58 protein-coding genes and 1 pseudogene (1 of these 59 running past the window's edge) are annotated in these 57671 nt (G+C 42.3%); 15 read left to right on the forward strand and 44 right to left on the reverse strand.

The genetic code is table 11. The features are described 5' to 3' along the window. A partial coding sequence (locus tag BAU14_RS00960; protein WP_161898227.1) for a transposase occupies positions 1 to 111 on the forward strand: 111 nt, incomplete at its 5' end. Between the two features lie 246 nt (positions 112 to 357). Here the strand turns inward: BAU14_RS00960 and BAU14_RS00965 are convergent. The 8 genes from BAU14_RS00965 to zapA form a co-directional block, all read right to left on the reverse strand. Next, positions 358 to 1617, reverse strand: a complete 1260-nt coding sequence (locus BAU14_RS00965; RefSeq protein ID WP_161898228.1) for an ABC transporter permease — start codon at positions 1615 to 1617, stop codon at positions 358 to 360. Next, positions 1610 to 2509 carry an ABC transporter ATP-binding protein gene (locus tag BAU14_RS00970; RefSeq protein WP_161898229.1) on the reverse strand — a complete coding sequence of 300 codons (900 nt, stop codon included), beginning with the start codon at positions 2507 to 2509 and terminating at the stop codon, positions 1610 to 1612. Before BAU14_RS00970 ends, BAU14_RS00965 begins: the two co-directional genes overlap by 8 nt. Before the next feature lie 384 nt (positions 2510 to 2893). Beyond that, on the reverse strand, positions 2894 to 3508 hold the full coding sequence (locus BAU14_RS00975) for a hypothetical protein (protein WP_161898230.1): 615 nt from the start codon (positions 3506 to 3508) through the stop codon (positions 2894 to 2896). A 359-nt stretch (positions 3509 to 3867) separates the two neighbouring features. Beyond that, positions 3868 to 5697: an excinuclease ABC subunit UvrC gene (gene uvrC / locus BAU14_RS00980; RefSeq protein ID WP_161898231.1), complete on the reverse strand. Its 1830-nt coding sequence runs from the start codon at positions 5695 to 5697 to the stop codon at positions 3868 to 3870. Between the two features lie 180 nt (positions 5698 to 5877). Then, positions 5878 to 6192, reverse strand: a complete 315-nt coding sequence (trxA, locus tag BAU14_RS00985; protein WP_161898232.1) for a thioredoxin — start codon at positions 6190 to 6192, stop codon at positions 5878 to 5880. A gap of 184 nt (positions 6193 to 6376) precedes the next feature. Beyond that, positions 6377 to 8740 carry an endonuclease MutS2 gene (locus tag BAU14_RS00990; protein ID WP_161898233.1) on the reverse strand — a complete coding sequence of 788 codons (2364 nt, stop codon included), beginning with the start codon at positions 8738 to 8740 and terminating at the stop codon, positions 6377 to 6379. Positions 8741 to 8865: 125 nt separating this feature from the next. Next, positions 8866 to 9414: a CvpA family protein gene (locus BAU14_RS00995; RefSeq protein ID WP_161898234.1), complete on the reverse strand. Its 549-nt coding sequence runs from the start codon at positions 9412 to 9414 to the stop codon at positions 8866 to 8868. A 136-nt stretch (positions 9415 to 9550) separates the two neighbouring features. Further along, a complete protein-coding gene (zapA, locus tag BAU14_RS01000; protein ID WP_161898235.1) occupies positions 9551 to 10021 on the reverse strand; it encodes a cell division protein ZapA in 471 nt (156 codons plus the stop codon). A gap of 388 nt (positions 10022 to 10409) precedes the next feature. Between zapA and rnhC the strand changes: the two genes are divergently transcribed. Beyond that, the gene (rnhC, locus tag BAU14_RS01005) at positions 10410 to 11369 is read left to right on the forward strand and encodes a ribonuclease HIII (RefSeq protein WP_161898236.1); all 960 of its coding nucleotides are present in this window, start codon (positions 10410 to 10412) and stop codon (positions 11367 to 11369) included. 166 nt (positions 11370 to 11535) lie between these two features. On the opposite strand, the gene BAU14_RS01010 is transcribed toward rnhC, so the two are convergent. Next, the gene (locus tag BAU14_RS01010) at positions 11536 to 13011 is read right to left on the reverse strand and encodes an amidase (protein WP_161898237.1); all 1476 of its coding nucleotides are present in this window, start codon (positions 13009 to 13011) and stop codon (positions 11536 to 11538) included. 86 nt (positions 13012 to 13097) lie between these two features. Here BAU14_RS01010 and BAU14_RS01015 point away from each other — a divergent pair, with 86 nt between their 5' ends. Next, positions 13098 to 13382: a DUF1905 domain-containing protein gene (locus tag BAU14_RS01015; RefSeq protein ID WP_161898238.1), complete on the forward strand. Its 285-nt coding sequence runs from the start codon at positions 13098 to 13100 to the stop codon at positions 13380 to 13382. 176 nt (positions 13383 to 13558) lie between these two features. Here the strand turns inward: BAU14_RS01015 and BAU14_RS01020 are convergent, their stop codons facing one another. The 17 genes from BAU14_RS01020 to BAU14_RS01095 form a co-directional block, all read right to left on the reverse strand. Then, a complete protein-coding gene (locus BAU14_RS01020) occupies positions 13559 to 13960 on the reverse strand; it encodes an OsmC family protein (RefSeq protein ID WP_161898239.1) in 402 nt (133 codons plus the stop codon). 146 nt (positions 13961 to 14106) lie between these two features. Continuing rightward, entirely contained in the window at positions 14107 to 14994 is an 888-nt protein-coding gene (locus tag BAU14_RS01025; protein WP_161898240.1) for an ATP-binding cassette domain-containing protein, read from the reverse strand. Then, complete coding sequence (locus BAU14_RS01030; protein WP_161898241.1) at positions 14991 to 15782, reverse strand: ABC transporter ATP-binding protein; 792 nt, start codon at positions 15780 to 15782, stop codon at positions 14991 to 14993. Before BAU14_RS01030 ends, BAU14_RS01025 begins: the two co-directional genes overlap by 4 nt. Before the next feature lie 2 nt (positions 15783 to 15784). Next, entirely contained in the window at positions 15785 to 16618 is an 834-nt protein-coding gene (locus BAU14_RS01035; protein ID WP_161898242.1) for an ABC transporter permease, read from the reverse strand. After that, positions 16615 to 17574 carry an ABC transporter permease gene (locus BAU14_RS01040; protein WP_161898243.1) on the reverse strand — a complete coding sequence of 320 codons (960 nt, stop codon included), beginning with the start codon at positions 17572 to 17574 and terminating at the stop codon, positions 16615 to 16617. Before BAU14_RS01040 ends, BAU14_RS01035 begins: the two co-directional genes overlap by 4 nt. A 226-nt stretch (positions 17575 to 17800) precedes the next feature. Further along, complete coding sequence (locus BAU14_RS01045; RefSeq protein ID WP_161898244.1) at positions 17801 to 19378, reverse strand: ABC transporter substrate-binding protein; 1578 nt, start codon at positions 19376 to 19378, stop codon at positions 17801 to 17803. Between the two features lie 294 nt (positions 19379 to 19672). Next, on the reverse strand, positions 19673 to 20272 hold the full coding sequence (locus BAU14_RS01050; RefSeq protein ID WP_161898245.1) for a uroporphyrinogen-III synthase: 600 nt from the start codon (positions 20270 to 20272) through the stop codon (positions 19673 to 19675). Positions 20273 to 20280: 8 nt separating this feature from the next. After that, on the reverse strand, positions 20281 to 20583 hold the full coding sequence (locus BAU14_RS01055; RefSeq protein WP_161898246.1) for a hypothetical protein: 303 nt from the start codon (positions 20581 to 20583) through the stop codon (positions 20281 to 20283). 405 nt (positions 20584 to 20988) lie between these two features. Further along, positions 20989 to 21819 (reverse strand): formate/nitrite transporter family protein, encoded by an 831-nt coding sequence (locus tag BAU14_RS01060; RefSeq protein WP_161898247.1) that lies wholly within the window; start codon positions 21817 to 21819, stop codon positions 20989 to 20991. A 101-nt stretch (positions 21820 to 21920) separates the two neighbouring features. Further along, positions 21921 to 22226 (reverse strand): nitrite reductase (NAD(P)H) small subunit, encoded by a 306-nt coding sequence (locus BAU14_RS01065; protein ID WP_202622142.1) that lies wholly within the window; start codon positions 22224 to 22226, stop codon positions 21921 to 21923. Further along, positions 22226 to 24664 carry a nitrite reductase large subunit NirB gene (gene nirB / locus BAU14_RS01070; RefSeq protein WP_161898248.1) on the reverse strand — a complete coding sequence of 813 codons (2439 nt, stop codon included), beginning with the start codon at positions 24662 to 24664 and terminating at the stop codon, positions 22226 to 22228. The genes BAU14_RS01065 and nirB overlap by 1 nt, the downstream gene beginning before the upstream one ends. 422 nt (positions 24665 to 25086) lie before the next feature. Further along, on the reverse strand, positions 25087 to 25209 hold the full coding sequence (locus BAU14_RS14425; RefSeq protein ID WP_272927969.1) for a hypothetical protein: 123 nt from the start codon (positions 25207 to 25209) through the stop codon (positions 25087 to 25089). Positions 25210 to 25240: 31 nt separating this feature from the next. Beyond that, a complete protein-coding gene (locus tag BAU14_RS01075) occupies positions 25241 to 25684 on the reverse strand; it encodes a precorrin-2 dehydrogenase/sirohydrochlorin ferrochelatase family protein (protein WP_161898249.1) in 444 nt (147 codons plus the stop codon). Next, positions 25669 to 26382 (reverse strand): sirohydrochlorin chelatase, encoded by a 714-nt coding sequence (locus tag BAU14_RS01080; RefSeq protein WP_161898250.1) that lies wholly within the window; start codon positions 26380 to 26382, stop codon positions 25669 to 25671. The genes BAU14_RS01075 and BAU14_RS01080 overlap by 16 nt, the downstream gene beginning before the upstream one ends. Before the next feature lie 16 nt (positions 26383 to 26398). After that, positions 26399 to 27031 (reverse strand): response regulator, encoded by a 633-nt coding sequence (locus tag BAU14_RS01085; protein WP_161898251.1) that lies wholly within the window; start codon positions 27029 to 27031, stop codon positions 26399 to 26401. Position 27032: 1 nt separating this feature from the next. Beyond that, positions 27033 to 28055 carry a sensor histidine kinase gene (locus tag BAU14_RS01090; RefSeq protein ID WP_161898252.1) on the reverse strand — a complete coding sequence of 341 codons (1023 nt, stop codon included), beginning with the start codon at positions 28053 to 28055 and terminating at the stop codon, positions 27033 to 27035. Continuing rightward, positions 28042 to 28545, reverse strand: a complete 504-nt coding sequence (locus tag BAU14_RS01095) for a GAF domain-containing protein (RefSeq protein WP_161898253.1) — start codon at positions 28543 to 28545, stop codon at positions 28042 to 28044. Before BAU14_RS01095 ends, BAU14_RS01090 begins: the two co-directional genes overlap by 14 nt. Before the next feature lie 167 nt (positions 28546 to 28712). Between BAU14_RS01095 and BAU14_RS01100 the strand changes: the two genes are divergently transcribed. After that, positions 28713 to 30206 carry an amino acid permease gene (locus BAU14_RS01100; RefSeq protein WP_161898254.1) on the forward strand — a complete coding sequence of 498 codons (1494 nt, stop codon included), beginning with the start codon at positions 28713 to 28715 and terminating at the stop codon, positions 30204 to 30206. Positions 30207 to 30427: 221 nt separating this feature from the next. On the opposite strand, the gene abc-f is transcribed toward BAU14_RS01100, so the two are convergent. The 3 genes from abc-f to BAU14_RS01115 form a co-directional block, all read right to left on the reverse strand. After that, complete coding sequence (gene abc-f / locus BAU14_RS01105) at positions 30428 to 31963, reverse strand: ribosomal protection-like ABC-F family protein (RefSeq protein WP_161898255.1); 1536 nt, start codon at positions 31961 to 31963, stop codon at positions 30428 to 30430. 624 nt (positions 31964 to 32587) lie between these two features. After that, complete coding sequence (locus BAU14_RS01110; RefSeq protein ID WP_161898256.1) at positions 32588 to 34333, reverse strand: glycoside hydrolase family 35 protein; 1746 nt, start codon at positions 34331 to 34333, stop codon at positions 32588 to 32590. Positions 34334 to 34439: 106 nt separating this feature from the next. Then, the gene (locus BAU14_RS01115) at positions 34440 to 36431 is read right to left on the reverse strand and encodes a beta-galactosidase (protein WP_161898257.1); all 1992 of its coding nucleotides are present in this window, start codon (positions 36429 to 36431) and stop codon (positions 34440 to 34442) included. 208 nt (positions 36432 to 36639) lie between these two features. Between BAU14_RS01115 and BAU14_RS01120 the strand changes: the two genes are divergently transcribed. Beyond that, the gene (locus BAU14_RS01120) at positions 36640 to 37632 is read left to right on the forward strand and encodes an AraC family transcriptional regulator (protein ID WP_161898258.1); all 993 of its coding nucleotides are present in this window, start codon (positions 36640 to 36642) and stop codon (positions 37630 to 37632) included. A 671-nt stretch (positions 37633 to 38303) separates the two neighbouring features. Beyond that, positions 38304 to 39065, forward strand: a complete 762-nt coding sequence (locus BAU14_RS01125; RefSeq protein ID WP_161898259.1) for a formate/nitrite transporter family protein — start codon at positions 38304 to 38306, stop codon at positions 39063 to 39065. 168 nt (positions 39066 to 39233) lie between these two features. On the opposite strand, the gene BAU14_RS01130 is transcribed toward BAU14_RS01125, so the two are convergent. Continuing rightward, on the reverse strand, positions 39234 to 39932 hold the full coding sequence (locus tag BAU14_RS01130; protein ID WP_161898260.1) for a hypothetical protein: 699 nt from the start codon (positions 39930 to 39932) through the stop codon (positions 39234 to 39236). Positions 39933 to 40406: 474 nt separating this feature from the next. Between BAU14_RS01130 and BAU14_RS01135 the strand changes: the two genes are divergently transcribed. Then, entirely contained in the window at positions 40407 to 40928 is a 522-nt protein-coding gene (locus BAU14_RS01135; RefSeq protein ID WP_161898261.1) for a hypothetical protein, read from the forward strand. A gap of 600 nt (positions 40929 to 41528) precedes the next feature. On the opposite strand, the gene BAU14_RS01140 is transcribed toward BAU14_RS01135, so the two are convergent. The 5 genes from BAU14_RS01140 to BAU14_RS01160 form a co-directional block, all read right to left on the reverse strand. Continuing rightward, positions 41529 to 42047, reverse strand: coding sequence for a PedC/BrcD family bacteriocin maturation disulfide isomerase (locus BAU14_RS01140; RefSeq protein ID WP_161898262.1), 519 nt, complete (start codon positions 42045 to 42047; stop codon positions 41529 to 41531). A 16-nt stretch (positions 42048 to 42063) separates the two neighbouring features. After that, complete coding sequence (locus BAU14_RS01145) at positions 42064 to 42201, reverse strand: hypothetical protein (RefSeq protein ID WP_161898263.1); 138 nt, start codon at positions 42199 to 42201, stop codon at positions 42064 to 42066. A 440-nt stretch (positions 42202 to 42641) separates the two neighbouring features. Beyond that, entirely contained in the window at positions 42642 to 43400 is a 759-nt protein-coding gene (locus BAU14_RS01150) for a LytR/AlgR family response regulator transcription factor (RefSeq protein WP_161898264.1), read from the reverse strand. Position 43401: 1 nt separating this feature from the next. Further along, positions 43402 to 44715 (reverse strand): sensor histidine kinase, encoded by a 1314-nt coding sequence (locus tag BAU14_RS01155; RefSeq protein ID WP_237580387.1) that lies wholly within the window; start codon positions 44713 to 44715, stop codon positions 43402 to 43404. Positions 44716 to 44806: 91 nt separating this feature from the next. Further along, positions 44807 to 46978, reverse strand: coding sequence for a peptide cleavage/export ABC transporter (locus tag BAU14_RS01160; protein WP_161898265.1), 2172 nt, complete (start codon positions 46976 to 46978; stop codon positions 44807 to 44809). A 377-nt stretch (positions 46979 to 47355) separates the two neighbouring features. Between BAU14_RS01160 and BAU14_RS01165 the strand changes: the two genes are divergently transcribed. The 7 genes from BAU14_RS01165 to BAU14_RS01195 all read left to right on the forward strand — a co-directional run bounded on the left by BAU14_RS01165 (position 47356) and on the right by BAU14_RS01195 (position 50846). Further along, a complete protein-coding gene (locus tag BAU14_RS01165; protein WP_161898266.1) occupies positions 47356 to 47694 on the forward strand; it encodes a hypothetical protein in 339 nt (112 codons plus the stop codon). Positions 47695 to 47746: 52 nt separating this feature from the next. Continuing rightward, complete coding sequence (locus BAU14_RS01170; protein ID WP_161898267.1) at positions 47747 to 47974, forward strand: Blp family class II bacteriocin; 228 nt, start codon at positions 47747 to 47749, stop codon at positions 47972 to 47974. A 12-nt stretch (positions 47975 to 47986) separates the two neighbouring features. Beyond that, positions 47987 to 48193 carry a Blp family class II bacteriocin gene (locus BAU14_RS01175; RefSeq protein WP_161898268.1) on the forward strand — a complete coding sequence of 69 codons (207 nt, stop codon included), beginning with the start codon at positions 47987 to 47989 and terminating at the stop codon, positions 48191 to 48193. Between the two features lie 245 nt (positions 48194 to 48438). Next, a complete protein-coding gene (locus BAU14_RS01180; protein ID WP_161898269.1) occupies positions 48439 to 48624 on the forward strand; it encodes a leucocin A/sakacin P family class II bacteriocin in 186 nt (61 codons plus the stop codon). After that, positions 48618 to 48935 (forward strand): bacteriocin immunity protein, encoded by a 318-nt coding sequence (locus tag BAU14_RS01185; protein ID WP_161898270.1) that lies wholly within the window; start codon positions 48618 to 48620, stop codon positions 48933 to 48935. Before BAU14_RS01180 ends, BAU14_RS01185 begins: the two co-directional genes overlap by 7 nt. A gap of 631 nt (positions 48936 to 49566) precedes the next feature. After that, complete coding sequence (locus tag BAU14_RS01190; RefSeq protein ID WP_022795484.1) at positions 49567 to 49785, forward strand: hypothetical protein; 219 nt, start codon at positions 49567 to 49569, stop codon at positions 49783 to 49785. Positions 49786 to 49820: 35 nt separating this feature from the next. Next, positions 49821 to 50846 carry a S41 family peptidase gene (locus BAU14_RS01195; protein ID WP_161898271.1) on the forward strand — a complete coding sequence of 342 codons (1026 nt, stop codon included), beginning with the start codon at positions 49821 to 49823 and terminating at the stop codon, positions 50844 to 50846. A 480-nt stretch (positions 50847 to 51326) separates the two neighbouring features. Here the strand turns inward: BAU14_RS01195 and BAU14_RS14430 are convergent, their stop codons facing one another. The 3 genes from BAU14_RS14430 to BAU14_RS01205 all read right to left on the reverse strand — a co-directional run bounded on the left by BAU14_RS14430 (position 51327) and on the right by BAU14_RS01205 (position 52225). Further along, positions 51327 to 51461 carry a hypothetical protein gene (locus BAU14_RS14430; protein WP_272927970.1) on the reverse strand — a complete coding sequence of 45 codons (135 nt, stop codon included), beginning with the start codon at positions 51459 to 51461 and terminating at the stop codon, positions 51327 to 51329. A 335-nt stretch (positions 51462 to 51796) separates the two neighbouring features. After that, on the reverse strand, positions 51797 to 51979 hold the full coding sequence (locus tag BAU14_RS01200; protein ID WP_095006316.1) for a Blp family class II bacteriocin: 183 nt from the start codon (positions 51977 to 51979) through the stop codon (positions 51797 to 51799). 12 nt (positions 51980 to 51991) lie between these two features. Continuing rightward, positions 51992 to 52225, reverse strand: a complete 234-nt coding sequence (locus tag BAU14_RS01205; protein WP_076787193.1) for a Blp family class II bacteriocin — start codon at positions 52223 to 52225, stop codon at positions 51992 to 51994. Between the two features lie 327 nt (positions 52226 to 52552). Here BAU14_RS01205 and BAU14_RS01210 point away from each other — a divergent pair. Beyond that, positions 52553 to 52900, forward strand: a pseudogene (locus tag BAU14_RS01210) (tyrosine-type recombinase/integrase); the annotation flags it as partial. A gap of 86 nt (positions 52901 to 52986) precedes the next feature. On the opposite strand, the gene BAU14_RS01215 reads toward BAU14_RS01210, so the two are convergent. The 6 genes from BAU14_RS01215 to BAU14_RS01240 form a co-directional block, all read right to left on the reverse strand. Next, a complete protein-coding gene (locus tag BAU14_RS01215) occupies positions 52987 to 53319 on the reverse strand; it encodes a DUF1292 domain-containing protein (RefSeq protein WP_161898272.1) in 333 nt (110 codons plus the stop codon). A gap of 215 nt (positions 53320 to 53534) precedes the next feature. Beyond that, positions 53535 to 53969, reverse strand: coding sequence for a Holliday junction resolvase RuvX (gene ruvX / locus BAU14_RS01220; protein WP_161898273.1), 435 nt, complete (start codon positions 53967 to 53969; stop codon positions 53535 to 53537). Then, complete coding sequence (locus tag BAU14_RS01225; RefSeq protein WP_161898274.1) at positions 53969 to 54235, reverse strand: IreB family regulatory phosphoprotein; 267 nt, start codon at positions 54233 to 54235, stop codon at positions 53969 to 53971. Before BAU14_RS01225 ends, ruvX begins: the two co-directional genes overlap by 1 nt. A 213-nt stretch (positions 54236 to 54448) precedes the next feature. After that, positions 54449 to 55453 carry a lipid II:glycine glycyltransferase FemX gene (locus BAU14_RS01230; protein ID WP_161898275.1) on the reverse strand — a complete coding sequence of 335 codons (1005 nt, stop codon included), beginning with the start codon at positions 55451 to 55453 and terminating at the stop codon, positions 54449 to 54451. Between the two features lie 3 nt (positions 55454 to 55456). Beyond that, positions 55457 to 56677 carry a hypothetical protein gene (locus BAU14_RS01235; protein ID WP_161898276.1) on the reverse strand — a complete coding sequence of 407 codons (1221 nt, stop codon included), beginning with the start codon at positions 56675 to 56677 and terminating at the stop codon, positions 55457 to 55459. A 126-nt stretch (positions 56678 to 56803) separates the two neighbouring features. Continuing rightward, a protein-coding gene (locus BAU14_RS01240; protein WP_161898277.1) for a TIGR03943 family putative permease subunit crosses the window boundary here: on the reverse strand, positions 56804 to 57671 show its 3' portion. Its footprint extends 155 nt past the window's final position; 868 of the gene's 1023 nt are visible here — the last part of the coding sequence; the start codon falls outside the window, past its right edge; the stop codon is at positions 56804 to 56806.

The raw sequence follows: 57671 nt of genomic DNA on the forward strand, positions 1-57671 counted from the left end.
GAAGGAACGAATAACAAGATAAAAATAATCAAGCGTGTCGCTTATGGATATCGGAACTTCCTGAATTTTCGCTCAAGAATCTACATCATCCAAGGGCTGATTTTTGTTTAAGAAAGAGCGAAAAATAAAAAAGCGCTCAGGCAAGAATTTTTTCCTGCCTGAGCTCATTCACTCATTCAATTTGAACTCACCAACACTATTTGACGAAGAGCCGAAATTTTTAGCAATGAAAAGCCGACGATCTTCCAATGATTTTAATGGAAGATCGTCGGCTTTTGGGGGCTCACGTTCGGTAGTGTTCGCTTCGTAGGACGGTGACTCAACTATTGTCACATTCCCAGCAGGCAATTTTTATTATCAGTCCTTTTTGCGGTCGTTTTTCAACAACATAAGAGATTGTTTCAACGAAGCAAAAAAGCCGTTGTCGTTGTAAACCAGCACATTGGATTTATACAGCCCCGCAGAAACCAGCATCATCACCAGTGTGACGACCGCTAAAATTACTACCGACACGACGGCACTTGAAACGGTGGCCGTATCCGAAGCCAGTCGCACTGGCATGGAAAAGCTGGAGAAAAATGGAATATAAGAGGTTACCCGCAAAATGGCGCTATGAGGATCCATCAATCCCATCAGATAAGCGATAAAATAGCCGGCCATAGACAAGTAGGTCACCGGAACGATGGCTTTGGCAGTATCTTCCGCTTTGTTGACCAGAGAGCCGCATAACGCAGCCAACACGGAATAAATCAAGATTCCCAGCAATACGAAAATTACCGTAAAAATCAAAAATGGACCGAAGAGTTTTTCAAGAGAAGCCTCTCCTAAAAATTCTTTCACCACATCCATGTCTTTGAATTTTTGCCAACCAATGATCCCCATCACTACATAGATAACCATCTGGGTCAAAGCCACCAGCAGCACCCCTGCTAATTTTCCATAGTAATGAGTTTGCGCTTTGGTAGACGACAAGATAACTTCCATGATTCGAGTACCTTTTTCCGAAGCAATTTCTTGTGCAATAATGCTTGCGTAAGTCATGATGAAAACCAAAAGCAAAATCGTTGCCACCATTGCTACAATATTTTGAATAGAGCTATGGTCGTCTTTGTCTTCCATCTTCCCAGATTCGTCAAAGCTGACTTTCTGAGTTTTAAAGACTGCCGGCTGGTCCAATTGCGCAACTTGCTCTGCTGTCAGTCCCAACGCTTGTGAACGGGCGCTACGCTGCATGCTGTTCAAAATCTGCTGAACAGTCATCTGCAATGTAGTCCCCACCGAAGATTCGGAAAAAATGGTGCCCTCTACTGCTTCATCAGACATCTTCAAGACCAGATAAGCATCTAGTTTTTCCTCTTTCAACTGCTTTTTAGCCGTTTCTTCGCTGTCCACCGCTACAAATTCGTAGTCATCCCCCTCCATTTTGGTAAAAGCTTCTGCCACACCGGCATCTGCCGCATAAACACCAATCTGATTTAAATCACTGCCGGAAGCAATGTTATTTACAAACCAGAAAAATGCTCCGAATAAAAATGGCGCCAAAATCAAGATAGCAAAACTAGCGGATTTTACATTTTTCTTATACACATCTCCTGCGATCACCCAAAACTTACTCATGGTGCTCACCTGCTTTCATTTTGAAGATCTCTTCCAGAGTAGGCGGCTGCTGATTAAACATTGGGATATAGCCGTCAGCAGTAGCCAATGAGAAGATGTCGCGACCGACATTGGGATCAGACAAGGTGACTTCCAAGCTGCCGTCTTCTCTGGTGGCAACCGTCTGTACGCCTGACAAATTCGCCAATTGGTCTTGACTAAGCCCTGATTCCAAGAACAATTTGGTACGACCAAAGGATTCACGGATATCGTGGACTTTTCCGTTCAACACCGTTACACCATTATTCAACATGATTAGGTGGTCGCAAATTTTTTCAACATTGTCCATATTATGACTGGAAAAAATGACACAGGACCCTTTGGCTTTCAGTTCAATGATTCCGTCTTTCAGCAATTCAGCATTGACCGGATCCAATCCGCTAAAAGGCTCATCCAAAATGACTAATTTCGGCTCATGGATCAAGGTGGCAATCAGTTGGACCTTCTGCTGATTCCCTTTAGACAAAGATTTTACTTTATCGGTTTTCTTACCTTTCACCTGAAATTTATCCATCCACTCATCAATTTTTGGCAGAATCTCTTTACGGCTTTTCCCTCGCAGTTCTGCAAAGAAAACCAGCTGATCCTGAATGGAAACTTTAGGGTACAGCCCTCGTTCTTCCGGCAGATAACCAATTAAGTTATATTCTTTGCTGCTGATTGCATACCCATTCCATAACACTTCGCCTCGATCAGCTTCCAAAAAGTCTAAAATCAGTCGAAAAGTCGTCGTTTTCCCGGCGCCATTTTGACCAATCAGACCCATGATTGTCCCATCATTGATGGTAAAAGACAAATCATCTACCGCGGTGTAATCGCCGAAAGTCTTCTTTAAGTTTTTGACCTCTAACATCTTTCATTGCTCCTTTGCCATAATTTTGCCGCAACCCTACCAAACTCTAAGTAACCGGCGACCAGCAGATTGCGTTAACCTCACAATCGTTTCCTTTTTCTATTCTATCTGAAACCAGAAAGAATACAAAGAGTTCTTGCAATTTTTTTTAGAAACACAAAGAATTTTTTTGTCATTTGGTGAAATCAACTGTTAAATTCAGCCTTGACCTAAAAACAGCTGATTACAATCCACAGGTTGTCCTTTGCGATACGTCGCCGAAATTGTAATCAGCTGTTGCATAAGCGTATCAGCCAACCAAACTGTCTCAAATCAAAAAAAGCCGACCCTCTGCAGGATCGGCTAGCTTATAATGATTTTAGCTTTTTTACCATTTTTTGGCTCTTAGACAGCGCCTTCAGTCACTGATGCAACCTCTTCAGTGAAATGTTCGTCCTTCCAAGCATCCAATTGAATCGGCTGCTGTACTTCTGCCAATTCCCGTTTTAACCGGCGAATCTGTTCCAGCTTACCAGCAATGGTATCCAGTTGATCCGGCAAACTACGGCTGTGTTTGGCAAACTCATCCAGCTGGGTGCGGACATGATCCACAAAGACACCCTGATTTTCTACTTGGATCCCCATCGTTGTTTCCAACTCTTGGCGCCATGTCAGCATACCATCGAACTCAGCCGCCGTTTTATCTTGCAATGCGATCAGTTCTTCAGAAAGCTGGTTCAACAAAAGATCTTCTTCCTTCAAACTGTCGTGAAGGTTCTTTTTTAGTAGGGATGTTTCTTCCTGTGTCAAATTGCGGCACTCATTGACAACCTCTTGACGTAACGACGCCACCATCCGCTCAATTTCACCCATTTTTTTCTCTTGCTCATTGTTCATTTCGTATAAACGACGTCCCATTTGCGTGATCTGTTTGCGACTGTTGTATTGACTCAATGCCGATACAGCCACAGCTGCCAGTGCGATTACACACGCAATGATCGCGATAGTTGAAGCTTCCACAAATCAATCCTCCTCAAATTGCATTTTCGCTTATTATAACAAAACAAATAAGCTCTTTCCATCTAAATTTAAATGTTTTCAAGCCTTACAGCGATTATAAAACATTTAAAATAAAATTAATCTACGAAATTTTAACTGTTTTTACCATGGTTAAATTTCCCTTAATCACTCTTTACCTGCAGCTCTCGTCCTTCAATTTTTATGATCTATCTCTAAATTAGGTGGCATTTTCGAAGCATCGTCGTCAAAAATTAAAAAACAGAATAATGGCTGTCTCTTTCAGATCAGACTGCCCCAGGGCTATCTAGTACTTAACAAAAGCAAAGACCGGCAACTCTATAAAAAGCTGCCGGCCATTTTTAATCAATTGAGGCATCATCGGCTTTTTCTGAAGTCTCTGGTGTCTCTGGTTGTGAGGTATCTCCTAGTGCGTGTTTTACTGCCTGAGCCACTTTTTCTGGAATCCCCAACAGGCGAATTTCTTCAATGCTTGCTGCTTGAATGTTCTTCAATGATTTGAATTCCTTCAGCAAAAGCTTTTTACGCTTAGGTCCTAAGCCCTCGACGCCGTCCAGCTTAGAAGAAAAACTGTTTTTACTGCGGAGCTGCCGATGAAAGGTGATGGCAAAACGGTGGACTTCATCTTGGATTCGCTGCAGCAAGAAAAACTCTGGCGAATTCCGCGCCAACGGTACTACAGCCAACTCTGGTCCAAAAAGCAGCTCACTGGTTTTATGCTTGTCATTTTTAGCCAAACCGGCAATAGGAATATCTAATCCCAGCTGATTTTCCAAGACATCTCGTGCTACATCTACCTGGCCTTTCCCACCGTCGATCACCACCAGGTCTGGAAACGGCAAGCCCTCTTTCAAGACTCGAGAATAGCGGCGGTAGATGACCTCTCGCATCGAAGCATAGTCATCCGGTCCTACCACAGTTTTGATTTTGTATTTACGGTATTCGTTTTTGGCTGGCTTACCGTCAATAAAGACGATCATGGCAGAGACCGGATCTGAACCTTGGATGTTGGAATTGTCGAAGGCTTCGATTCGAATCGGTGTCGGAATGTTCATCGCATCCCCCAGCTTTTGCACTGCGCCGATTGTTCGTTCTTCTTTGCGCTCAATCAACTGGAATTTTTCGCTCAAAGCAACGCGAGCGTTTTTCCCAGCAAGGTCGACTAATTTCTTCTTTTCCCCTCGCTTCGGCTGTAAAACTTTGGTTTGCAACAGTGCTTCGACTGACTCTGAATCGATATCATCAGGAATCAACACTTCTTTAGGAACAAAGTGTTCGTTTTCTTGATAAAACTGGCCGATATAAGTCAAAAAATCATCGGGAGCGTCATTATAGAAAGGAAAGATCGAGACATCCCGTTCAATCAGTTTTCCTTGACGAACAAAAAAGACCTGAACACACATCCAGCCTTTGTCCACTGAGTAGCCAAAGACGTCTCGATCCATAAAGTCAGTTTGCGTCATCTTTTGTCGGGTCATGACAGTTTCGATGGCTTTGATCTGATCCCGATATTCCGCGGCTTTTTCAAATTCCATATTTTCTGCAGCAGTGGTCATTTTTTCTTGTAAGTCATGCTGGATCTCACTGTGGCCACCATTTAAAAACTGCTTGATCTCTTTGACCATATCCACATAAGTCTGCTTGGGAATGTCAAAAACACAAGGTGCCAGGCATTGGCCCATGTGGTAATACAGGCAGACTTCCTTAGGTAACACCTTACACTTTCGCAGCGGAAACAATCGATCCAGCAGTTTTTTTGTCTCATTGGCTGCACCGACATCCGGGTAAGGCCCAAAGTAAAATGCTTTATCTTTTAAGACCTTCCGAGTGATCAGCAGACGAGGATAATCTTCGTTGGTAATCTTGATGAAAGGATAGGTCTTGTCATCTTTGAGCATGATATTGTATTTAGGATCATTCTTTTTGATAAGGTTGATCTCTAACAGTAGTGCTTCAATATTTGATTCGGTAACAATGTATTCGAAATCCTCAATCTCAGATACCAGTCGCTCGGTCTTGGTATCATGACTGCCGGTAAAATACGAACGCACCCGATTTTTCAGAATCTTGGCTTTACCTACATAAATAATCGTTCCATTTTTATCCTTCATCAGATAACAGCCTGGCTGATCCGGCAAAAGAGCTAATTTATTTTTGATCCGTTCGTTCAAAAGCCTCACCTTCCTGTTGGATCCCAAACTTGCTGCGAAAAAAAGACGCCGCTTACGTTTTGACTATACTAAAGCGACCGAAAAAGTGCCAGCCCGAACCATTGGGCGACTGCTTATTAAAAAGCAGTTACTGCAAAAGTCCGAGCTGGCAGGAATTCATTTGGATGTTTTACGCTGTTTTTACATGTGGGGTTGGATCAATTGTTGCAATTGTTCCTTCGTGTGTACCCCAACAACTTTGTCTACCACTTCGCCGTCTTTTTTCAACAACAAGGTAGGAATTGACATGATACCAAATTGGCTTGGTGTTTCAGGATTTTCATCCACGTCCATTTTTACGATCTTCAATTCGTCTTCGCTGTATTCTCCGGAAAGTTGTTCCAAAATCGGAGCTTGCATCCGACAAGGGCCACACCAAGTTGCCCAAAAGTCGATCAAAACCAATCCGTTGTCAGTTTCTTGTGAGAAAGTTGCATCAGAAATAGCCTTAGCCATGTCTATACCTCCAGTTATTTTGCCCACTGAAAACATCAATCAACTTGTGAAAAATGCATCTCAGTCTGCTTAATTTTGTTATTTTGAGGTTTCCCTCGTTCACTGAGAATATTATAGCACGCAACTCATTCAATGAACATTGTTCTGCTTACAATTTGTAAGATTCCCAAGAAATCCTCTCAGGCTATTTGAATTTCACGATGGTGGCCCCATTGCCGCCTTGATTAGCTGGAGCAAATTCAAAGGATTTTACACTGCGATGGTTTTTAAGATAATCGGTGATGCCTTGTCGTAAGGCACCAGTCCCTTTCCCATGCACAATCGTCACTTGCGGATAGCCAGCTAAGATTGCAGCATCCAGGTATTGATCCACCTCGTTCAACGCTTCTTCATAGCGCTTGCCTCGCAGGTCCAATTGTGTAGAGACATGAGACGCATTGTCAGAACGAACCGTGCTAACCATACGTTGAACAGGTTCTTTAGCCGGTGTGACCGATTGCAAGTCGGCTTCTGGCAAGGTCATCTTCAAAATCCCCAACTGAACCTGCCATTGATCCTTGCCGACTTTTTGTACCAATACTCCTCGCTGACCATAAGAAGTCACCAAGACCTCATCGCCGGCTTTTAGTTTTTTAGCGGCCTTGGCCTTTTGTAGCACTTTATTTTTTTGCAGGTGTTCTTCTTGATGCAAATCATTCAAGCGGCTCTTAGCATCGATGAGTTCATGCTCTTTGACCTTGTTTTGGCCCCCTGCCAACTGCAGCTTCCGCAGATCGGAAATAATTGCTTCCGCATCATCTTTGGCTTCTTCCACTAACTCATTGGCCTTACGCTTGGCTTTGGTCATTTCTTTTTCTCGTTCTTCAAAGAAATACGTATATGCTTGCTGTAGATCACGATGGAGTTTTTCGGCTTCTTCGACGTGATGCCGCAGCTCCAAGTATTCAGTCTCCGTCATTTTGCGACGATTTTCCAGGTCTGCGATCATTTCATTCAGGTCTTGACTTTCACCATCCATAATTGCCTTGGCAGCATCGATTACATGTCCGTCTAAGCCTAAGCGTTTAGAGATTTCAAAGGCATTGGACCGCCCGGGAACACCAATTAAAAGTCGATAGGTGGGGCTCAGTGTATCCACGTCGAATTCCATCGATGCATTGATTGTGTTGGCACGATTGTAACCATAGACTTTCAGTTCTGGGTAATGGGTAGTCGCCATGACATAAGCGGATTTCCCCCCCAGCTCATCTAAGATAGAAATCGCCAGCGCTGCCCCTTCCTGTGGATCTGTACCAGCCCCCAACTCGTCAAACAGCACCAGACTATGGGCATCGACCTTTTTCAAAATCGAGACAATGTTGGTCATGTGTGAAGAAAAAGTGGACAGGCTTTGTTCGATAGACTGTTCGTCGCCAATATCGGCGAAAATCTCATCAAAAATTCCCATTTGGCTCTCTTCTTCTACCGGAATAGGTAGGCCGGCTTGACCCATCAGTTGCAAAAGTCCCAGCGTCTTCAATGTGATCGTCTTCCCACCGGTATTCGGCCCTGTAATTACTATTGCTTGATATTCTTGCCCGATTAAAATATCGTTGGCAACGACTTTTTCCTGATCAATTAAAGGATGTCGTGCTTGTTTGAAAATCACGTGATTTTCTGGGCTGACAGCTGGCACCACTGCTTTTAAATCTTGACCAAAGCGTGCTTTCCCATTGATGAAATCCAAACGGCCAATCACATAAGCGTTTTGCAAAATATCTCGGCGATAAGGGACCAAAGCTGCTGAAAGCTCCGCCAAGATCCGTTCGATTTCCCGACGTTCGGCAATCTGTTGGGAACGCAGCCGATTATTGGCTTCTACGATTTGTTTAGGCTCGATGAAAAGCGTTTGTCCAGAAGCACTTTGATCATGGACGACGCCGCCAAAGACACCACGGTATTCTTGTTTAACAGGAATCACGTAACGATCGTTTCGCATCGTGACGATCGCATCACTCAAGTATTTGGCATTGCCCCCGCGGATAATGCTGTCAAGCTGCTCTCTGACAGTCTGTTCACTGTGGCGAATGCTGTTGCGGATTGTCTTTAATTCCGGTGAAGCATCATCGGTCACCCGCCCGTCTTCATCGATGGCGGTCTTCAACTGTCTGGTCAGTTCCGGTAAAGTGACTAATTTGTCCCGCCACTCATACAGTCGTTCAAACTCGATTTCCGCTTCTTCTAAATCATCCAAAAAGCGCGTCAGCTCACTGGTGGTCGTCAAAACTCGTGTCACTTGAGCCAATTCGATGCCGTTCAAATCCGCACCGATTTCAATCCGTTTCATTTGTGGACGGATATTTTCAATTTTGGGGATTGGAATTCCCCCTCGCAACCGTTGGACTTTTAGGCCGTCTGAAGTCTCTTGCAGCCACTGGGCAATGGTGGCTGCTTCATTGGTGGGTTGTAACTGGGCCAGCTCTTCTTTGCCCGGTTCTGTTACCAAAAAGTTGGCTACCATCTGTTTGACTGCATGAAATTCCAATGTATTCAATATACGTTCATTCACGTTGTTCACCTGCCTGTTTAATAGTTCCCGCAACCGTGTTTTTAGCTGAGCAAAACTACGATCTGTGGGCAATTTTTGCAAAGAATGCATCAAAGGCAGACCGTGTCTCACCGTCTGCCCTGCAATTATTTCAAGATATTCGTAAACCACAAGCCTTCAAAAAAGTTAGAAAAGAAAAGCGAATGCTCCACGATGGTGCGGGCCGCAAAGCTCTTGCGGAAAAGATTTTGGACGGTTGCCAATGGAATCATGGACAACACCGAAAGTAGTAGAAAAATCACCAGATAGACGGTCAGCACATTCAGTATGCCACTGATTAGCCAGTCAAAATTTTCCGTCATCCGCTTGAAGCGCAGATTATACAAAAAGATGCCTAGAAACTTCGTAATCAGCCAACCAACAAATAAAATGATGATAAAAGCAACAGCGGCATAATAGGACTTGTCCAAATCCAATGCCTGTTCCATCGTATAAAATACTAACTTACTGTCTTGAGTCACTGAAAGATAAGGGATATAAAGTTCAAGCTTTTTGGCAAGACCTTGGTACTTGCTGCATGCAACTATAAAAGCGATCAGATAACCGACAGAATATGAAATCTGCAACGGCGCTCCTCGTCTGCCACCCACATAAAAAGCGACAATTAGGAGAATAAGGATGATTAACCCGATCATATATCGTTCCTTTCTGTCTGCAGGTACTGCCTGCCCAACACTATTTCTATCCACCTGCCTTCAATAAGTTTTGAAGGTGGCAGCAGACGCTACCGCTACCCGTGGTAGCTTTACCCAGAAAATAGCCGCTTTCCGCTCACTTAGTTTGCGGTCCGCCAGTCTCCTGTTTTTCCTGTGGCACTTTGCCACGAATTTCTTGTTTGCGATGTTGATTTAGAATTTGCTGTGCTTCCACATGATTGTGAATTACAATATCGCTACGACCAGACTGTTCCAATACTTGCTTGGCTTCAGCTTCGATTGCTTCAATGCGTTTGATGCGATTTTCCAATTCTGTCGCTTTCAACGCCTGTGTTCGCAGTTCCCGATTTTTCTTTTGCAGCTTTAACAACTCTTCTTGCCGCTTCAATTGATCACTGATTGCATTGACTGCCAAAAGAATGGCGGCCTGTTCGTTATCAATGGCGGGTGAAAGACTTTTGATTTCTTTTAACTGGTCATTTACCAGTTTGATCACCATATCCATATGGGCGGCCGTTTCATGACCGATGATGGTATAGGTTTGATTGGCGATCACTGCTTTGTAACGTTTCTTTTCTGCAGGCATGCCCACTGATTCCTCCTGTAATGATGTACAAAAAGGCGCCGCAGAACACTTGCTTCTGCCGCATCCGCAATTTCGTCTGCTTACTGCCGTTTCCCCAAGGGTCGCCAGTACTTACGCCTTGAAGCCTAATTGGCTGCTTTTCAGACTTGCTGAAAAAATAGAAGCTAAGGCAGCCGTTTTTTTCTATGCCCACGAATCTTCTGCCACACTCCCGAAGTCGCTCTTCACGGCACACGAAAACACCTATACATTATATGTTAAACGACGGTGAATTTCCACGTCTAAATATAAGCCACAACGATTTCTTACAGTTTTTAGTCATCATCGGCAAAAAACTGAGCAATTATGTTACACTTATCCTCGACAATTTACAGAATGGATGAGAGCTATGACACAAGTCGTTTTGAAACCAGATACTGCCCAGCTGCAGGCCATGAAAAAGCACTATCAGCCGCAGCTAATACCAAATAAAAATCCCTATGCCGCCTTTACTGCCAAAGTCGGCGCCGTCACTATCACCGCTTACAGCTCTGGAAAAGTGATGTTCCAAGGCGGCGGTGCCGAAAAAGAAGCCGGGCGCTGGCAGTCAGTTTCCCCGACAGCCTCCAACTCTAAGTCAATAAAAAAAACAACCACATCTAAGGGAAAATCTGCTGCTGTCGACACAGCTAAACTTCCCGCCGGCTTTGCCGGCTGGAGTGTGGCGGGCTCTGATGAAGTCGGCAACGGCAGCTACTTTGGCCCCCTGGTGGTTTGTGCCGTCTATGCGGCAAAAGAGAAATTACCCGCTTTGCAAAAACTAGGAGTCAAGGATTCAAAAATGCTGACGGATGTTCAGATTCGGCAAATGGCTCCCGCAATCATGGAGTTGGTGCCTTATCGTAAACTAGTCGTTACACCAGAAAAATACAATGCCGTTCAGCCTCGCTACAATGCTGTTCATATGAAAGCCGTCTTGCATAATCAAGCCTTGTATTTGCTTTTACAAGAAATCGCTCCGGAAAAACCCGACGGTATCTTGGTGGATCAATTCACCAGTCCCGCGAATTACCGCAACTATCTGAAAGATGAGTCTCACAAAGTGACTGAACCTATGTATTTCGTAACAAAAGGAGAGCAATATCACCTTGCTGTAGCAGCGGCCTCTATTTTATGCCGGGCGAGTTTCTTAGAAGAACTGGAGAAGGAATCTGCCGAAGCAGGGCTGACTCTCCCTTCAGGAGCCGGTGCGAAATCCGATCAAGTGGCTGCCCGCCTCATTCAAAAAGGTGGCTTGGAGCTATTAGGCAACTATGCTAAGCTCCACTTTGCCAATACCCAAAAGGCATTGAAAATCGCTGGAAAGTAATATTTCCAGCAATCAGTTGATAGCTTAAGGATCACAAGAACTGCTCATATCTCACATAAATAGCTACACAAAAAAGTAAGGCAAACCGCATCGATTAATTTTCTCTGCGGCCGCCTTGCTTTTTTCAATTACTCTTAGACGTCAAAAGCTAACAGCTAATGCCACCCTATTGCCATGCAGTCGGTAGTCGGAACAAGCCCGCTGCTTCAAAACTACGACCGATTGCCAACAATAGGTCTTCCCGCCCTTTTTGAGCCATAAATTGGATTCCCAGTGGCAGTCCTGCTTTTGTCACATGCGTCGGTAGGCTGATTGCCGGCTGTCCCGTCAGATTTGCCAGCTGTGTAAATGGAGAGAGGGCCAGACTTTTTTCAAACATGCGATAAATCAGCTCTGCTCCTGCGTCAGTCGTTTTCTGATCCATCACTGCCAGCTCTTCAACTATTTTTTGACTGACCAGCTCTTGATCCAAGCGAGGAGCCACTTGTGCGGTGGTGGGGGTCAAAAACAGGTCATAGGTTTCATGAAGGCGACTCATCTCAGCTGCTGCTTGATCCCAGACAGCCAAAGAGTTCACATACCCGGCAGCCGGTAACTTGCGGCCATACTGCCAAATCCCCCATGTCATCAATTCTACCTCGTTTTTAGACACTGGTCGCTGCAAACCAGCTTGAATATTATCAAACATCGCCGCCGTTTCGGCCCCGTTCATCTGATAATAACTGCGAATAATCCGATCACCATCTAAAGGATACTTGATTTCCGTCACTTGGTGTCCTGTTGCTGTCAAAAAGCTGACCGCTTGATGAACAGCTGCAACGGCCTCAGCAGAGACTGCGCTGCCTACCGGAGAAACTGTCGTAAAAGCAATTTTCAAGGGGCGCTGTAACTGTAATTTTTGGTTCTGATCGTGCTGCCATTCATTGCGCGGCGCTTGGTAAGGCGCCGCATTTTCGGTGCCTCTCATCCCGTAGAAAAAGGCCGCTGTATCTCGCATGGAAACAGTAAGAGCAAAATTGATCGACGCACCTTGCCAACCTCGCCAGCCATCCGGTCCCACCGGCATCGTTCCTCGCGTAGGCTTCAAACCAATCAATCCGCTAAAAGAAGCAGGAATACGAATGGAGCCGCCTCCATCACTAGCCCCGGCCAGCGGAAACATGCCACTGGCGACTGCCGCTGCTGCCCCACCACTAGAGCCACCAGGATAGCGAGCCTGATCCCATGGATTGCGAGTGGGACCAAAAAGTTCAGGATCTGTGATATTTTTAAAGCCAAACTCTGGAGCATTGGTCTGACCCATAGGAACAATACCCAAACTCTCCATCTGTTTCACAAAATGATTGCTTTCTGAAGAGACCGCGTCAGCAAACAAGCGGGAACCACCACTATCTTGCCAGCCTTTTTTTGCTTGGCCGAGAATCTTCAAGGGTACCGGTAATCCGGCAAAAAGGCTGTCGGACAAATTTTCAGTCGCGGCGCGTTTTTCATATTCTGCCTGTGCTGCTTGATAGTCGATGGCCACCAAGGCATTTAGGGCTGGATTCTCCTTTTCGACCTTTTCCTTGATTTGGGCTACCAGTTCGCCAAAGCTGATCGTTTTTTTTCTGAGGGCTTCGGCCCAATAAGTTGCATCTTGCATATTTGTGCCTCCGATTCGGAAAGTTGCTCCGGTGTTTGAAACGATTATACTATGAGAAAAGACGATTTAGAAAGCAGATGATCCCTATGAATAAAACATACCACTTTACAGCTGAAATTCTTCCCTCAGAAGTCGGTAAAGGGGGAGCCTATGTAATCTTTCCCTATAATATCCGTGAAGAATTTGGCAAAGGTCGAGTGAAAGTGCATGCCGAGTTTGACGGCATTCCCTATGAGGGCAGCATCGTCAATATGGGTGTCAAAAACAAAGACCAGATCTGCTATATTCTAGGAGTCCGCAAAGATATCCGGCAACAGCTGGGTAAAACGATTGGTGATTTTCTACAAGTGACGGTCGTTGAACGAACATAAGCTTAGTGCCCACATTGCAGCTTATTGAACCACCAACCTAAAAAGAGTGGGAAACACCGACGATGACGATATCGCTGGAGATTCCCGCTCTTTTTTACTGCTTCGTATTGCGATAAGGATCGCTACTTTCACAAAATGTTTCACCGACACCTTCAAGTTTTACAGCTAGTCACCAATCAAATAAATTCGACTTTTTCCACAACTTCAATCGCTGGGTCCAAAGATTGGATAACCGGGCAGTGTTGAGATACCAAGCGTACACTCCGCTCCGCCCGGCCTTTTAATTCCTCTGCCACAGTCACAAAGAAGGTTACTTCGATGCGTTTCAAAGGTTCCGCTTTCTTGTCTGGATTTCGCTCATAGCGCAGTTCCACTTTATGAAAAACAGCCGGAATCTTGGAATTTTCCAGGACTTCCTGATAGACGTATCCGCCACAAGCCCCCACCGCTGCTACTAAACTTTGGACTGGTGAATAGCCAAATTCCTTTCGCAACACCCAGTTTTCGCTGCCTTCTCGGGGCAGCTCAAAGCCGTGTTCCCCACTGATTAGCTGCAATTCATTTTGTCCATTACTCATAAAAATCCACTCCTCATAAGTTTTTAGTTATCTCAAAGTTGCCCTATCAACTCCGACAACTCTTTCTCAACATTCTAACCGGTCTCAGCTTAGCTCGCGCTTTTCTCCCATGCTAAACCAACCACAAAAAATTGCAAGTCCAACAATCAAATCCGAACGAAATGCTCATTGGCATAGGGTACTAACTGATTGCCCACCACGATTTCTGCTTTGCCATTGATGCCTCGCCATTGTTTTAAAGCTTTTCGCGCCTTTTGGGGATCCGGAATCGGGGCTGCTGCCAGTAATCGTTTCGTATAGGCGTGCTGCGGGTCATTGAAAATGGCAGCTGCTGGGCCAGCCTCGACGACTTGCCCTTGGTACATCACAAAAATCCGATCACTGATGTGGCGAATCACATTCAAATCATGAGAAATAAACAGATACGTCACCCCAATTTTTTGTTGCAGCTCCGCCAAGAGTTTCAATATCTGGGCCTGAATCGACACGTCCAGTGCGGAAGTTGGTTCATCGCACAAGACAAATCGCGGCTCATTGATTAAGGCCCGAGCAATCCCAATGCGCTGCCGTTGCCCGCCGCTAAACGCCCGCGGCAATTTATGAACATCTTCTCCTGTAATACCCACTAACGAAAGCATGGCCACTGCCTTGTCCTGGGCAGTCTTGCGAGGGACGTCCAGCAATGGTTCTTGAACCAATTCCAATGCCGTCATGCGCGGATTCAATGCAGAATATGGGTCTTGAAAAATGATTTGCATCTGCTGATAACGACGTTTGCGTTCACTTTTTTCGAGGCTGTCTAAAGAAGTGCCTTCAAAGAAAACGTCTCCGGCAGTCAACGCTTCTAAGCCCAAAATACTACGGCCTAAAGTAGTCTTGCCACTTCCGGATTCTCCGACAAGTCCAACTGTTTCTCCTTCATAGATTACCATATCGACTTCTTTCACCGCTTCAACGGTGAGATTTTGGCCACGCCAGTTACGGGAGCGAAAAATCTTGGAGGCCCCCTCTACACGAATCAATTCTTTTTTCACAGAGATGCCCCTCCTTGATCTTCTTCAACAAAAGCTGCGGCTTGCAATAATTTCTTCGTATATGGATGTTGTGGACGATAAAAAATATCTTCGCCACTGCCAGACTCTACAAATTGTCCTTCTAACATCACATGCACCTCGTCACACATGCCAGCGACAACTCCGAAATCATGGGAAACTAAAATCACCGTCAGTTCCGTTTCTTCTTGTAATTGCTGAATCAGCGCCAAAATCTGGGCCTGCACAGTTACATCCAGTGCCGTTGTCGGCTCATCGGCAATCAATACCTGGGCATTTGTCAACAAAGCCATCGCAATCATGACCCGCTGCCGCATGCCACCGGATAGCTCATGAGGATATTGTTTCAATCGTTGCTCCGGTTGCGGAATTCCAACTTTTTCTAATTGTTGAATAGCCAATTGGTCGCATGCAGCCTTTGACAATTTTTGTTGTCGAAAAATCACCTCTCGCAGATGATAGCCCACTGTGCGTACCGGATCTAACGAAGTCATAGGATCTTGAAAAATCATACTGATGGGCAAGTCTGCCGCATCTTTCACTGCTTGTCCGTCAAAAAGATAGCTTTGGCTTTCGGCTTGGACTCCTTCTGGTAACAACCCCATCAAAGCCTTCATCGCCATACTTTTTCCACTACCGGATTCACCGATAATACCGATAATTCGGCCTTTAGTAATACTTAAATCAATGCCTTTGACCAATTCTTTGGCCGCTGCTTTCTTCGGTACATGTCGCACTTTTAGGTGACGAACCTCAATCAGTTCAGTCATTTTCAGCCCTCCCGTTGCAACAGAGATTTAAGATAATCCCCGAGATTATTGAATGAATAAACAGTTAGTGCCACAAACAGTCCTGGTAAAATCGCCATATATGGTGCTCGTTGCAAACTATTTTGGGCATTTTGCAATAAACTGCCCCATGATGCCAGCGGTTGTTGGATGCCCATCCCCAAAAAGCTCAGTGCCGATTCAGTCATGATAGCACTGGATATACTGTTTGAAGCCGCCACAGTTAATGTAGGCAAAACCGCCGGCAAAATATGACGACGGATAATCTTGGAAGTAGTCACCCCGACAAATTGACTGTATAACACGTATTCCCGCTCCTTAACTGCCAACGTCTCGCCGCGAATCAAGCGGGCAATACTCATCCAGGAAAAACCACCAATCACGATGATAATCGTCGACAATCCCGGTTTCAAAAAGACACTCAAAACAATGACTAAAACCAGCCAAGGGATTGAAGATAAAATATCCACTAAGCGCATCAAAAGATTGTCCAGCCAGCCCCCGAAATAGCCGGCAGCTAGACCAACTACTGTCCCAATCGTTGTTGCTGTCAGCATCGCCAAGACCCCCACCAAAAGGGATACCCGCCCGCCGTACAACACGCGGATAAAGTAATCTCTTCCTACTTCATCCGTTCCGAATAAGTGCTGCCAGCTGGGGGCTTGTGACATCTGGCTGACATCGGTAGCGTTTGGATCGATGGGAATCAATGGTGCTGCCAATGACAATAAGATCAACAACGCCAGAAAGAAAAAACTAAAGAGATAGACCGGCGAGGAAAACAGCGCCTGCCGGCTTTTTTGAAATCGTCGGGTCATGACTGTCCTCCTTTTCTGATGCGAGGATCCACCAAAGAATACAAAATATCAGACAGCAGATTCCCCAAAATTACCAAGGTCGCTGACAACAACATCAATGCCATAATGACCGGATAATCCAAACTTTTGGTGCTGTTCATAAGATAAGGGCCAACTCCCGGCCAGCCGAAGATACTTTCGGTAATAATCGCACCAGTCACCAGCATCGGCAAAGCCATCCCTAACTGTGTGACTACCGGAACCAAGACGTTGCGACTAATGTGGCGTTTGAAAATCTGCCAGCGAGTTGCTTTAAAAGCTTTTTGAACCGTGACATAGTCTTCTGCCACCTGCTGCAGTGCCGATGATCGGATATAGCGCGTCAACTCTGGGAAAAAAGCCACCGTCAACGTCAGGTAAGGCATGAAAAAATGTGCCAGAAAATCCGCAAAAGAGCCTTCTTGCCCCACCGTGTGCATACCGATAATCGGAAACACATTCAGCCGATACCCCAAGAGATAGATCAAAATCATGGCAAACCAAAACGTCGGTACAGCAATTCCAAATGAGGCAATCCCATTAATCAGTCGGTCTGGCCAGCGATCTTTGTGTGCCGCTGCAGCCAGTCCCAAAAGAAAGGCCAACAACAGGGCTGTCAAATAAGCCGGTACGACCAGCTTGATGGTATTGGGTATCCGCACCGCCAACTCTTGAGCGATACTGGTTTGCGATACCAAAGAATGACCAAAATCACCATGAAAGATATTTTTCAGCCACAAAAAATACTGAATCAAAAATGGCTGATCTAATCCATTTTTTTGTCGCAACAGATCAATTTGGGCCTGACTCATGTTCGGCGTGGTCAAAGAATCGATGACATCATAAGGAGCCGCCTGGATCAGCGAAAATACAATGAAGGAAATAATCAAAAGCATCGGAATCGCTTGAAGCAGACGTTTAAAAATAAAACGAGACAAAGCAAACATCCTCTCCGAATAAATTTTTCGTATCAGCCGGTACTATGAAAAACGGCTGTCGTTTTTTAGCAAAAAGCGTTTCATCAGCTTAGAACTTAGACAGCGACAGAGAAGTTTGCTTATCTGGCTGCGGTTCTGACTTTAGTGTGAAACACTACTTGCAAAAAAATCGAAAAGAACAGTCGCCGCCGCAAGCTGCAACTGTTCTTTTTTTGACCTTCAACACTTATTTGATGGCAAGTTTTGACAAGTCTTCAAAGGTATAGATTGGGATCAAGCCGGCTTTTTCTACATCTGTGATCCGGTTATTGACTGCAAGAATCTTTTTATTGTCAACAATCGGATAAATCACTGCATCCTCTGCGATTTGCCCTTGTAGTTGATTGTAGATTTCTTTACGCTTTGTTTCATCTAATTCTGCAGCACCTTTTTCAAAAAGTTCGTCGGTCGTTGCACTGGCATATTGGAAATAGTTCGCCGAGCCACCAGATTTGAAGAGGGCGCTGTACAGATCAGGATCATTCCCCATAATATAACCTCCCAAAAAGAGATCATATTTGGTGCTGCCCGCTTTTTTCAGTTCAGCAAAGATTGCCGTCCCGTCACCACCTTGCAAGTCCACCGTGATTCCGGCTTTTTGCAACTGTTGTTGAATTAGTGTGGCTTGAATGGTCTGAGCGGGATCAGATGAGCTGAAGCCCAAAGTCAGTTTCAAGTCTGAAACACCCGCTTCTTTTAACAGGGCTGCCGCTTTATTAGTATCCGTTTGATAAGCTTCGACATCTTTAGTTGCAAACGGATTGGCTGGCGGCAATATGGAAACTGGTTCTTCATAGTATTGCGAATCAAGATAAGCCGCTTTATCCAGCTCAGCTTTATCCAGCGCATAAAGTACTGCTTGTCGAACTTTGACGTCTTTCAAATTGTCCGTTTGTGTATTCAAGCCCAGATAACCGATTCGATTTTCACTGTAGGGATACGTAGTGATGGTTTTAGCATCCAAATCGGCAATGTCACTTGGCAATACGAAGCTAGCATCCACTTCACCTTTTTGCAGGGCAACTTTGGTGGTATCCGCTGAAACGATAATCCGCAGCGTAACATTTTTGATTTGCGGTTTGCCGCCATAATAGCTGTCGTTGGCTTCAAAACGCAGGTATTCCCCTCGTTTGTATTCAGTCAGCTTGTAAGGGCCGGTTCCCACCGGTTTTGCCGACAATTCATTGACAGAAAAATCCGTTTCTTTTTCAAAGATGTGTTTTGGAATGATATAAGTTTCTGTTGCAATGTTATTAACAGCCGCACCGCTGACAGAAGGCAGTTTGAAATCTACAGTGTCGTCATCGACTTTCTCTACAGTGATTGGTTTGTCTGCCACCCAGAGACTGTCGGCATTGCCGTTTTCTTTTTTAACCTTTTGTTCATAGGTAAAGACGACATCATCTGCAGTTAAAGGTTGACCGTCGGACCATTTGATATCTGGTTTCAAATCGACAGTTACCGTTAAACCGTCTTCAGAAGTCTTCACATCTTGGGCCAATTCATTTTTCAATGTTCCGTCACCTTCGACCCGTACTAGTGGTGAATAGATCATGTTAGTAACGGTCAGTCCCCAACGATCACTCGTGTTGATGGGATTTAAAGAAGTGGGATCTCCACTGATTGCATACGTAAAAGTATCAGCAGCTCCTGTTTGACTTTTTTTATCAACTGATTCGTCAGTAGCAGCTTTTTGTCCACCGCAAGCTGCCAACAAAAGAGCGGTAGTACCCAGTAACCCCAGTAATTGATTTCGCTTTTTCATATCATTTCCTCCTGAAAGCTGCTAATTTCAACAAGCTTAGAATAAAAAGGTAAAAACCAATTTTCAATCCAAGTTGCCAAGTTATCAGCAAGTATACGAGGAATTTCAGCAAATGAAAAATCGGTATTTTTGATAGCTGGTCATAGGTTTTTCTTATGGATGTTTTTTCATCTGCAACTACTGCTGCTCCTAAGTATAGATACAACGCTAAAAAGGTCGCCCTTCCAATAATTGAAGAGCGACCTTTGAATGAGTTATCTATTCAGGCAGAGCTGATTTGAGCACGTTTTTTTCTTACTCACCTTTAGTCAACGCCAGCCACGCTTGCTTCAACAGGGCTTGGTAACCATCTTTTTGAATCGCTGCTAAGGTCGTTTTCCCAATGGCAATCAACTGCAGCTTTTCGTCAGAAGCAGTCGGTAACGTTTCATAAATTTCTCGAAAACGGCGCCAAGCTGATGGACTAGTCAAATAAACTGCCGTCAATCGTTTTTTTGTCAACAGTTCTAAAATCCGCTTTTGACTGTTTTCTGGAAGAATGTTGCGATACGCTGTAAAACTAGTCACCCGCAACTGCTCTGCCAAGTTTTCTTCCAAAGAAGTATCTGCCAGCTGCGATTTGGGATACACTACTTGCGTCCCCAAAGGTAACCGACGCTTCAGCTCCTCCACCAATGCCTGCTTGGTTTCTTGAGGACTGATCAGATCCACGGTAAAACCTGCAGCAGCCACAGCAGCTCCGGTCTTTTCACCGATGACGGCAATCTTGACTCCAGAAGCCGCCTGTTGCAACACAGGAGCCACTGGTGCTTGACTGGTAAAAACCAGCCATTGTGCATGACGAATCGCTGCTACCATTTCTTTTGAAAAAGTTACTGGTTCAATGCCAGTCAAAGAAACGTTCACCGTCCGAAAGCCCGCACCTTCAAAAAAACACGGTCTTCTTGATTCAATCCTTTGCCTCGTGTCAATAAAACCAGACCCTGTCCTCGCTGTTTTTGACTATTTCCCCAGATCCTTTTACTTCGCTCCTTCAATGCTGTCATGTAACCTGCCAGATCAGTACCCTGTGTGGCAATATAACGGGCTACTTGGCGACTGATAGCCGAGACTTTTGGCTCTTTTACAGGCTCTGGTCTCTTGGCTAGAGCTTCATGTCGCGCGCTGCGACTGCCGGGCTGATTTTTTTGTGAATATGGGGGCATCCTTCATTCTCCTGTCTCAAATCTTTTTTATTGTACGCAATCTCAGTTGACTTGTATAGCGCTTTTTAAGTCTTTCTATACTTTTAACAGCACTCATTTTTTAATGGTAACTAGTGAATCTTTCAAGCTATTCAACATGGCAACTGGCAGTGAAAAAAAGTGGTCGATAATGTTGCAACTGAATCTGCAAAATGAACAGCCCCTTACGTCTAAAAAAGTGAATGACACTGACTGGGCTTAATAAAAATTAAGGCTAGTCAACATTCGAACTGTTTCACAACGAAAAGACGAGTAACTTCTGGTAAAAAACCAAAAGCTACTCGTCTTTTGCTTGTCACTCACTTGGGGGATTCGTTTCGAAAACCGGTGGCAAGACGATTGTCATCATCTTGGATACGGCCTGGATTATTCGTTTTCTAAAATCCCTTCGACTGGGTCTTTTTTAACGGCGTTAGAAGTCGTTGTCGTTTGTTTCATTCCAACTTTGAAAGCTAAGAAGTAGCTGCCTGCCAAAATTGCGCCGCCGCCCACCAGATTGCCCAGCCAGACAAAGAGCAGGTTAGAAGCAAATTGCGACCAAGTTACGCCACCGGCTAAAATGCCCGCCATAATCAAAAACATATTGGCTACTACGTGCTGATAACCAGCAATCACAAAGCCAGTAATCGGCAACAACGTCCCAAAGATTTTACCGATAAAATCTTTTGAAGCCATGTTCATGTATACCCCTGTACACACCAAGATATTACAAGCAATTCCTGAGAGGAAGGCTTGCAATGGCGCATCAGCAACCCGTCCCATAGCAACAGCAATTGTTCGCTCCACAAAAGCACCTTGCAGTGTGTTGGAAAAGTAACCAAAGAAAACAGCGACACCGGCGGCACCGACAAAATTGAAGACGGTAACCAAAAACATATTGCGCAGCCACTGTTGGAAAGTAATCACTTTCCCATAGAGGGCCATCGTCACCGTCAGCATGTTTCCGGTAACCAATTCCCCGCCTACTAAGAGAAGGCAGATCAAACCAAAAGGAAAAATTAATGCTCCCAGCAGATTCACAAAAGTTCCCCATTCTGCCGGCATTGAACCCATCGTGCGGATCATTGCCACTCCTGCCAGACCGATAAATACCCCTGCCATAATCCCTAAAACTGCCGTAGTCAACGTGCTGTACTCGGCTTTCGCCTTGCCTCGTTTAATTGCTTCATCCACTAATTCTTTCGGTGATAAACTCATAACATTTCCTCATTTTCTTTTGAATTTGGTTCTTTAAAAACCGTTTGTATGTAACCTTAGAAGGCAGGCCATGGCTTATGGCAATTGCCTTCTAATTTGATTTAGGCGATCTCTAAATAGATATCATTGCCCTCTACTGTGAGCGGATACGTTTTTAGCTGACCTTCATCCGGCTCTTGGATCTTGCCGTCTAAAAGAGAAATCTTGTAATCCCGCATTGGATCAAAAACATATTCCCCCGCAACGAGACCTTCTAAAATGGGTGCGCCAGTCAATGGACAATAATCTTCCAAGGCAAAAATTCGTCCATCGGAAATTTGATAAATGGCGATTTTTTCCCCGTTAACAGTAACTGAACGTCCCACCAGCGGCATCAGTTTTGAAACTTGTGTGGCCAATACTTTCATCAGTTGACACCTCCTGCCAAAACGACTTCCCGATGGTCCAATGTGTACATTTTTTCTCGCAGATCCGGACTTTTAACGATTTGTCCCCAAGGATCTTTGCGCCCTTTAACTTCTGAAGCAAAATTCAAGGCTTCCCAAAGTTCTTTGCGCTTGTCAGCATCTAATAAGACAGTTTTGACGTTTTCAAAGCCCATCCGCTCTACCCACGGCGCTGTCCGTTCCCCATAGATCCCTGTTTCACGGTAATATTGCAACATTGCACCGCAAAGTTCGATAACTTCTGCTTCTGTTTCAGCTGTCGTCAACAGTTGTGCTTCCACCAGTTCGGTCCCGCCGTTGCCGCCGATATAAATTTGGAAGCCATTTTCTACTCCAATAATCCCAAAGTCTTTAACCGCTGATTCAACACAGCTGCGGGGACAACCAGACACACCCACTTTAAATTTATGAGGCGTATCAATGTATTCAAAGGTTTCTTCCAATTTCACACCGAGCCCCATCGTATCTTGGGTCCCAAAACGACAAAAACTCTTGCCGACACAGGTTTTCACCGAGCGGAACACTTTTCCATAAGCCTGTGCCGCTACCATATCCAATTCTTCCCAGATTGCCGGTAAATCGGCTTTTTTGACCCCATACAAGCCGATTCGCTGTGAACCAGTCACTTTCAGCAACGGAACATTGTATTTTTCAGCGACTTTGGCAATTTGGATCAGCTGCTGAGGATTGGTTTGCCCCCCTCGCATCCGTGGAACTACAGAGAAGGTTCCGTCTTTTTGGATATTGGCATGCATGCGTTCGTTGGCCACTCGTGAAGTCCGTTCATCTTCGTGTTCGGCTGGCCACGCCACGTTCAAATAAAAGTTGACTGCCGGCCGACATTTCGAACACCCTTCTGGATTGCGCCAAGCCAAAGCTTCGAATACTGCTTTTGTACTAGTCAAATGTTTGGCGTAGATCTGAGTCATCACCTGATCGCGGTTCAAATCCGTACAACCGCAAATTCCGGTAGCTGCTGTCACCGCATCTCCCAGTTCCGCTTCCAACAGGACTTGAATGTCCCCTTTACATTTTCCACAAGAAGTACCTGCTTTCGTCACTTTGCCAACTTCCGCTACACTGGTGAGGCCTTTTTCCCGGATTGCTCGTAAAATATCGCCTTTGGAAACGCCGTTGCAACCACAGACTGTTTCGTCGTCTTCCCATTCCAGTACATCGCCGCCAGCTGCGCCATCACACCCAGGTGCCGTCAGTACTGAAATCGACTGCAGGTCCTCGATAGTAGCGCCTTTTTTCATCATATTGTAATAACGGCTACCGTCTTCGGTATCCCCGTATAACACAATCCCGACGATCTTATTGTCTTGTAAAAAAATCTTTTTGTATTTGCGAGTAGCGCTATCGAAAGCTTCGATAGTATCTAATCCTTCCGTATTCAAGATATTTCCCGCTGAATACAGATCTGCACCGGAAACTTTTAAAGAGGTGAAGGTTGTCGATCCTTGGTACGGCTTGATATCCGCTTGATCAGTCAACCGATCTGCCAGTACCTTGCCTTGTTCAAATAACGGAGCTACCAGGCCGTAACAGATGCCGTTGTGTTCGACACATTCTCCCACACCGTAAATATCTGGCAAACTCGTCTCCATAAAGTCGTTGACAATGATTCCCCGGTTGATTTCAATGCCACTTTCTTTCACCAATTCAACAGCTGGACGAATTCCGATAGACATCACTACCAAATCCGTTTCAATTTCACTTCCGTTACCAAATTTCAGTCCCGTCACACGTTGGTCACCAAGAATTTCATGAGTGGCGTGTTCCATTAAGAACTTCAGGCCCTGCTCTTCTAGTTCTGCCTGCAGCAATTTGCCGGCAGTTTCATCCAGTTGCGTCTCCATCAACCATTTGGCCAAATGAACGACTGTGACATCCATGCCTTGATCTTGCAAGCCTTTAGCAGCTTCCAAACCTAAAAGTCCACCACCAATGACGACAGCTTTTTGGTACTTTCCGGCTGCCGCCAGCATTTCAGCAGTATCATCAATTGTTCTGAAGGCTACGACACCTTCTTTATCCGCTCCCGGAACTGGCAAAATAAAGGGATTTGAGCCCATAGCCAAGATTAATTTGTCATAAGACAGTGTATTTCCGGCAGTTGTTGTGACAGTTTTCTTTTGGTGATCGAGAGTTTTGGCTGGCTCGTTGTTGATCAGTGTCACGTTATTTTCTCGATACCATGCCAGTGGATTTGTGATGATTTCGTCCACTGTCATTTTATTTTGCAACACATTAGAGAGCATGATCCGATTGTAATTTGGATACTCTTCTTTCCCAATAATAGTGATTTCATAACGATCTGGGTCCCGGGCAATGATCTCCTCCACAGTGCGGACACCGGCCATCCCGTTACCGATTACGACTAAACGTTCTTTCATTTTGTTCACCTCATAGATTATTTTACAAGCAGCGAATCAGACAAAAATAATCCAATATCTCAGATCATTTGTTACAAAATTCACAATAAATGAAAAGGAAAAAAATGAAAATTAGGGGATTCCCTAGTATTGTGCATTACTGATCAAGAATCGTTCTCAATTAACCTTTTAATGCTTCCGCTGCCGATAATAACAGCGTTTCCGAGCTTTCCGAGCATTTCGCTCAAATCCCTAATCGTAGGAAAGAAAATGTGATAAGTAATGTCCAAGTGCTAAACGACGGCTGTTAATTAAAACTAATAAAACTGTATGGATGAGGGAAATTTGTGAGCCTCTTGATGTCTTAGTCCGAAGAGAGAACATGACCATACGTGTCAAGAGAAGTGAATTAGACTGACTTGGCTTGATGAAATCAAGGTTAGTCAGTCTTTGAAATTTTTAGCAATGAAAAGCCGACGATCTTCCAATGATTTTAATGGAAGATTGTCGGCTTTTGGGGCCTCACGTTTGGTATTGTTCGGTTCGTCGGAGGGTAACTCAACCATTGTCACAGCCCCTCGCTTCATAAAAAAACAATTAGTCGTCAGCCAGCAGACGATTGATTTTTTCTTTCCAGTGTTTGGCTGTGGCAGGATCGGTACCGAAAGTCGTAATACCCACTGTCCCCGCTCTTTTTTTCACTAGGGCTAAATTCATAAAATTCCCTCGAGAAGCCACTGTGGTGTCGTTCACCAATTGTCCTGGTCGCAGCTCACTAAAGACAGCATCATTCACTTTTGGCTGATCTGTGGCGATAAATACCATGTCGAATGCTTCAGTGTCGCCGCTACAGAAGTCCCGCTGTTTCAGAGTTACCAGCCCTGCATCTGCCCACTCACGAATCTTCTCACTGACTTTCGGCGCAATAACCACCGGACGGCTGCCTGCTGCAATTAATTCAGTCAATTTTCGGCTGGCAATTCGACCGCCTCCCACCACCAATACCTGCAAGTGGCTGATTTCGATTAAGACGGGATACATCCTGCTTCCACCAGCCTTTCTTTCAATGCTTCAACTAACGCTGGACTTTCTTCCAAAGTTGGTAAAATCACATCCATTGGCAAATGATTTTCTTTAATCCACTGACTGATCTTTTCCACGAGATGGCCGTGAGTCAAAAAGAAAGGTTGAATCACAAAGCGTTCCTCTGGATGTGCGGTAAGAAAGCTTTGGTAATCATTGGAGCCGATATAATTTGCAGCAAGGATTTGATCCCCCGTTTCTTGTGACATCTTGGCGGCAATCTGTTGCAATTCTACTGCCGGCTCCTGATAATGGGGCGTGCCGTGAGCAATCAAAAGGCCCCTCGTCCCCGGCTTTTCTGCTAAGTTTATCATTAATTGCTGTTTCAAAGACTGATAAATCGCTTGTGTCGTGCCCAAAGGTGCCAGCAGTTGAACCTTGGCCTCACCTAAGATTTTTTGGGTCCGCTCTGGTAAATCCTGCTTAAAATGAGTCGCACCAAACAACAGTACCGGCACCAATAGATACTCTGTCACCCCTAATTCCTGCAACTGGGTCAGTGCCGCTTCCAACGTCTGATGATCACCTTCCAAGAGACCAATCCGACACAAAAAACCATTTTTTTCTAGCAGGGGGACAAGTTGTTCCACCGCAGCAAAATTTCCACGAGCGATGCGATTTCGCCGCCCGTGAAGCACAAAAACAATTCCTTTCAACGTCTTGCCTTCTTTCCTAAAAATCTACCAGATGATGCTTCAAACTGTATTGCAGTAAGCCCGCGTAATTATCCAGCTTCAACTTTTTACGGATATTCGCTTTGTGGACTTCTACCGTCTTCACAGAGATAAATAGCTTTTCGGCAATCTCCTTGTTGTTATACCCTAGCGCAATCAATGGCAACAGCTCTTTTTCCCTCTTGGAGAGACTTTCATACAAAGGGTCCTGCTCAATTTTTGCCAAACTATTCAGCTGTTGATCATCGTACCCGTCATAAAAACGATCACCGCGACCTACTTGGCGAATCCCTTCAAGAAGCGTTTCCTCATGGGCACTTTTCAGAATAAACCCATCAGCCCCAGCTGCCAAAGCTTCTCTGATGTAGGTTTCTTCGTCGTGCATCGTCAAGACGATCACTTTAATATCGGGATGTGCTTCTTTGAGGCGACGAGTCGTCTGTAAGCCATTTTCTCCTGGGGGCATGGAGATATCCATCAGCAGAATATCAATTGGCAGCTGTTCTGCCTTCAAAAAGACTTCACTGCCATCAGCGGCATCCCCCACCACCTTCATATCTGGTTGCGCGTTGATCATGAAGGCCAGTGCATTACGAATCATGGCATGGTCGTCAGCGATCAAGATATTCATTTCAGCCAGCTCCTTTTTCATCAAATGCTAGATTCGTTTTTTCGTCCTCATAAGGTAGGCGAATCACAATCTCGGTGCCATTGCCTACTGCGGTATGAATCGTCAACATCCCACCTATAGCGGCAATGCGTTCTTTCATATTGGCTAAGCCAAAACCATGGGCCTTTTCGGCTAGTAAAAAGCCGGTTCCCTCATCTTTTATGGTCACTGCCATGTAATCCGACTGATAATCCAATGTAACCTGTACTTCGTTGACACCGGCGTACTTCAATGCATTGGCGACCGCCTCTTGCACCACTCGATAAACCGCCGTTCGTTGGGCGTCTGACAACGGGCGCGGCCTGCCTATGTGATGTTGGACTATGGAAAAACCCGTCATTTCCAACGTCCGGTCAGCAAATTGAGTCAACGCCGGTTCCAAGCCAAATGCATCCAGCGTCATCGGCCGCAGCTCCCCGGCCAGTTCTTTAACTTCCTCTAGAACCTCCGCAAAATGTCGGTCAATCCGCATCATCTGCTCCGGTTGATCCGCCACCGGCATCCATTTCAGTCCACGGGTTTCCAACATCAAACTATAGATACTTTGGGCAATACCGTCGTGGAGGTCTTGCGCGATTTTTTTCCGTTCTTTTTCTCGAGCGTCATTCAAATAGTCAAACATCGACGCCTGCTCCGCTCCGAAATTTTCAGCATTTTGTGGGGTTAGTTGCAACAACTGCTGGTGCGAGTCAAGATCTGTGTGTAGACTGCCCCAAAAATCATACAGCTCGCCCTTTGGATCCAACAGCACAAAAGGAAAACCTGTAGGATCCACCTCCCCCACCGGACATTCCAGACAAACCGCTTTGGTACTATGCAGCAGACAGCCCTTCCCTCGGGGAATATCCAGCACCTTTTGCAGATCCCACACATAGTCTTTTTCGATTTGCTTCGCTGCTATTGTTTTCAGCAAAACATGATCGGCATCATCTAATAGCCAAACAGCTTCTTGAATCAACGTAAACAACTGATCAGAAACGGTCATCTTTTTCCGCCTCCTTTTGTAACAAATAGGCGACGTCTGCTCCACAAGCCGTAAGCTTAGTTATTTCATCTTGGTTAAACTTACGGGAACGGCGAAAGCCTACCATCAATACGCCAATCACTTCTGTCTGGGTGCCAGTAAAAGTCTGGTCCTGGCGTAAAAGCGGCGTTTCAACCACCGGCGCAAGCACCGGTACTGCCAAAGCAGACTCCAGCTTTTCCGTACGGGAGATGGGGTATTCCATCAGCTTTTCCGGCTGCGACTGCAAGTGATCTTCGCTTTGTGGACGAGCAGTCTTCCAAACGATGCCGGCAATTCCCCGGCCAATGCGCAACCGAATTTTTTGATGGGCATTGTTTTTGGGTCCCTCCGTATACAGCCAACGGATCTCTTTTGCCTCTTGCGGTGGTGCTGTGTTCACTGCAATTCCAATAAAATCACAATCCCACGCAATTCTTTCACTTTTCAGCCAAGCTTTCACAGCATCCATATTGACTACTCCAATTCCCTAAAATTTGTGCAAAAACGCACAATCCTATTGCAATCCCCGCCTACGATCACTATTATAATAGCAGATTTCCTGAAAATAACGAAACAACGGTGATTCCCGATAACTACAGACTGCCGTTTTCCATAACAAGAAAGTGAGACTCACAGATGCCTGCAAAAAAACACGTCTCTTTACCGCAACTGGTGCTGATTATCACAACCACAGTCTATTCTTTTTCCAGTATGGCCACTGCCTTTTACATGATGGGAATCAAGGCTCTGCCTTGGTTTTTACTAGCTGGATTTGGCTACTTCATTCCTTACGCCTTGATTGTCGCTCAATATACTCGCAAATATGGCGATCGCTCCGGCACAGTTTATGACTGGCTAAAAGACGCGCTGTCTCCAAAAGCGGCATTTGTCACTGCCTTTTTGTGGTACTGCAGCTATTTCACTTGGATGGTCAGCCTCTTTATGAAACTGGTCATCCCATTATCCATCCTGCTCTTTGGTCAGGATATCACCGGAGAACCCTCTTGGTTTGAAATCCCGACACAATGGCTAGTGGCGTTCTTTGGAATCGCTGCGGTGGGAATTTTGACTTGGCTTATCAGTCGCGGCTTTGGTACGGTATTGCGCTTTTTGAAAATCTCTAGTCTGGCCATGGCAGGCTTATTGCTGCTCTCGGCTGTCAGTAACTTTTTTTTGGTATTGCGCCAGCCGACAGATATGTGGCACAACCTACAACACAGCTTATCAGCCCCTAGTTTTTTTGCCGGCACCGGTGATAATCTCCTCAGCCAACTGCCTTTCTTTATTTTTGCCATCACTGCATTTGGCGGTCTGGATACCGTCGCCGCTTTGTCTGACCGAACCAAAAACAGCCGCCGCCAGTTTCCTCGGGGACTGGTGTATAGCGGTGTCTTGATTCTCCTCCTCTATATCGGAGGGATCCTGTTGTGGAGCGGGGCCAATGATCTGGGAAACTTACGACAAACCGATCAGATGCACCTTGGTAATCTCATGTACGGCTTGATGGGCAGCTTGGCCCATGCCGTCAGCGCGGGTCTTGGCTTGACGGGTAACACCGCTGCTCTCGTTTACCAAATTTACATCCGCTACACAGCTTTTGTCCTGTTCGTCTCTTACTTAGGACTATTGTCTTCAATTACCTTTGGACCGCTAAAAAGTTTGATTCAAGGCACCCCGAAAGCACTTTGGCCTCAGCGTTTAACAGCCCTTAACCGACAGGACATGCCGGAAAAAGCACTGCGGCTACAAGGACTGGTGATCAGTCTGGTGATTTTGGCCATCACCTTTAATACTCAAGTCGCCGGTGAGCTGTTCAATCAATTAACCTATATGACTAACGTAGCCCGGGCGATGCCTTACTTTGTCGTTGCTGCTAGCTTCCCATTCTTTTTGAAAAAGCGACTCGTACCAGCAAACGACCTCTTTGTTGCCAACCAAAAATTGAGTACAGCCTTTTCACTGAGCGTTTGCAGCTGTATCGTCTTTGCCATTGCCTTTCAAATCTGGCAACCCTTTTCACTGGGACATTATAGCGACGCATTGACACTGGTGGGTGGTCCCCTTCTCTTTGCTGCAGTGGCGATGCTCCTCTATCGTCGAGGCGAAAGCCGGCAGCTGCCAGCGAAATAGCAGGGAAAAGCATCTATTTACATCAAGTTTTGCTCCACTAATTGGAAGAATCCCTACTCAATTTTTGCTTCAATCCATTGGCCTTTTTGGCATTGCATTGCATAGAAAATAATCTGATATCGGTTATCTTATGTATTCACAAAAGAGAAGCAACTTCCATTAAAGATTGGAAGTTGCTTCTCTTTTCATCGTGTATGAGATGTCTAGGAGTTCGCTAATTATCATTTAGAAATGATTGCTGTCACCCCTCCTTTATCCAAGTGAATGACTTTGTCTGCTACTTCAGAAATAAAACAGCCATCATGTTCGATTAAAATCATGGAAGGTTTCACAGACAAAAGTAACTGTTGCAGCTGATCTTGATTAAAGACATCCAAGTAATTTAGCGGCTCATCCCAAACAAATAAATTCGCACGCTGGGATAGAGACTTAGCCAACTCAACCTTTTTTCTCTGCCCCATGCTCATCTCTTGAATATCATTTTCAAAAACATTCCGTTCCATACCCATTTTTCGAAGATTATTCAAAAAGTGGGAATAATCAAGTCCTTCTTGCCTCGCAAAATCTTTCAAAGTTCCTCGATTATCTCCATAATTCTGTCGAACCTGACTAATCACAATTCCTGTCGCAATCGTTAAATTACCTCGCCGCAATTCGCCAGCAAATTCTCCTAATAGAGCAGCTAAAAGCGAACTCTTACCACTCCCATTTGCTCCTGTTATTGCCAAACACTCTCCCTGAAGCAGTTCAAAAGAAAGCTTGTTGAAAAGGTCTGGGCCGCTAGCATACCCTAAAGTCAGCTCCTCTATTTGAATCAAGCGCCGGTTATAAGCAGGTGTATAACACATTTTTAATTGATCAATTTGCTCGATGTTTTTCAAAAGACCTTCTTTTTCAATGACTTGAGATTCTACCCGCTGTAAAATTGCTTTGGAGCGTTTCATCAGACGAGCAGAATCAGCGCCAATTGCACCAGGACTTTTTCGACGATCCTCAGTATCAATAAACCCACGAGATGGATTATGCTTATCACGTTCCCGGTTTCGAGACCACTCCGCCTTCTCAAGCGCCGTCTGCTGTAGTCGATTGATTTCTTTTTTCAACTTACGATTTTGAGCCTGTTCAAAGGCATCTCGACGAGCTTTCTCTTCTTCATACACTGAAAAGTTCCCTTGGTATAAAACCAACTGGCTTTTTTCAATAGCCAATATATGATCTGTCACCATATTCAGGAATCCTCGATCATGACTTACCACGATATAGCCGGATGATTTATGTTGTAAGTATCCCGCTACTTGTTTACGACCGGTAATATCCAGATGATTGGTCGGCTCATCGATTAAAGGGAAGCGCCCTTCATTTACGAATAAAAGTGCAAGTAGTACCTTGGTCTGCTCACCACCGGAAAGTGTCGTAAAAGGACGCCACAGTACTTCTGGATCACACTCCAGCAGATTCAGCTCTCTTTCTAACTGCCACTGCTCGAATTCCTGTATCTCGTAAAGAGCATAGAAGGTCAACAGGTGAGGATTTTCTATTTTTTGTGGAAAATAATCAAGTTCCAATGGTTGGCTGATTCGCCCCTGGTAAGGTAACTTTCCTTGTAGCAGGTTTAGCAAGGTCGTCTTGCCACGACCATTTCGTCCTACTAAGCCCAATTTCCATTGAGTATCAATCATCAGTCGGGCTTCATCAAATAACAAACTTCCCATACGATCGTAGCCGAAAGTCAAATTTTCAATTTTTATAGTTGCCATTTTTCTTCACTTCTCCATCCCTGTTCACACAGGACAGACAGAAGCAGCCTGGAAAGATTCCAGTGACACTTTTTAGCAAACCAAGTATCAATAGAAAAACAAGACCAGCCCGCCTCAGTTATCTTCGCAAAACTGGGCAGACTGGTCATCAAGTCGGTATGAAAGAATGCGACAAAAAAGATGTTAGAACCACTGCAAAACACAACTATTACAGTCGTGCTTCTATCTTTTCATCATCTCTTTTATTGGACCTGAAGAATCATCTTTTACCACCAGTTCTTGCGAAAATCTGCACACTAATCCCGTAAAGTTCTCTACGGACAGTCTGAATGCAGCTTTTGCCTTATTTGGTGATAATGATCATCAGGATCCCTCGCTCTCCTATTATTGGTTTTACTGTAGCATGGCTAAATCAAAGGGTCAAACAAAAGACGTCGCCAAATTTTGTACTCCCCTTTGCAGCGCTAACTCCATACTTGCTGCGCTATCTTCACGTATTCCATGAAACTAATGGACAGTCAAGTCTCTAACAACATAGTTTTCTCTCAATCAGATACTCAAGCTCTGTAACCAGAAAATAGCAGCTGATTCAAGAGATCTTTGTTTATTCCAGAATAACTTTCCTCAACCTAAATCCGGTTGATCGAAAAAGGTGATGCTTTCTCCAACCTTGCCATCAGATTCGAACACGATGATTTCGTTTTTCCCGCTCTTCAATAGTGGTCCTGGCAGATACAGCCGTTTTTGCGGACCGACTTCCCAAAAGCGACCTAAATTAAAGCCATTGACGGTCACAAAGCCTTTTCCCCAACCGGTAAGCTCAATAAAAGTATCTCCCACTTCATCTACCTCTAATTCAAAGCGAGTGAAACTTGGCTGCCCAGAAAGATAGTCACCGCTGAAGTCCACTTGCTCCAAATTATCCATTGGCAGGCTGTACATCTCCCAATCGGCACGATAGGCACCATTGACGATTACACCGTCTTTAATTCCTTTGTGCTGATGGTTCATCTTAACAGAGTAATTCACTCGTCCCATGTTTTCCACGAGAATCCCCAGCTCATTTGACTCTGCTGTTAACTCAATCTTTTGAGACACGCCGATTTCTTGATCGTATTGTGTCATCAACAGTGACTCATTGACAAAGATATTGGCTCGGTCCATGCAAGAAATCAGCCGAAAATCTTCAATGTGACGAGGGGCGCCGATAGCACTCTTGTAGTAAACATAACCGGTAGCCTGATTCAACTCTTCCATCGATAATGGGTAAGGACTTTTCACGGGTTCAGCCAGTTTATCCAATGTGCTAAACAAAGAGACCCGGTCTTTTGCCTGAAGTTTTCCATAGGCCTTTTTCACGATTTTCGTAGAAAGCGCAAACTCGGGAAGCTCTGTGTATTGGGCGATAATTTCTTGAAAAGCTTGGTATTTCGGTGTAATGTCCCCCCACTCTGTCAGCAACGCATCATAATCATAGCTTGTCACATCCGGTGCCAGTTTTTCGTAATAGTTGGCACCGGACGTAAAGCCGAAGTTCGTGCCGCCATGGAACATATAGATATTCACGCTTCCTTCTGCCAAGATATCCCGCAACTCTTTGGCGGCAGCTTCCACTGAGGTAGTGTGATGATGCTCATCTCCCCAAGCATCAAACCAGCCAATCCAAAATTCCATCACCATCAGCGGCTTCTTTGTCCCATGAAATTTTCGTAACACGTCGAACCACTTTTTGATATCTGAACCACAGTTAATCGTCGGCAAGGCGATGTCTGGAATTGTGCCATTGTCCAGCATGTCATGCCACGGACCATCAGAAGTTACCAATGGAACGACCACACCTTTGTCTCGCATCAACTGTGCCATCTGTCGCAGATATTTTTTATCATTGGCGTAACTCCCATATTCATTTTCCACCTGCATCATGAGAATTGGGCCGCCGTGAGTGATTTGCAGATCCGTCACTTGCGGCAGCAACTGATCAAAATACCGTTGAATTTTTTCCATAAAAGGGCCATAGGAAAAGCGCAGTTTCATCTTCGGGTCTTGCAGTAACCAATAAGGCAGCCCCCCAAACTCCCACTCCGCACAAATATAAGGCGCCGGACGTAAAATCACATATAGGCCCACTTCCTGAGCAATCTGAATGAAGCGCCGCAGATCATTGCCTCCAGAAAAATCATATTCTCCTTCATTAGGCTCATGCTTGTTCCAGGCTACATACGTCTCCACCGTGTTACAGCCCAGCAATCGCAGTTTTTCCAACCGATCTCGCCAGTATTCTGGCACCACGCGGAAATAATGGATGGATCCACTGATAACTTTAAAAGGCTTTCCTTCCAAATAAAACTCATCTTTGATTTCAAAACTCATCTTCGTTCCTCCTGCTTCTTATGTAGCCGACAGCCTAACAACAACTATCGCCACACTTAACGATGAATCGACCCGTACCTAACTAACAAAATACTTTGCACTTAGTTTAAAGCGCCGGTTTTACCAGATAGGTGGTGTATTTTGCCAAGTCATGGGCTTTTAGCACCGTACCTTTTAACAAGTCTGTTGCCCCGACAAAAGCTTTTGGCAATGGCAGTGCGTCATCTGTGAAGTTCATGATGAAATAATAGCGCTGCCCTTCTTTTTCCCGAACCGCAATTTCCAGTTTAGTGGGTTCAGCCAAGACAGGGGATACACCGGCAGCTGCCTCTGTCAGAACCTTATCTAGTAAAACCGGCTCCAATTCGGTTCCTACATAATAGACAGTCCCTTTGCCAAATGTATTTTTAGTCATCGCTGGGGAACCCGCGTAAAAGTTGCTCGTATATTCTGCCAGGCTTTCTGCTCCTTCGAGATGGAGAATGTCACACAAGAGATGTGCCTTCCCGCTTGTCCCATCCGTAAATACGACACTGTTGCTTTGTTCCGGCGCCAACGCATCAATCTCCTCGGCCCAAACCCCGCACATTTTTCGCAGTGGGCCTGGATAGCCGCCTAGATGTACATTGTCAGATTGATCCACGATTCCACTCATAAAGCCAGTGATCAACGTACCACCCTCTGCCACAAAGGTTTCCAGCGCTTCGGCCATTCCCTCTTTAATCATGTATAGAACCGGTGCGACAATCACTTTATATTTGGAGAAGTCTGCTGTTACACCAAGCATGTCCACAGAGATATTTTGATCGTAAAAATAGCGATAATACTTGTGCATCTGATCCACGTATTTTAAATCAACAGACGGCCCACTGGTATACTCCAGTGCCCAGTAGTTGTCCCAGTCGAAAATCATTCCCACTTCAGAAGGTGTTTTGGCTCCAAGTATTTCAGATAAACGGGTCAACTCTTCTCCCAATTCAGCCGTCTCCCGGAACACTCGGGTATTTTCTGTTCCCACATGTTCAATTACTGCTCCATGGAATTTCTCACATGCCCCAATGCTACGCCGCAATTGGAAAAATTGAATCGTGTCTGCACCATGGGCAATCGTTTGGTAGCTTTGGGCTCGCATTTGGCCGGGCTTTTTCAGTGAATTGTAGGCTTGCCAATTTTGTTGTGACGGTGTTTGTTCCATCAGCATAAACGGTTGCTGATCTTTAACCCCCCGCATCAAATCATGCGTCATCGCCACCTGACTCCATGGCGTATCGTAAGCCGGATAATTGTCCCAAGAAACGATATCCAATTCTTTGGCCCATTTGAAGTAGTCCAGCCCCTTATAAGTCCCCATCAAGTTAGTAGTAATCGCGGTGTCTTTGTCATGCTGACGAATGGCAGCTTTTTCCAGCTTGAAAGTCTCCAGACGAGAATCCGACATAAATCGGCAATAATCAATGGAAATCCCCGCAAAAGCCGTCTTGTCGTAGCCGATTCCTTCTGACAAGGCATTTGGTACAACAATCTCATCAAAATCATAGAGCGTGTGACCCCAAAATTCCATGTTCCAGGCTTTGTTTACGGCATCAATGGTCTGGTATTTGTCCTTCACCCACACGCGAAAGGCAGCTTCACATTTTTCACAATAGCAGTAATTGCCATACTCGTTGTTAACGTGCCAGCAGGTCACATGAGGATTGCTGCCATAACGTTCTGCCAGTTTACCCGCTAAACGAGCAGAATATTTGCGGAAAATTTCACTAGACGGACAGTTGTTGTGGCGTCCACCAAATTTGTGTGTCCGACCGTCATAATCCACGTGAGCGACTTCTGGATATTTTTTGTACATCCAGCCAGGCATCGCTGCCGTGGATGTGGCCAAAACAATATCATAATTGTCCTTTGACAACATCGCGATAACTTCATCCAATTCGTCGAAGTAATAGTCATTTTCAGAAGGTTGGATCTTCGCCCATGAAAAGACATTGATCGTGGCCGAATTGATCTGAGCCTTTTTAAAAATACGCAGATCTTCTGACCAGACCTCCTTTTCCCATTGATTCGGATTGTAGTCACCTCCATAGAGGATTCGATTAAACATAGTGTAGTCTCCTTTTCTTTGCTGCCGCCCAAAAATAGAAACAGCAGCAAGTTTATATATGATTTAGTGTCTTAAAATGTAAACTTATATTTGTCGCAGGCATTGCCAACCCACTGCTTAACACCCTCATTGTAAACGCTAGCGACGCATGTTAGTATAGATTCCACAAACAAAAAATATAAAAAATCGAAACAAGAGGTACCTTGCCATGCCCATCTATTTTCAACCCATCAGCGAAACACTCCCATTCTCATTAGAATCCATCGGAAATCATTGGGGCCAAGAAAGCGTCTCTCGCAAACAAGGCTATTCTCATTATCATTGGCTGCAAACTGAAAAAGGCCAAGGACAGGTGCAAGTAGCTGGACAACTGGTCACGCTGCGTCAAGGTGAAGGTGTCCTGCTGCCGCCTTATACCCCCCACGCTTATTTTGCTGATGAGGCAGTCATTGAAATTGGCAGTCGTTCCGAAAACAGAACTGGCACTCTTGGTTTGGGACGCGCTCCACAACTAATCAATGAGTACGGCATTCGGTCAGATCACAAGATTCACCAAGACGTAGCAGACACTGAAAAGCCGTTGACAGACTACCTGTCAACAGCTGACAAAAAAACCGCAGAAGAAAACAACGGCTGGCAGACCCGCTTTGTCACCTTCAACGGCATGTTGGAAGACCATTTTTCAGAAATACTCGGCACCAATCGAGTCATTTTTTCCAATGATACTCCGGAGTTTTCCTTTTCCCGCTGGATTGACGCCGTAGTGGCCGACCTCACCACTCGCATCCTTGATTCCGCGCAAGCCTCAGCAGACTGCTATCGCTTTTTAATGTATCTATCAAAAGGCTACGAAAATCAGCTGGCAATCAGCCACCCGCTATTTCAGCAATTCGTCCTACCGACAATCGAACACATCGAGTTGGCATTTGGCGAGGATTTGACAGTAGAGGAACTAGCTGCGACACTATTCATCACGCCACAATACCTCACCCGCCTCTTCCGCCGTTTCACCGGAAAATCAACCCAGCAATATCTGCTGGATTTCCGCCTAAACAAAGCAAAAGAGTTCCTGATGAATCATCAGGAACTCTCAGTACAAGACATTGCCAGTGCAGTCGGCTTTGCCAGCGCCAGTCGCTTTGTGCAGGTCTTTAAAGAAAAGAACCGAGTTACCCCGGGACGCTTTCGGCGAGGGGAGTGACCATAAAAAGGAGTTGAAACCTAGACTGGTCTTCTTGCAATGTATCCTTGATAAAATTGAGCCAGGGTTCATTTGCAGCAAACTTCTGAAGTAACGTGAGCTTATCACAAAATTTCTGAAGACCCCTGTCTCTATCCCATTCCTTTTACTCTCATGTTCAAGGTAACAATTAAAAAGATAGCCAACTACTAAATAAATGGACCAAGCAAACTGATAAGTGAACTTTTTTGTTCCAGTTCTCAATTTTGCCTATAGCCCCTGTCTCTCAAAGACAAGGGGCTCTTCCTGTAGCCATCTGTCTTTTCGCTATTTCCCTACTGAAACCACCCGCAATTCAAAAAAATTCTGCCAAATCACGAAAACTTTCAGGAAACCCGCAAAAACTTGTTGCTTTTTTCACAAAAATCCGTAAAGTAAACAACGGACTTATCAAATTCAGTGGTCACGTATCTGCTGTCTTCTCATTAACATCCTTCCCCGCTTTCTGGATTGTCATTGACTATCGGACAACGATTCACCCTTGACCACCAAAAATGAACGGCTTCGAGACAGACAAGTTGAGTTGAACACTGTTTTGCAAATGACAGACGACCAAAACGGGCGCATTCTCCGTCCTTTTTTCATCGACTACTCTATCTTCCCAGCCAACTATCGAAAGGAGCACTTCTCATATGTACACCCCTTATGAAATCGTCGATATTTCCATCGACAATGGTATCAAAAAAATTCAAAAACCGTTTCTAGCCAAACTGATTCTAGGCTTTATTGGTGGGGCTATGATCTCGCTGGGCTATCTGGCTTATGTGCGGGTCTCAGCTTCTATCCCTGCTGACCTTGCCAGCGTGGCCGCATTGGTGGGGGCCAGCGTCTTTCCCATCGGATTGATCGTGATTTTACTAGCTGGCGGCGAACTGATCACCGGCAATATGATGGCAGTGGCAATGGCCTTTTTTGACAAAAAGGTCAGCTTTAAAGAACTGCTCATCAACTGGATTACCATCACTCTGGCAAATATTGTCGGCGCCCTATTTGTAGCCTATTTCTTTGGCTATTTAGTCGGATTAACTCATACGGGGGTCTATTTGGATACTGTCATCAATTTGGCGCATCATAAAATTGAGGCTACACCGCTTCAGGGAATTATCTCCGGTATCGGCTGTAACTGGTTTGTTGGCTTGGCTCTTTGGCTGTGCTATGGGGCCAAAGACGGCGCTGGTAAGATTCTGGGCATCTGGTTTCCAGTAATGGTCTTTGTTGCAATCGGCTTTCAGCATAGTGTGGCCAATTGTTTCATCATCCCCGCTGCAATTTTTGAAGGCCAAGCTACTTGGATGGATTTCCTACAAAACTTCCTTTTCGTCTACCTCGGCAACATCATCGGTGGCTCAATCTTCGTTTCCGGCTTTTACTATTTGAGCTACAAACACCACTAATCAATTCATCCTCACTGCCTGACAGCTCAATTGTTAGGCGGTGTTTTTAGTTATTCGGGTGATATTTTGGGTGGTAAGAGAATAGTAGACTCACTTAGATGAAAATTTAGATTCCCATGCAAAAAATTCTTCCCCACAACAAACTTCAACTATTGCATAAATAAAATTTCAAGAATAACGATCATAAAAGTCCTGGCAATCTCGATAATCCAGGTTATCTGCCATTGTGCCGGTATGGTTCCAATAATCAAAGCCTTCCTCTTTCAGCCCCTCACCGGTAACTAACGGACGATTGTCATCAATTGGCCGAATTCCCAGTACAGTACCATCTGCACCACATATTACTTTTAAAGCTGACTGTTGTTCCAGTTCGTGGTGTCCAGTTTTTTGCTTTTTACTCTTCTTTTTCTGAGATTTGCCTTTGTTTCCGTAATACTGCTTCTTTTTTGTCGTTTGCTCAACAGCTATTTTTTTTCGAGACATTTCATGACTTCCCACTATTTTTTTGTGCTCAGAAAGCAGTTCAGCTATTTTAGTTAAATCCCCGTCTCGTTGTGCTTTCAATTCAAGATAGAACTGACCATCAATAGGATATCTCCTCATTGCCCTGAGTAAAAATTGTTCAAAACACCAGTTATACCCCATTGCATGGTCTGCAGGAGTAATCGCTGGCAGCTGTAATTTTTCCATCAGCGAGGTGAGCGCCGCGATTCTCTTATGTTCCTCCACAGAAAGCTCTTCGCATTTACGTTGGCTCTGTTTCCACACGATTCGGTTCTGTTCATCTTCACGTTTTTTCTTTTCATACTCCTCTTTTGCCATATATTGTCTAAGCTCTCGAAAACTGTTGAATCTATTTTGTTGCATTTAAGATGCCTCCCTAATTTTTCCCTACGTAAAAAAAACAGCCTATCGTTCTGATAAGCTGCTGTCTTCTAAGCTATGATTCTCGTATCAATACTACTCGAAAGCCTCTTAACACTGTTCTTTAAAGCCTCATATCAGTCATACCGCTCCATATCAACAATTACCAGTATCTAAATCGTGGACTACAAGCTACTTACTAGTCGCTCGCTCTCTTCCAAATTATCACTATGTGCAGCATCGTGTCTTAATTTTCTATGGAAGATTTCATTACATCTTTTATTTAATCACAAAGTAAAAATGCCGTCAAACGAGACCTTACCTATCATTCTGTGATCACTTCTGCACTTAATCGTCACTATGATTTCGCTCGTAATAACTAACTTTATCCAAACTACTTTTATTCGAATTCGTCTAATTCTGCTGCTATCTTCACACTTTAATCCCATGATATACTAAAAATAAGGTGGTTTTGTAATGTACACTATTGAAATTCCCTTATTCAAAACAGCTGGGAAAAATATTCTTGTCTGGCACGAAAATATGCAAATTGCCTCATTTCGAAAAACTTTTCGAAATATTGGTCACCGTACTTTTGAATGTGTTCGCCCCCATTCCATTATTGATATGAAAGGTGAAAATAGTGATCACCATACAGTCACACTCAAAGAAGAACTCTTTTCAAATCAAAAATTTGCTCGTTCTTGGCAAGGAACCTCGGAACAACTTGGCAGTTTTTCCATTCTCAACGAACCTTGGAGTTTTTCCGACCCACTCTTTTATATCCACTTGCCCCAACAAGAAGCTAAAATTATGGTAAGAAAAGTTCCCGCAATCCCCGAAATTCATTTCTTATACGAAGGAAAATGCCTCCAAATTGTCAGACTAGACTCCAGCTCAATAATTCAAAAGCTGACATTTACATACAATAAAGAACAAGAGCTGCTAACTCCTTTAGAAATTGCAATGTTCACCTACTTATTACTTTTTAGTTCTTGAAATTGAATAGCTGAGCCAATTTCTGCGAAAAGAGATTTTAGCATCAGCGAAGTACATTTTCTCCAGAGCACAAAAAAGCTGAACCCTTATCCATCAAGAGTTCAGCCATCACTTTAGGTCTATTCTTCTTCTTCAGACATGAATGATATCTACGAAGCAGTAGACATCATTCTATGGAATATCAAGATTTTTAAAAGCAGAGAGAACCTTCAAATATCACTAAATAGAACTAAAAATCAAAAGAATGGCATTCAAAATTGGGGCACATAGGAAAGTAATATAGAGTAATTTTAGTTCCAACACTTCCAAAGTGACTTCATTTAACTGAAACGTTCAAATAATTAGGCGTTAATAATGATTTCAGGACTTAAACCACATGTAGTGAACATTTTCGTGAATATCCAAGTGTTAGCCAATATGCAGATGTCTGCGCTCCTCAGATATACGTATTAATTGTTTTCATCTTTTCGAAAAAGTAATATTCGCAAAAAGTAACATTCTTCAGAAAGATGATTCTTTCAAAATAAATAGAGGACAAGATATCAATCTCGTCCCCTACTGATTAAATTGAATTTTCATTCATAATAGTGTTGCTTTGAATTAGTAATTCAAAGACTGAAGATCAACTAATGTAGTGTTTGAGCCAATAAACCCATTTACTGGAATCTGATGATCGATTCTAATAAACGTTGGAGTATATAGAGGTCCAACTTTTTCGTTAAAGAATGATAGCATCAATTGTTTGTCTTCACTTGATAACGTATCACCATATTTTTTTTCTAAATTGACATAATAGATCGGCAATTTACTAGTCTCTTTGAATTCAGACAACACTTTTGAGAACTCTCGACAGTACGGACATCCTTTATAACCAATCAACATAAAATATGAATCATCACTTTTCAGTAGATTGATTAGTTCTGAATCATTTACTTCCTTAATACCAGATATGTTTTGTAGATATTCTTCTTCTGTTACATTTGTCGCATTTTGATGGTCAACCTCAGTAGAATTTGTGCCCGGACTATTCTCATCCGCATAGGAATTTTGCGGAGAAAATGACAGCCCAACTGTAATTGAAAATAATAATGCTATTAGGGGTAAAAATTTTTTCTTCATTCTTCTCTCTCCACTTCTATTTAAAAAAGTTTTTTATTGCATTTAATACGTCTTGGGCGACATGAGGACCGCCAGAAATGAAATCAATTCCTCCAGGAGTTCCTCCTTTGATTTTTTTCAATTCTTCTTTTGGTAATATTTTTCGATCTGTCATATGAACCACTCTCCTTCTAATTGATAACATTAGTATATTTTTATCTTTGACTATTTAGTGGCTTATATCCGGAAATCAACAATTTGTATCTTGAAATGAATCCCTATTTTGAGTTCAAAAGCTGATTCTTTTATAATTTCCCTCAAAAGATAATTCCACAATAGAAAAAAACTCAAGAGCGCAGGTTCTTGAGTTTTTTAATCTATTAATCTATTACAGTTTAATGTTAAATCGTAATTAGCTATTCGAATTGAGATTATCTAAAAACACCAATAGATATTAGGTAATGTATTATGATTAAGGGTCCTGAAATTTAATATTATCGAAAAATTACAAGAATAAATTACATGCCCCCACTAAATTGTTGCAGCATCATTTAACTAAATTCGCTGATTATTCCTGTTTATCGTTCTATCAATCGTTATAGCATAATAGCGCACCTATTTACGATTTGATCTTTCAATGCTATCTAGGGTTTTTCTTAAGATTTTGTTTTTTGCCAGTGGAAACCTACAAGAATACTCGTCTGGAAAAAATATCATTCTACTCTTATAATCTACAGAAATTATTTTTTTTGGATTGATTAAAAACGACTTATGAACACGAAGTAATTCAGGATATTCTTTTTCTAAATCATTCATTTTTCCATAAAATTCATACATCAGGTTTTCGCCGTATAATATAATTTTATGAGGCGTAACCGACGTCTCTAAGAAATAAATCGAAGTAATATCTACTCTAAAATTCCTTGCACCAATCATAAAGGATAGATGACGTTCATTGGTTCTATTGTCTACAAATGTTAACTTGTGGCGCCCATCTAATACATTTTCTATTTGTCCTTTTTCACTTTGTTCGTCCTTAACAATATAATCTAACGGTGCTATTTGTCTTTTTAACGTCTCCATTGCCAATTCTTGATGAGAAGTGATAAAGACGATTTGGGCGAACTCGTTATCAGTTCTAATATGTTGTGCGACATCAATTCCATCAAAATCTTTTCCAAGATCGATATCCAAAAAGTATAAACTATTTGTTACCTTGTTTTTTGATAAATACAAGAAAATATCTTCCGGATCAGTCGTTGCTAAAACCAATTGCATATCATAATCATTGATCATGACCCAATTATCGATAATTGCCTTGTAATGTGACATCAATATTATGTCATCTTCGCAGAGAATAATTGGTAATGTCATATTATTCACTCTTTCTTATAGTTAGTGTAGAAACAAACATTCCTAGATTTGAGTAATGTGCCAGATCAGCTTGCTTGGTTGCAGTAATGATATCTTGTGCATTGGATAAGCCTAGCCCCCTGTTCTTCCCCTTTTTGCTAAACCCTAATTTTTTCATTTCCGATAAAGAAGGCAGCTTGCCAAGAAAAGAATTTTCAATTGAAATCTCAAGCGAATCGGTGGAATCAATGACCAATATGTTCATTTTTTTTTCTTCTGATTCAATTGCTGCTTCTACCGCATTGTCGATTAATATACCTAAGATTCGGACAAGTTTTATTTCATCCATATTGATATTTGCTATTGGAAAAAGACATTCAAAATTTACCTCAATGCCAGATTGTTCTGCACGGATTAACTTTGCTATCATCAAAGATTTTACGGAGTCTACATTTAAGCTGCTTAGTCCTGAAAAACGCATCACACTGTTATCTATCATCTGATGAGAGTAATCAATCATTTTATTTAAATACCCTGCATCAATCGTAGATTCATTTTGCATTGCCTTAAGACCTAGTAGCATATTTTTATAGTCGTGGCGGAATTTACGCAATTCCTGATAGTTTCTCTCAATGTCCGCAGTATAGACTCGCATCATTTCCATCTGTTCTATAAGATTGCTCAATTCGGTTTTTTCGTGATTCTTTTTCAAAGTAAGATAAGTAAAATACATCGTAACCGAAAATTGAGCAACTAAAAAACCAATCATTATGATTTGAAAAATGCCTAGTATCTGCATCCTTCTTAATACTTCTCCAAACAAATAGACAAACGTCAAAAATATTCCCAACTGCATACAATATACTTTTGCTTCTTCGGAAGGAATTGATTGGTTCATTACCTTTGATTTTATTGTCAACGAAATGATGATTGACAGAATCCAATCCAATCCAATCAAAATAGCTACTAACAAAGATCCATGTTCATTAAATACGTTGAACTCGGGTTTAAAAATTCTAGATACAATGATGGATGAAAAGAGTGGCACTACGCAATAAATCGTTAAGGAAAGCAAAAGACCCAATAACTCGTTAAATTTAGCTTCTGGTTCCTTTCGCCAAGACTTAAATCTTAATATCACAATTAAAGATATCAGTGCGATTCCAGTCAAAAGTGCATCTGTTACTGAAATTAATGTGAGTGGAAAAAGGAATATAAGTAGAGCAAAATAGAATGATTTTTTTCGAATATTTGTTAGTAGCCCAATCATAAATAGAAAAAGTAACAGATCAAATAATTCTTTAAAGAAATACGAGAAAGAATCTACAAAAACCATATAAACACTTCCCTATTATTATAGATAACTAATTATAACAAGGATGAATAAAAATAGGCAGGGTGTTTAAAGCAATCTATATTGTTCTTTTTTAAGCGATTGCCATCATTTTCCAAAGTTCTTCATAGGTCCCATGTAGTGCTCTTAATTGGGTATGAGTTCCAGATTCGACAAGTTGCCCTTTATCTAAGACAAATACCTGATCACAATCTTTTGCAATGGATAAGTGATGGGCGATGAACAGAATGGTTTTATTCTCTAGGTTCATCAAATTTTGAATTATTTGATGCTCTGAGCGTGTATCTAAACCGCTAGTTATTTCATCGAGTATGAGAATTTCTGAGTTCTCTAACAGCGCTCTCGCAAGAGCTAAACGCTCTTTCTGACCACCTGAAAGATTGCTGGCACCTTCTTCAATAGGAGACTGGAATTTAAGGGGCAGCCCTTCAATGTATTCTTTTATCTGAGCTATTTCACATGCCCAAATAATCTGTTCTTCCGTGGGTTGATAGTCTAAACCAAAAATTAAGTTTTCAAAGATGCTGCCACTAAAAAAGAAGGTTTCTTGTGATACATATCCAATCTTATTTCTCAAATCGATTCTTGGAATATCTTGAATAGATTTTCCTTGAATTTCTATTTCGCCTTTTTGAGCAGTATAGAAGTTTACGAACAATTTAGCTAAAGTCGATTTTCCTGATCCACTCATTCCAACGATTGCTGCTTTCTCATTTGGTTTAATTGAAAAGGAAAGATCATTTAGAACGTTTTCATCAAATCCATAGGCAAAGGATAAGTGCTTTACTTCGATTAATGGCTCTTTCGTAAACAATTCAACATTATTCATTTGTTGACTGGTTGCTTCACCCATCAATTCTCGATCCAGAAAGAAAACTTCATTTAATCGATCGTTAGCTACTTTAGCCGTTTGAATCTTTACCTGAAGATTAATGATATTTTGCAAAGGTGTTGTGAAGAAAGACATCAGGGCATTATAAGTAATCAATTGCCCAATAGACAAGCTCCCTTCGATTACTAAGTACGTACCTACCCACAATAACATGGTAGAACCTATTACTTGAAGCGCCGTTTTTAAGTTCGATTGTAGGTTATCAAGATTCGCATTTTTGAATGATTTATCCATCATCTCTTTGAATTGACTCTGAACTTTCTCAAATACTTGATTTGTCGCATTAAAAGACTTTATTGTCTCTATCCCTTTCAAACTTTCAATAATCTGAGAGTTGACTACAGCACTAGATTCCATTTGCTCTTCATTTGTTCGATCAAATGGTTTCATAAATAGAAAGACGATTAAGCCGTAAATTGGAAGTGTACTGAAACTAATTAAAAACAAAAGACGATTTTGTAAAAATAAAGCTGTTCCAATAATTACAACCATTGACACATCTAAAAATAGGGATAGTGTCGCATTCGCCAAGGCATCGATGATTTTATTGGCATCTAAAAATCTTGACACAATCTCCCCTGATTTTCTTGTTGAAAAGAAGTTCATTGGTAAATTCAAAACATGATTGAAATACTTCAGCATAATCGAAGAACTTAACTGTTGTCCTAACCTAATTAAAAGATACTGTTTCAAATACTGGAATAGTATTTGTATCACATACATTGATAAAAGACCTATTGATATTATTTCTAATAGGTTAACAGATCTTGAAGGAACAATTCGATCAATTATCACTTGAAAGTAATAAGAACCTATGATGCCAAACCCGGTTAATATAAAAGACAGAAGTACAATGCCGGCAATTGTCTTCTTATAACTTGTCAATAAGGGAACAAAAGAGAATAATCCATTTGATTGATCTTGTATGGGATGATAATTCTCAGTAGGAGCAGTAGTTAATAAGATTCCTGTCCATATGGAAGCAAACTCTTTTGGGGTTCGTTCAATTTTTCCTTTAGCCGGATCAGCCAGAAGCAACTTTCCATTTTTCATACCATAAACGACAACGTAATGGAAAAAAGCTCCATCGATGATTACGTGGGCAATCAATGGATAGGTCACGTCTTCTTCCTTCCAAATTGATTCATCAGTTTGAAAAACCTGCGTTTGAAATTGGAAATCATTTAATGCTTGGACTAATCCAAAGGCTGAGGTACCTTGGCTGTTTGTCCCTGACATTAAACGTAGTTTACTGATAGGAACGCTCGTATCATAAAAATTTAGAATCATAGAAAGACAGGCAACACCACAATCTTTTTCATCATGTTGCTTAATCAATTTTATTTTTCTCATTGAAACTACACCTTTTCTAGCGCTTAATATGGTGTAAATATACTTGTATTCATAGAATATTATTCAGAATTGTCCTGAAATCTCTCATTCATATCCTAAAGTGAATAGAATTACAGCTGAAACGAAAATAAGCAAAAATTTCACTAAAAAGACACAGGTGGATAGGCTCGTTTACATTTCAGTACAAAATATTATCATCTTGAGACAATTTACATTAAAAACTCAATTCGAATGATATTTTTTTCGTAATAAAAAAATATATGGGAAGTTTTACTATGAAAAATGTTCAAAGTTTAAGCAAAGAAGAATTGATACTTCTAGTCGATGCAGGACAAGACTGGATTTCACAAAAATAAATCTTTATAAGGAGGATGACTATGCCGAAGAACGAAAAAAAGGATCTCTTTTTAACTGCTTCTATAGCGATAATTGGGTTGACAGCAATATACTTTTCAAATGCACTTTTGAATAGTTTAGCGATATCGTTTTTATTAATCGGCATAATAGTCTTAACTACTCTACCAGTTCAAATCAGAAAAAAGAAACAGCGCAGATTAATTACGGATTATTTAAATAGAATCGATACTACTTTACAAAAAAATATTTATGAAGCTACTCAAGTCACTCGGAACCAATTAAAAAATTATACTGTAATAGGAACTGGTATAGCATCTTCTAAGCTTTATAAAATTGAAGAAATCATATCAAAGATGTAGATTTGAATACAATTTTCTCGTACCAAAAAATAAAAAATGGAGTGTGTTTGTTATGAAAATAGGGGAAAAATTATCAACTTTGGAAATGAAAGTCGTTCAAGGAGGTGGCTCTTTTAAGGATCTTATATATGCTATGGGTGGCGGAGCTGCCGGTGGTGCAGCGTTGGGAGCGGCAATTTGCGCACCAACAGTAGTTGGTTCTCCAGCCTGTAGCGCTTCAGGAGCAATATACGGTGCAGTAGCTGGAGGATTTACAGCTGGGCTTGATTCAAAAAAATAAAAGTAGATTGAGATGAAAAAAATGAAATACGAAATATTAGAATTGCACAATTTAAAAGATATTACAGGTGGTGGAAAAGCTACTAATACATTAACCGGTGGCTTAAGTGGTGCTGCAACGGGCGTAAAGTGGTGTACTGCTGGAGGACCGTGGGCTATGGCTGGTTGTGGTGTAATTGGAGGAATTATTGGAGGAGTTATCGGCTACAATGCTCCTTAAAAAAGGCAATGAAATAAAAGAACGGATGGAACCAGTAGATATTTTTGTTCTAGTAATTACATTTAGCTTATTCTTCTTTATTTTAAAGCCATACAAAAATACAGGGTCGCTAACTATTAAGATAGTTATTTTAGCAGTTGTACTACTTTTAAATATTCATTCAATTACAAAGAAAAGCCCAAAATAGTATCGCTAGCTTAAAAGTGATATTTCAAATAATATAATTTGGAAAGAAGGAATAGAAAATGAAAAACGTGGAGAAAATCTCATTAGTAGAATTAAAAAAAGTAACCGGAGGAGCAACTTACTATGGTAATGGTCTATACTGTAATTCAAAGAAGTGCTGGGTTGAATGGGGAATCACTGGAGGCTGTCTAGCCCAGTACGCAATTGGAGGCTGGCTTGGTGGTGCAGTGCCAGGAAAATGTTAGATCAAAGGGAACGATCAGCACAGAAAATTATTCATGATCTCTTCAACGATCTTGAAAAAAGCAAAGATAGCTCGTTTAAGGATATTCAAGATGTATTAATGAAAGTTTATCAAAAACTTGACGATCCTAAGATTGAACAGGCCCCACTGGTCAATCGGCTCGTGAATTACATTTCTTTTACTGCTATTACAAAAAAGCTCAAGTTTTCCTCTATGCAAAATGAATGGATAATGGAGCTAAGTACCATTGGAAGGAAAGCCGGGTTGAACGGAGTTTACCGATCAGATTATGGTGATAAAAACCAATTTTAATCATTGAAAAAGCAGTAGGTTAAGAACTGAAGTGCCGCCGAGCTCACGGTAGGAAAATTCATCCAATCTCTGATTTAGCTCCCTGCTTGACTGCCTACAGCTCTGCTAAAAAAAACATACTCCCCTTTCCCATCCAGGTATTCTTGAACAATTTCCAATTTGAATTCAAAACTATATTTAGACATAAAAATACCGACCCCAAAAGCCTAGATTTTTGGTCTAACTTTTGGGGGGCGGTTCAAATTATCTATTTTTTTATTTTTAGGAAATAATTGGAAAAACGAATTGATAAAATAAATAAGATATAACTTGCGACGAACTGTAATTTCAAAAAATCACTACTTTTAGTGGTAGAAAAAAGTATGATGTCTTTTTCGATTATTTTCATCAATTACTATATTTCAAAGTAGATTTTAACTCATATACGTTCTCTCACATATCGTAGATTTTCAGAGGTTTTATTTGATTCTAAAGAAACAATCAAGTTGCTAATCTATCACGACAATTTAGAAAAGAACCACTTTTTACGTTTTAGGATAGTTTTTTATTGTCTTGAGATAAAAAACAAATAGAAAAGAAATCAGTAGTATCTTGTACATGTAACATAAATCTTTTGAGAGGAAGTTTTATTATGCAAAACTTGAAAGAACTAAGTCATTTGAAATTGACTAAAATCAGTGGGGGTGGAGTTACACCTCCCAAAGGTGCCTTTTTTAATCCTGATGGGAAAACTAATCCTTACGATATGGCATTAGGTGGCACTACCTATCCCCATCAAGGCGCCTGCCCAATTGATTCCGATACACTTGGTTACATCGGTGGCGGTCAGAACCTTTGTCGTAAAAGATAGAATCATCTGTTTAATTTATCTGTAGGAGCAGCATTATGCGTATCAAAAAATATCTAAGTTTTATCAGCGGTATCGGGATCATTATTTTTTGTTCTCTTTCTCTATTTTGGATACATCCGAAATCAATTGATCCCCGTGGATATGAAATTTTTTCTACTCTATCACAATACGAAATTATCAACGATCAACCCACATGGAAAACTATTTCAAAACTAACTAGTTACGGGAAAAAAATAAATAATGTAGATGATTGGAATGGGTTGCTTTATAGTATCAATAAACATAGCTCTTTAGTGAAAATTACTTCTGATGAAGAGTTTCAAACATTCGAAAATAGTAATTTCCCTACAATCTCAAAATATAAAAACTTGACAATCATCAACATTCCAAGTGCATACAGTCCAGACGATAAGAACTTTTTAGAATATTATGCTTCTACACTTGCTAAACTGATTAATCACGCATCAGGAAATATTGTTTTAAATCTATCTAATAATCACGGAGGCGCTCGAGAACCAATGATTCTTGGTACCAGTTCTTTGATTCCTGATGGTGTACTTTTTAACGAAATAGACAACCACAGAAATAGATACCCTGTATTATTAAAAAATGCTCAACTACTCGGAGGTATTCCTGGCACTATCAATACGTTATCTACATCTTGGCTTCCTTCACAACAAGAAAAAATCTTAAATCAAAAAGTCGCTGTTATAACAAATGATAAAACTTCCAGCGCAGCAGAAAGCCTTATACTAGCACTACGAAATAATCCTAACGTAAGAGTTTTTGGCCTCCCATCCGCCGGTTATACTTCAGTTAATATGAATCGCTTTTTTTCTAATCATAACTCAAAGGAGCTTTGGTGGCTTATTTACACCGTAGGGTATTATGAAGTTAACTTCCCAATAAATGGACAGTGTATTTTTAATAACCAACCCATTCCTCCAGATTATAAGGTCGATTTTTCATTACTAAAGGATAGTGATCAAGATCTTCTATCTTCTCAAGGAACAGATAACTTGTTAGAAACTATTAATAACTGGTTTGTTTCCGACTCCTGATGTATCTGTAGATCCAAAACAAAGATTTTCTATATTAAAATCAGAAACAAGGGTCAGAATCCCTATTTGAAAAGATAGAGGGTTGCATGCTCCTTGTTTCTTTATGGTTTAAAAGATAGAGTCAAAGGAGTTTTCTTTTTTATTTACCCAAATAGTTTGTTCTATACAATATTTCCCTAGCTTCTCGTAAGGGAAAAATGAAGAATTTTTTAGGCTCTCCAATCATTTGGATTATTTTTCAATTGATTCTTATCATCTTAATCCGATTGATTCCCATTCAACCTAGCATTTCTTCCAATAATCTCTAGTACAACAATACATTTAATTTGCTTGGTAGTAATTTAGCCTTAATTCTTTTGTCATGTACCTTACAAATGGAGATAAATTAGCTTAAGGCTAGACAATACCCAAATAGAGCCACCACCATTATTTTAGTAATGACTCTATATTATTTTACTTTTAACATTTATTCATTTGTAGTTACTTTTTTATTGATTGCTGCTGTTCATTTGTATCAATGACAGATTCTGCTGCAAAAACAGTTTGTGGCAGGTAAGCTGAGAAAATTGATACTATAATTAGTACACTTATTGCTGCTTTGACAATTTTTTTCAAAACGAACACCTTCAATTTTTTCAATTAATTGAATTATTAGCTAATAAATCGTTAAAAAAATAGAAATCTGCATCATAGAACGTCTCAATACAAATCCATGATGCAGATTAATTTCTCAAAAAATTTTAAGTTAGTAACAATTTGTCTTTATTCTGTTCTCTAAAATGTAAATGACATTATCTATCAAGTTAGAATACTCCAGAAAAATTCATAGATAATCAAGAAGATTGCTATGGTAACTGTTACATTCAATTTTTTTTTTGAAGGTAAATCTTTCTTCTTTAGATAGTTGCCGACTGCAATTAAAGAGATTACAGCAGAGAAAATTAATGCTTTTACCATTGATCCCAAATACTTCCAATAGCTCCTGTCAGACAACCCCCACCGGCTCCACCAAGTCCGCCTAACGCACCACCAATTACGGCACCACCAACACAAGAACCACCTACACTACCCCAGTTGATTTTTCCCCCAATTACTTTCAACATTTCTTCTTGATTTAGTATTTCTTTTTTCATTAATAGCTCCTCCTAATTCCCCAATAGTCCACCAATACATGCGGCTGAACCGCCAATTACTCCAAAATGTGCACCGACGAATGCTCCCGGGATAGCACCTAATCCAGCAGCTAATCCACCACCAGCTGCTCCAGCTACTGTTCCCGCTCCTATCCCTTTACCAATGTCTTTTAGACAATCTTTTGAACTATACCCCCCCATTAATTGTTTCATTTCTTGTTCATTTAGTTTTTGAAACTTTTGCATAATAAAGCTCCCTCTCAAAAAGATTTATGTTACATATACAAGATACTACTGATTTCTTTTCTATTTGCTTTTTTATCTCAAGACAATAAAAAACTATCCTAAAACGTAAAAAGTGGTTCTTTTCTAAATTGTCGTGATAGATTAGCAACTTGATTGTTTCTTTAGAATCAAATAAAACCTCTGAAAATCTACGATATGTGAGAGAACGGTATATGAGTTAAAATCTACTTTGAAATATAGTAATTGATGAAAATAATCGAAAAAGACATCATACTTTTTTCTACCACTAAAAGTAGTGATTTTTTGAAATTACAGTTCGTCGCAAGTTATATCTTAAAAAAATGGCAATTAAATCAAAAAGAATTTATGTTGCACATTGGATTAACCAATCCTGAAATGATTTTTTGCGGTATTTATAAACAAATCGTAACTCATCATGCTATCTATGTACGGTTACAAACAATTACCGAAAAAGCTGGAGTTCCCTTTCTAGGTATCCATGTGACAAGGCATACACATGCTAGCCTTCTTCTAGACGCTGGTGCATCATTAAAGGACGTACAAGATCGACTAAGACATGCTTCAATCAAAATTACAATGGATACTTATGGTCATCTAAGTAAAGAGACAAAAGTCCAAACTGTTAATAAATTTGTTCAACATCTTAATGCTTGATAATCTAATGGCATTCAATTTGGCATTCAAAAAAGAAGAAAAAGGGCAGAATCCCTATATACTAAGGATTCTGCCCTCTAAAATTCTTATTCTTCTTCTTCTGCCATAAACGTATTAAAGACTTCTTCAATCATGTCCCATTCGGCTTCAGTTTCGATTTGTTGCAGTTCGCCTTCTGTGCCTTCTTCGTTTTCCAAATATGCGTAAGCTTGAAGCTCTACGTCTTCTTCTTCGGAAACACCTGCTGGATACAACAGGACATAGTTTTTACCGAATTCTTCCTGACCATCGATTGTCAAAAGAATTTCGTATAAGGTTTCATTGCCTTGGTCGTCCACCAAAGTGATATGTTCATGTCCTTCGTGGTCATGATCGTGGTTATGGTCGTGGTTATGGTCGTGATGATTGTGTTCTGCCATGATAAGCTCTCCTTTTTAAGTGTTTCGACACGCGGTCTGCGGTCTTGCCCCAACAGAAGTTCTGTCGATAACACCCGCAATGCACATCTCAAATTCACTTTAATTATACTATTTGATTGTGAAATAAACATGAACCGAGACTGCTGAATCTATGAAAAAAAATCTTGTTTGTAGTCACTTCTCTATAGATTTGGCAATCGTTTCAGTTTACAAGGTCATGACAAAAATCCGCCACTGGCCCGATCCAAGTAGTTCTGTAGGATCATCACTGCGGCAACTTTGTCGATGACTTTTTTTCGTTTGGCACGGGAAGTGTTGGCTTGTTCCACCAGCATCCGCTCTGCTTGAACGGTAGTTAGACGCTCATCTTGATAGTCTACCGGCAAACCGAATAATTCAGCGATTTTTTCTCCGTAGGCCATAGACGCTTCTGCTCGCGGACCGATGGAGTTGTTCATGTTTTTAGGCAGACCGACGACGAATTTTTCGACTTCATATTCTTTTACCAACTCCCCTAAACGAGCAAAGCCGAATTCGCCTTCGTCTTCATTGATGCGAATGATCTCAATTCCTTGTGCAGTCCACCCCATCAGATCACTGACCGCCACCCCCACGGTTCGGGAGCCGACGTCTAATCCCATGATCCGCATTACAGGTTAATCCCGTGGTTGCCCAGATAATAGCGAATCAAGACTTCCATAATTTCATCTCGTTCGTGACGACGAATCAAGTTACGGGCATCCCGGTAGCGAGGGATATAAGCCGGGTCTCCGGAAAGCAGGTACCCGACGATCTGGTTGATGGGATTGTAACCTTTTTCTTCCAACGCTTTGTAGACGATTGCCAAAGTTTCGCTGATTTCTTTTTTGCGACTGTCGTCAAAATCAAAACGTACTGTTTCATCTGTATAGCCCATGCTTTACACCTCTTTTGATTATTTTAGTGAAAAAATGCGGAAAACCCGCGATTTTTCAGAAATTTAACTATGGGTTTTTCCTATGTTAATTGTACTTCATCCCACTGTAAACTACAAACAAATGATTATCTACAAACTGCAAGATTACCGATTTTTCCTTGACAATACAAGACAGCCGTCCGAATAATCTACAAAGATTTTTAGAAAATGCGGTTACTTGTTCAAATACTCTTGATAGGCCGCGTCATCATAGACCCGGTCTAATTCACCGATGTAGGCAGTGACGTTGTCTTCCCCGACAAAGCCGCGTTTAAACTTATAAAGACCATCTGTTTCATCGATTTCGAAGATTCCGCCAAAGTCATACCAACGTGTGCCACGCTCTAAGCCCCACTTAATCATTTCCCATTGCATGAGATAGTTGGGCATTAAGTTGCGGTGGCTATTAGTCGAACCGCCGTACATATACCACGTACAGGTTCCATAGCTGAGGCATAGAGCACCGGATAGAACTTCTCCTTCATAGGTAGCCAGATAGATTCGCGCATTGTCTCCAAATGCTGCCATTACCCGCTGGAAATATTCCAATGGTCGGTGAGTGATTCCCTGACGTGTACTCATAATTTCATGGGTATCATAGAAAGCCTTCACTGCTTCCTCGCTTTGCGACCAACTGACTTCGACCCCTTTTCTAGCCGCCAGACGAATGTTATAACGGGTTTTTGAATGAAAGCCCGCCAAGAGTTCTTCTTCGGTCTGACCAGCGGTATCCAAGCGCATGTTCATTCGCGGTTGGATTGTGGCATGGGGCTCTTTTTCCGAATTGCGAACGATGAAGCCAGCTTTTTCATAGGCTGCTTGCAGCTGCGGATCATTTAAGACTTCCGGATCACAGCGAAGCAAAAAGATATCTTCGGTCTTTTGCAAATAGCTTTCTGCTTCATCAAACATCCGTTTCACTAATTGAACATCTCGGGGATCGCAAACCGGTCCCCGATTGGCATAAGCTAATTTTTTTCCTTTGGCTGCGGTAATTGTCAAAACAGACATAGCAGCAAGGATGGCGCCGTCTTCTTCAAGGAAGAAATAAAACGGCTGCCAATTGTTTTTCACTTGGCTCCAGGCAGGATCTTGACAAGCCTGAGCATAGGGACTGTTTCTGACGAATTCGGTATAACGTGTCATTGCGGCTTCGTCATGTACATCCACCATTGGCATCGATTAAGCATCTCCCTTTTTTTCAAACCATTTTTGATAACGTTCTGGATATCCTGCATAATACTTTTTAACTGCTTGATTTCGCAGCAGCGATTTATCTTCGTCATAAATCAAGGTGAAGCCGTAATTGCCTTCATTAATCAGCTTTTCAGCTTCCGCTTGCAATTTCGGGTCCTCCGTATAGGTCGTTACGACTGATTCTGGTACGCCCAGCCACAGATATTCTTTGTCACCATAGACGGTTTGCGGCACATCCTTTTCGAAGATCAAATCTTCGATAGCAGCCTGCATTAAATTACAGCCTGCCAGCGTGGTATAAAAACTAGAACGGCCTGGACGCAAGTTGATCTCAAAGATTTTGAACTTGCCGTCACGAGGATCGTATTTCATATCAAAATTGGCAAACCCGTGATACCCAATTTTTTCCAAGAAATCTTGATATTTCTGATAAATTTCCATGTTGGCCGTCGACTTGATTGCGACATAATTGCCCACCAAAATCGGTGTCACATCTTCTAAGTAGGGATGCCCCAGACACATCAGCTGGACTTTACCATCTTTGCCTACATAGGCATTCAAGACGCGCATATTAGAATCTGGCCCGGGAATGAAATCCTGAATCAGCATTGTTTCTTGATAGTCGGAACTGTAAACCGCCGCCAAAACTTCCTTTAGTTCCGCTTCATCTTTAACGATATACGCTTTTTTCTTGCCTTCAAAATCCACTTCAGCGTATTTTACGCTGTTGCTTGGTTTCACCGCCATTGGAAAACCAAAAGGACAGCTCACTTTTTGATAGTTGGTTCCATTGACTTTAACTGTGGCTGGGTGGTCCAACCCAATCTCTTCGGCAAGGTCATAGAAGTTTTCCTTCAAGATCAGCTCTTGCAGCAGGTCTTGTTGCACAAACGGCAGCGCATAGTAGTCTTTAAGGCGCTCTTGATTATTGATGACTAATTCGGCATAACCATCACTAGCGGCAAATAAGATCAGTTTGTCATAGTGCTTCAATTGTTCGTCAGCCACGGCAATCAACGCGTCAGCAAAGTTTTCTGGCGCAGTCAATCCTTCGACGACTTGGATTTTTAATATTTTGGAATGATTGGTCATCAACAGCTTGCCTTGACCTACACAAAGGCTTTTAACACCGTATGCCATGTGGACAGAACGGGCGATTCCGTATGCGTTGACATCCGTACCTAAAATCACTGGTAAAAAGTTCATTTTGTCGGCTCCTGTTCTTTTTTATGGTGAAAATCGCAGATACGCCTTTAAAAGAAGGCCGCGTTTTCCCAAAAATCAGCTTTAAACAGTATAACATAATTTTATGAAATTCTCAGAAAGAACCGATCAAAATGAGCGATAAACATATTGATTTTGCGGCGCTGCGATTGTCGTCACTTTTTCTGCTTGTACCATCGGCAACGTTCGGTTAAATGGCTTGTAAAAACCCGACTGAATCACGCCTTCGACTCGCACCCATTGATCATTTTTCAAGGTCTTCGTCTCTTGGGGAAGATGTACCCGCAGACCAAAAACCCCCGAATCAGCTACACAGTGAATAATGCCGAAGCGAAAGACGAAATCCTCTTGCGCATCGTCTTGGGTCGCATGAAAAATAAAGCCTTCATAAACAATCTTACGGCCGATAAAGTCACTCGGGTAATTATAAATCAGCTCCATGACTTCCAAATAATTTTCATCGGTAATCGTCAAAGTTCCTGTGTTCCCGTATTTTTTCTGCAACTTTTCCATCTGATTTTGATAATCTTCTTTGTTGAAATAAATACTAGTATTAGGTTGCAGGTACTGGGTCTCCATCTGAGGATCCCCTACCGATTCCTTAGCCAACGGAAATTGAAAACCTTTTGCTTCAACGATGGTGGTATTCAAAGAAACGGTGGGAAAAAATGTCCCTACGATGATCGGCAATGCTAAGAGCGCATAAGCGATGACCCGCTGATAACGTTTTTTCAGTCCATGGTCGTGCTCATCTTCTAAATCATGGGAATGATGATGATGTTCATGGTCATTTTCATGATTATCTTCATAGTCATGTGAAAGTTGTCCTTCAGGCTTATCTTGTTTGTGGTTTTCATGCTCTGTTACATCAACCTGATTGCCATTTGTCACAGTCGCAGTTTCTTTCAACTCGATGGCTGCCTCAGTTGAATTTTCTTCACTGGTCACAGCTTTGCCAGGATCTTCTTTGACCCAG

Origin of the sequence: Candidatus Enterococcus leclercqii (assembly GCF_009933135.1) — a bacterium.
Classification (GTDB): Bacteria; Bacillota; Bacilli; order Lactobacillales; family Enterococcaceae; genus Enterococcus_C; species Enterococcus_C leclercqii.

Coding starts and splice junctions, on each gene's coding strand:
- BAU14_RS00965 (WP_161898228.1), bottom strand. CDS start 1,617: ATGAGTAAGTTTTGGGTGATCGCAGGAGATGTGTATAAGAAAAATGTA.
- BAU14_RS00970 (WP_161898229.1), bottom strand. CDS start 2,509: ATGTTAGAGGTCAAAAACTTAAAGAAGACTTTCGGCGATTACACCGCG.
- trxA (WP_161898232.1), bottom strand. CDS start 6,192: ATGGCTAAGGCTATTTCTGATGCAACTTTCTCACAAGAAACTGACAAC.
- BAU14_RS00995 (WP_161898234.1), bottom strand. CDS start 9,414: ATGATCGGGTTAATCATCCTTATTCTCCTAATTGTCGCTTTTTATGTG.
- zapA (WP_161898235.1), bottom strand. CDS start 10,021: ATGCCTGCAGAAAAGAAACGTTACAAAGCAGTGATCGCCAATCAAACC.
- rnhC (WP_161898236.1), top strand. CDS start 10,410: ATGACACAAGTCGTTTTGAAACCAGATACTGCCCAGCTGCAGGCCATG.
- BAU14_RS01010 (WP_161898237.1), bottom strand. CDS start 13,011: ATGCAAGATGCAACTTATTGGGCCGAAGCCCTCAGAAAAAAAACGATC.
- BAU14_RS01015 (WP_161898238.1), top strand. CDS start 13,098: ATGAATAAAACATACCACTTTACAGCTGAAATTCTTCCCTCAGAAGTC.
- BAU14_RS01020 (WP_161898239.1), bottom strand. CDS start 13,960: ATGAGTAATGGACAAAATGAATTGCAGCTAATCAGTGGGGAACACGGC.
- BAU14_RS01030 (WP_161898241.1), bottom strand. CDS start 15,782: ATGACTGAACTGATTGAGGTTCGTCACCTAAAAGTGCGACATGTACCG.
- BAU14_RS01035 (WP_161898242.1), bottom strand. CDS start 16,618: ATGACCCGACGATTTCAAAAAAGCCGGCAGGCGCTGTTTTCCTCGCCG.
- BAU14_RS01045 (WP_161898244.1), bottom strand. CDS start 19,378: ATGAAAAAGCGAAATCAATTACTGGGGTTACTGGGTACTACCGCTCTT.
- BAU14_RS01055 (WP_161898246.1), bottom strand. CDS start 20,583: ATGCCCCCATATTCACAAAAAAATCAGCCCGGCAGTCGCAGCGCGCGA.
- BAU14_RS01060 (WP_161898247.1), bottom strand. CDS start 21,819: ATGAGTTTATCACCGAAAGAATTAGTGGATGAAGCAATTAAACGAGGC.
- BAU14_RS01065 (WP_202622142.1), bottom strand. CDS start 22,226: ATGAAAGTATTGGCCACACAAGTTTCAAAACTGATGCCGCTGGTGGGA.
- nirB (WP_161898248.1), bottom strand. CDS start 24,664: ATGAAAGAACGTTTAGTCGTAATCGGTAACGGGATGGCCGGTGTCCGC.
- BAU14_RS14425 (WP_272927969.1), bottom strand. CDS start 25,209: ATGGTTGAGTTACCCTCCGACGAACCGAACAATACCAAACGTGAGGCC.
- BAU14_RS01075 (WP_161898249.1), bottom strand. CDS start 25,684: ATGTATCCCGTCTTAATCGAAATCAGCCACTTGCAGGTATTGGTGGTG.
- BAU14_RS01085 (WP_161898251.1), bottom strand. CDS start 27,031: ATGAATATCTTGATCGCTGACGACCATGCCATGATTCGTAATGCACTG.
- BAU14_RS01090 (WP_161898252.1), bottom strand. CDS start 28,055: ATGACCGTTTCTGATCAGTTGTTTACGTTGATTCAAGAAGCTGTTTGG.
- BAU14_RS01095 (WP_161898253.1), bottom strand. CDS start 28,545: ATGGATGCTGTGAAAGCTTGGCTGAAAAGTGAAAGAATTGCGTGGGAT.
- BAU14_RS01100 (WP_161898254.1), top strand. CDS start 28,713: ATGCCTGCAAAAAAACACGTCTCTTTACCGCAACTGGTGCTGATTATC.
- abc-f (WP_161898255.1), bottom strand. CDS start 31,963: ATGGCAACTATAAAAATTGAAAATTTGACTTTCGGCTACGATCGTATG.
- BAU14_RS01110 (WP_161898256.1), bottom strand. CDS start 34,333: ATGAGTTTTGAAATCAAAGATGAGTTTTATTTGGAAGGAAAGCCTTTT.
- BAU14_RS01115 (WP_161898257.1), bottom strand. CDS start 36,431: ATGTTTAATCGAATCCTCTATGGAGGTGACTACAATCCGAATCAATGG.
- BAU14_RS01120 (WP_161898258.1), top strand. CDS start 36,640: ATGCCCATCTATTTTCAACCCATCAGCGAAACACTCCCATTCTCATTA.
- BAU14_RS01125 (WP_161898259.1), top strand. CDS start 38,304: ATGTACACCCCTTATGAAATCGTCGATATTTCCATCGACAATGGTATC.
- BAU14_RS01130 (WP_161898260.1), bottom strand. CDS start 39,932: ATGCAACAAAATAGATTCAACAGTTTTCGAGAGCTTAGACAATATATG.
- BAU14_RS01135 (WP_161898261.1), top strand. CDS start 40,407: ATGTACACTATTGAAATTCCCTTATTCAAAACAGCTGGGAAAAATATT.
- BAU14_RS01140 (WP_161898262.1), bottom strand. CDS start 42,047: ATGAAGAAAAAATTTTTACCCCTAATAGCATTATTATTTTCAATTACA.
- BAU14_RS01145 (WP_161898263.1), bottom strand. CDS start 42,201: ATGACAGATCGAAAAATATTACCAAAAGAAGAATTGAAAAAAATCAAA.
- BAU14_RS01150 (WP_161898264.1), bottom strand. CDS start 43,400: ATGACATTACCAATTATTCTCTGCGAAGATGACATAATATTGATGTCA.
- BAU14_RS01155 (WP_237580387.1), bottom strand. CDS start 44,715: ATGGTTTTTGTAGATTCTTTCTCGTATTTCTTTAAAGAATTATTTGAT.
- BAU14_RS01160 (WP_161898265.1), bottom strand. CDS start 46,978: ATGAGAAAAATAAAATTGATTAAGCAACATGATGAAAAAGATTGTGGT.
- BAU14_RS01165 (WP_161898266.1), top strand. CDS start 47,356: ATGCCGAAGAACGAAAAAAAGGATCTCTTTTTAACTGCTTCTATAGCG.
- BAU14_RS01170 (WP_161898267.1), top strand. CDS start 47,747: ATGAAAATAGGGGAAAAATTATCAACTTTGGAAATGAAAGTCGTTCAA.
- BAU14_RS01175 (WP_161898268.1), top strand. CDS start 47,987: ATGAAAAAAATGAAATACGAAATATTAGAATTGCACAATTTAAAAGAT.
- BAU14_RS01180 (WP_161898269.1), top strand. CDS start 48,439: ATGAAAAACGTGGAGAAAATCTCATTAGTAGAATTAAAAAAAGTAACC.
- BAU14_RS01185 (WP_161898270.1), top strand. CDS start 48,618: ATGTTAGATCAAAGGGAACGATCAGCACAGAAAATTATTCATGATCTC.
- BAU14_RS01190 (WP_022795484.1), top strand. CDS start 49,567: ATGCAAAACTTGAAAGAACTAAGTCATTTGAAATTGACTAAAATCAGT.
- BAU14_RS01195 (WP_161898271.1), top strand. CDS start 49,821: ATGCGTATCAAAAAATATCTAAGTTTTATCAGCGGTATCGGGATCATT.
- BAU14_RS01200 (WP_095006316.1), bottom strand. CDS start 51,979: ATGAAAAAAGAAATACTAAATCAAGAAGAAATGTTGAAAGTAATTGGG.
- BAU14_RS01205 (WP_076787193.1), bottom strand. CDS start 52,225: ATGCAAAAGTTTCAAAAACTAAATGAACAAGAAATGAAACAATTAATG.
- BAU14_RS01215 (WP_161898272.1), bottom strand. CDS start 53,319: ATGGCAGAACACAATCATCACGACCATAACCACGACCATAACCACGAT.
- ruvX (WP_161898273.1), bottom strand. CDS start 53,969: ATGCGGATCATGGGATTAGACGTCGGCTCCCGAACCGTGGGGGTGGCG.
- BAU14_RS01225 (WP_161898274.1), bottom strand. CDS start 54,235: ATGGGCTATACAGATGAAACAGTACGTTTTGATTTTGACGACAGTCGC.
- BAU14_RS01230 (WP_161898275.1), bottom strand. CDS start 55,453: ATGCCAATGGTGGATGTACATGACGAAGCCGCAATGACACGTTATACC.
- BAU14_RS01235 (WP_161898276.1), bottom strand. CDS start 56,677: ATGAACTTTTTACCAGTGATTTTAGGTACGGATGTCAACGCATACGGA.